Annotated in this window: 36 protein-coding genes and 1 tRNA gene; 5 read left to right on the top strand and 32 right to left on the bottom strand. The window is 61.4% G+C overall.

Features of this window, described 5'->3' with window-relative positions:
• From D6877_RS24145 to dibA, 3 genes are all read right to left on the bottom strand, one after another.
• Positions 1 to 449, bottom strand: a 449-nt coding sequence (locus D6877_RS24145) for a sulfate ABC transporter substrate-binding protein (protein ID WP_130912328.1), incomplete at its 3' end; no start/stop codon positions are given.
• Between the two features lie 139 nt (positions 450 to 588).
• Positions 589 to 771, bottom strand: a complete 183-nt coding sequence (gene oscA / locus D6877_RS24140) for a sulfur starvation response protein OscA (RefSeq protein ID WP_007917682.1) — start codon at positions 769 to 771, stop codon at positions 589 to 591.
• 284 nt (positions 772 to 1,055) lie between these two features.
• The gene (gene dibA, locus D6877_RS24135; RefSeq protein WP_130912327.1) at positions 1,056 to 2,975 is read right to left on the bottom strand and encodes a phosphodiesterase DibA; all 1,920 of its coding nucleotides are present in this window, start codon (positions 2,973 to 2,975) and stop codon (positions 1,056 to 1,058) included.
• A 147-nt stretch (positions 2,976 to 3,122) separates the two neighbouring features.
• On the opposite strand from dibA, the gene desA reads away from it, so the two are divergent.
• Positions 3,123 to 4,307 (top strand): delta-9 fatty acid desaturase DesA, encoded by a 1,185-nt coding sequence (gene desA, locus D6877_RS24130; RefSeq protein ID WP_122508377.1) that lies wholly within the window; start codon positions 3,123 to 3,125, stop codon positions 4,305 to 4,307.
• 210 nt (positions 4,308 to 4,517) lie between these two features.
• Entirely contained in the window at positions 4,518 to 5,507 is a 990-nt protein-coding gene (locus D6877_RS24125) for a sensor domain-containing diguanylate cyclase (RefSeq protein ID WP_130912329.1), read from the top strand.
• 135 nt (positions 5,508 to 5,642) lie between these two features.
• Here D6877_RS24125 and D6877_RS24120 read toward each other — a convergent pair whose 3' ends face one another.
• The 3 genes from D6877_RS24120 to gabD all read right to left on the bottom strand — a co-directional run bounded on the left by D6877_RS24120 (position 5,643) and on the right by gabD (position 9,894).
• Positions 5,643 to 6,854, bottom strand: a complete 1,212-nt coding sequence (locus D6877_RS24120) for a response regulator (protein ID WP_130912326.1) — start codon at positions 6,852 to 6,854, stop codon at positions 5,643 to 5,645.
• A gap of 134 nt (positions 6,855 to 6,988) precedes the next feature.
• The gene (gene gabT, locus D6877_RS24115) at positions 6,989 to 8,266 is read right to left on the bottom strand and encodes a 4-aminobutyrate--2-oxoglutarate transaminase (RefSeq protein ID WP_016772251.1); all 1,278 of its coding nucleotides are present in this window, start codon (positions 8,264 to 8,266) and stop codon (positions 6,989 to 6,991) included.
• A gap of 185 nt (positions 8,267 to 8,451) precedes the next feature.
• A complete protein-coding gene (gabD, locus tag D6877_RS24110) occupies positions 8,452 to 9,894 on the bottom strand; it encodes an NADP-dependent succinate-semialdehyde dehydrogenase (protein WP_024011131.1) in 1,443 nt (480 codons plus the stop codon).
• Positions 9,895 to 10,325: 431 nt separating this feature from the next.
• On the opposite strand from gabD, the gene D6877_RS24105 reads away from it, so the two are divergent.
• Positions 10,326 to 10,402 (top strand) — tRNA-Arg (locus D6877_RS24105).
• A 77-nt stretch (positions 10,403 to 10,479) separates the two neighbouring features.
• Here D6877_RS24105 and D6877_RS24100 read toward each other — a convergent pair.
• Entirely contained in the window at positions 10,480 to 10,749 is a 270-nt protein-coding gene (locus D6877_RS24100) for a hypothetical protein (protein WP_130912325.1), read from the bottom strand.
• Between the two features lie 46 nt (positions 10,750 to 10,795).
• Entirely contained in the window at positions 10,796 to 11,356 is a 561-nt protein-coding gene (locus tag D6877_RS24095; RefSeq protein ID WP_016772253.1) for a YbhB/YbcL family Raf kinase inhibitor-like protein, read from the bottom strand.
• A gap of 139 nt (positions 11,357 to 11,495) precedes the next feature.
• Here D6877_RS24095 and D6877_RS24090 point away from each other — a divergent pair, with 139 nt between their 5' ends.
• Positions 11,496 to 13,019 carry an FAD-dependent oxidoreductase gene (locus tag D6877_RS24090; protein ID WP_130912324.1) on the top strand — a complete coding sequence of 508 codons (1,524 nt, stop codon included), beginning with the start codon at positions 11,496 to 11,498 and terminating at the stop codon, positions 13,017 to 13,019.
• Positions 13,020 to 13,137: 118 nt separating this feature from the next.
• On the opposite strand, the gene pgaD is transcribed toward D6877_RS24090, so the two are convergent.
• From pgaD to D6877_RS23970, 24 genes are all read right to left on the bottom strand, one after another.
• Positions 13,138 to 13,668, bottom strand: a complete 531-nt coding sequence (gene pgaD / locus D6877_RS24085) for a poly-beta-1,6-N-acetyl-D-glucosamine biosynthesis protein PgaD (protein ID WP_123444120.1) — start codon at positions 13,666 to 13,668, stop codon at positions 13,138 to 13,140.
• Positions 13,665 to 15,020 (bottom strand): poly-beta-1,6-N-acetyl-D-glucosamine synthase, encoded by a 1,356-nt coding sequence (gene pgaC, locus D6877_RS24080; protein WP_056786973.1) that lies wholly within the window; start codon positions 15,018 to 15,020, stop codon positions 13,665 to 13,667. Before pgaC ends, pgaD begins: the two co-directional genes overlap by 4 nt.
• 1 nt (position 15,021) lies before the next feature.
• Positions 15,022 to 17,019, bottom strand: a complete 1,998-nt coding sequence (pgaB, locus tag D6877_RS24075) for a poly-beta-1,6-N-acetyl-D-glucosamine N-deacetylase PgaB (RefSeq protein WP_130912323.1) — start codon at positions 17,017 to 17,019, stop codon at positions 15,022 to 15,024.
• Between the two features lie 12 nt (positions 17,020 to 17,031).
• On the bottom strand, positions 17,032 to 19,512 hold the full coding sequence (pgaA, locus tag D6877_RS24070) for a poly-beta-1,6 N-acetyl-D-glucosamine export porin PgaA (RefSeq protein WP_130912322.1): 2,481 nt from the start codon (positions 19,510 to 19,512) through the stop codon (positions 17,032 to 17,034).
• A 236-nt stretch (positions 19,513 to 19,748) separates the two neighbouring features.
• Positions 19,749 to 21,254: a YdgA family protein gene (locus tag D6877_RS24065; protein WP_016772258.1), complete on the bottom strand. Its 1,506-nt coding sequence runs from the start codon at positions 21,252 to 21,254 to the stop codon at positions 19,749 to 19,751.
• 249 nt (positions 21,255 to 21,503) lie between these two features.
• The gene (locus tag D6877_RS24060; RefSeq protein ID WP_024011125.1) at positions 21,504 to 22,139 is read right to left on the bottom strand and encodes a hypothetical protein; all 636 of its coding nucleotides are present in this window, start codon (positions 22,137 to 22,139) and stop codon (positions 21,504 to 21,506) included.
• A gap of 92 nt (positions 22,140 to 22,231) precedes the next feature.
• Complete coding sequence (locus D6877_RS24055) at positions 22,232 to 23,674, bottom strand: TolC family protein (RefSeq protein ID WP_130912321.1); 1,443 nt, start codon at positions 23,672 to 23,674, stop codon at positions 22,232 to 22,234.
• The gene (locus D6877_RS24050) at positions 23,671 to 24,558 is read right to left on the bottom strand and encodes an HlyD family secretion protein (protein ID WP_016772263.1); all 888 of its coding nucleotides are present in this window, start codon (positions 24,556 to 24,558) and stop codon (positions 23,671 to 23,673) included. Before D6877_RS24050 ends, D6877_RS24055 begins: the two co-directional genes overlap by 4 nt.
• A complete protein-coding gene (locus tag D6877_RS24045; RefSeq protein ID WP_016772264.1) occupies positions 24,555 to 24,764 on the bottom strand; it encodes a DUF1656 domain-containing protein in 210 nt (69 codons plus the stop codon). The genes D6877_RS24050 and D6877_RS24045 overlap by 4 nt, the downstream gene beginning before the upstream one ends.
• Positions 24,761 to 26,824, bottom strand: coding sequence for an FUSC family protein (locus tag D6877_RS24040; protein ID WP_130912320.1), 2,064 nt, complete (start codon positions 26,822 to 26,824; stop codon positions 24,761 to 24,763). Before D6877_RS24040 ends, D6877_RS24045 begins: the two co-directional genes overlap by 4 nt.
• Positions 26,821 to 27,249, bottom strand: coding sequence for a MarR family transcriptional regulator (locus D6877_RS24035; RefSeq protein ID WP_016772266.1), 429 nt, complete (start codon positions 27,247 to 27,249; stop codon positions 26,821 to 26,823). The genes D6877_RS24040 and D6877_RS24035 overlap by 4 nt, the downstream gene beginning before the upstream one ends.
• 363 nt (positions 27,250 to 27,612) lie before the next feature.
• A complete protein-coding gene (locus D6877_RS24030) occupies positions 27,613 to 27,894 on the bottom strand; it encodes a type II toxin-antitoxin system RelE/ParE family toxin (RefSeq protein ID WP_130912319.1) in 282 nt (93 codons plus the stop codon).
• Complete coding sequence (locus tag D6877_RS24025; RefSeq protein ID WP_041477418.1) at positions 27,884 to 28,129, bottom strand: type II toxin-antitoxin system Phd/YefM family antitoxin; 246 nt, start codon at positions 28,127 to 28,129, stop codon at positions 27,884 to 27,886. The genes D6877_RS24030 and D6877_RS24025 overlap by 11 nt, the downstream gene beginning before the upstream one ends.
• A gap of 89 nt (positions 28,130 to 28,218) precedes the next feature.
• A complete protein-coding gene (locus D6877_RS24020; protein WP_130912318.1) occupies positions 28,219 to 28,464 on the bottom strand; it encodes a DUF2789 domain-containing protein in 246 nt (81 codons plus the stop codon).
• 78 nt (positions 28,465 to 28,542) lie between these two features.
• Complete coding sequence (locus tag D6877_RS24015; RefSeq protein ID WP_178083742.1) at positions 28,543 to 30,111, bottom strand: efflux transporter outer membrane subunit; 1,569 nt, start codon at positions 30,109 to 30,111, stop codon at positions 28,543 to 28,545.
• Positions 30,108 to 31,175, bottom strand: a complete 1,068-nt coding sequence (locus D6877_RS24010) for an HlyD family secretion protein (protein ID WP_130912316.1) — start codon at positions 31,173 to 31,175, stop codon at positions 30,108 to 30,110. The genes D6877_RS24015 and D6877_RS24010 overlap by 4 nt, the downstream gene beginning before the upstream one ends.
• Before the next feature lie 27 nt (positions 31,176 to 31,202).
• Entirely contained in the window at positions 31,203 to 32,741 is a 1,539-nt protein-coding gene (locus D6877_RS24005; protein ID WP_130912315.1) for an MFS transporter, read from the bottom strand.
• 223 nt (positions 32,742 to 32,964) lie between these two features.
• Positions 32,965 to 33,882 carry a LysR family transcriptional regulator gene (locus tag D6877_RS24000; protein WP_130912314.1) on the bottom strand — a complete coding sequence of 306 codons (918 nt, stop codon included), beginning with the start codon at positions 33,880 to 33,882 and terminating at the stop codon, positions 32,965 to 32,967.
• Between the two features lie 174 nt (positions 33,883 to 34,056).
• Positions 34,057 to 34,923, bottom strand: a complete 867-nt coding sequence (locus D6877_RS23995) for an ABC transporter permease (RefSeq protein ID WP_041477414.1) — start codon at positions 34,921 to 34,923, stop codon at positions 34,057 to 34,059.
• A 20-nt stretch (positions 34,924 to 34,943) separates the two neighbouring features.
• Complete coding sequence (locus D6877_RS23990) at positions 34,944 to 35,804, bottom strand: ABC transporter ATP-binding protein (RefSeq protein WP_122698868.1); 861 nt, start codon at positions 35,802 to 35,804, stop codon at positions 34,944 to 34,946.
• Positions 35,805 to 35,821: 17 nt separating this feature from the next.
• The gene (locus D6877_RS23985; RefSeq protein ID WP_130912313.1) at positions 35,822 to 36,718 is read right to left on the bottom strand and encodes a TauD/TfdA family dioxygenase; all 897 of its coding nucleotides are present in this window, start codon (positions 36,716 to 36,718) and stop codon (positions 35,822 to 35,824) included.
• A 333-nt stretch (positions 36,719 to 37,051) separates the two neighbouring features.
• Positions 37,052 to 38,419, bottom strand: a complete 1,368-nt coding sequence (locus D6877_RS23980; RefSeq protein WP_024011116.1) for an HlyD family type I secretion periplasmic adaptor subunit — start codon at positions 38,417 to 38,419, stop codon at positions 37,052 to 37,054.
• On the bottom strand, positions 38,409 to 40,565 hold the full coding sequence (locus D6877_RS23975; protein WP_016772277.1) for a type I secretion system permease/ATPase: 2,157 nt from the start codon (positions 40,563 to 40,565) through the stop codon (positions 38,409 to 38,411). The genes D6877_RS23980 and D6877_RS23975 overlap by 11 nt, the downstream gene beginning before the upstream one ends.
• A gap of 33 nt (positions 40,566 to 40,598) precedes the next feature.
• Entirely contained in the window at positions 40,599 to 41,951 is a 1,353-nt protein-coding gene (locus D6877_RS23970; RefSeq protein WP_016772278.1) for a TolC family outer membrane protein, read from the bottom strand.
• Positions 41,952 to 42,312: 361 nt separating this feature from the next.
• Here D6877_RS23970 and D6877_RS23965 point away from each other — a divergent pair.
• The coding region (locus D6877_RS23965; RefSeq protein ID WP_130912312.1) for a retention module-containing protein at positions 42,313 to 43,876 on the top strand (1,564 nt) is incomplete at its 3' end.

The following is a 43,876-nucleotide window of genomic DNA, read 5'->3' as shown; positions in this document are numbered from 1 at the left end:
GGCGTGATCACCGAGACATCGTTCTTGACCAGATCGCCCCAGTCCTTGATGCCTTTCGGGTTGCCCTTGCGCACCAGGAACACGATGGTCGAGGTGTACGGCGTGCTCGCTTCCGGCAGACGCTTCTGCCAGTCGGCGGGCAGGCTCTTGCCGAGCTTGGCGATTTCATCGATGTCACCGGCCAGGGCCAGGGTCACCACGTCAGCCCGCAGGCCATCGATCACCGCACGGCCCTGCTTGCCCGAGCCACCGTGGGACTGCTGGATTTTCACCGTGTCGCCGGCATGATCCTGCTGCCAGAACTTGATGAATTCGGCGTTGTATTCCTGATACAGCTCGCGCGTCGGGTCATACGACACGTTGAGCAGCTCGTAATCCTTGGCAACGGCGGAACCGGCAAACACGGCACTGGCCAGCGCGGCCAAAGCATAACGGCGAATCGACGACATGGTGAAAGCTCCTGGAATTCCTGGTGGTGGCTTTTTCTTATGTATTGCTGGAATCGGGTCCCGTTGAAAGATCGCCGCCTTCGCCAGCTCCTGCACACAGCCCCCTGTAGGAGCCGCCGAAGGCTGCGATCTTTTGATCTCAGCCCGGTTGTTTACCGGGTTGCTGCAAACGAAATTTCTCTTTGCGTTCGATCTGTACGACTTGCGCGTTGTGCACAGTGATCTCCACCGCGCCGAACCGCAGATCGCGCAGGGCGCTCTGGATTTCCCGCAAGATGGTGCTTTCGTCCTGACCGTCAACGCTGCGAAGGGATGCGCTCATGGTGCTGCTCCTTTGAAGGGGATTTGCCTGGCAGTGGGCGGCACTGCGTTCGGCGTGGGAGCAATATAAGAGAGACATGGATATTCTTAAAAAGACTATTTAAGAATGTTTATATAACTATAAAACATTACGAGAGAGGGCAAAGGTTTGCGCTGATTTGAAATCGTCAAGAGAACTCGTGGCGAGGGGATTTATCCCCGTTGGGTCGCGAAGCGACCCCAAAAATGGGACTGCTACGCAGTCCAACGGGGATAAATCCCCTCGCCACAAGCCATATGGCCTATTCAGCCAATCAATGGCGTTTTCGCCCAATCAAGCCGATCCGCAGACACCGGCCGCCCAAACCAGTAGCCCTGCCCCAGATCGCATTCCTGCGCCAACAGAAATGTCGCCTGCTCAGCCTGCTCGATCCCCTCGGCATGCACCTGCATACCCATGCTCCGCGCCAGCGCGATGATCACCCGGACAATCGCCACGTCATCCTCATCCCACGGCAACCCTGCGACGAAGCCCTGATCGATCTTGAGCTTCTGTACCGGCAAGCGCTTGAGCCGCAGCAACGACGAATAGCCGGTGCCGAAATCATCGATGGCCAGACGCACACCCAGTTCGCGCAAGCGATGCATCTGTTCCAGCGCCACTTCCGGGTCGTCCATCACCGCGCTTTCGGTAACTTCCAGTTCCAGATACGCCGGATCCAGCCCCGTGTCGTGGAGCACCTGCGCCACCTGCTGATAAAGCTCACGCCGGGCAAACAGCCGCGACGAAACATTCACCGCGACGAACGCCAGCACCACACCGCTCTGCTGCCATTGGCACATCTGCCGGCAGGCCTGCTGCATCACCCAGGCATCGATCTCGGCGATCAGCCCGGTGCGCTCGGCAATCGGAATGAACTCCGCCGGCGACACCAGGCCGCGCTGCGGATGCTGCCAACGCACCAGTGCCTCAACGCCGATCAGACGGCTGCTGTGCAGGTCATGCACCGGTTGGTAGAAGACGCGCAACTCCTCCTGCTCCAGTGCGCGGCGCAGTTCGAAGGCGATTTCGACCCGTTGCTGGGCATGTGCGGTCAGCTCTTCGGTGTACAGCGCGTAGCCGTTGCGCCCGGCGCTTTTGGCCTTGAACAGCGCGCTGTCGGCGTTGCGCAACAACTGCTCGGCGCTCAGGGCATCGCTGGGAAACAGGCTGATGCCGATGCTGGCGTTGATGAACAGTTGATTGCCATCTACCAGCATCGGCTCCTTCAAGGCGTCCAGAGCCCGTTGCGCCAGCCCAGCGGCCTGAGCCGGCTGTGGACAACTTTCCGCGAGCACCGCGAACTCGTCACCACCCAGCCGTGCCAGGGTGATGCCGGCGCCGAACAGATCCTGCAAACGCGTCGCCACCGCTTTCAGCAAGCGGTCGCCGACGTTATGCCCGAGGCTGTCGTTGATCATCTTGAAGTGATCCAGATCGAGCATCAGTAGCGCGCAGCCACGCTTGTGCGCCTGCGCCGATGCCAACGCCTGCTCGGCGCGGTCGCTGAACAGCAGGCGATTGGGCAGATCGGTCAACGGATCGTGATGCGCCAAGTGTTTGAGTTCGGACTCGGAATCCTTGATCGCACTGATATCGGAAAACACCGCCACGTAATGGCTGAGCCGGCCGAAATCATCGTGAATCACCCGAATGGTCTGCCACTGTGGATAAATCTCGCCGGTCTTGCGCCGGTTCCAGATCTCGCCGCTCCATTCACCTGCGGCTTCAAGGGTTGCGAACATTGCCTGATAGAAGCCCGGCGGATGATGACCGGACTTGAACAGACTGGGCTGCTGACCGATCACCTCATCGCGCCGATAACCGGTGATCTCGATAAAGGCGCGGTTGACGTGAACGATCAGGCCCCGATGATCGGTGACCAGTACGCCTTCACGGGTGCAGTCGAACACGGCCGCCGCCTGACGAAGACGCTCACGGTCGCTGTGGCGCTCGCGCAGGCGGGCCCCGATGCCGAGAAACCGACACAGCCGCGCCCGGGCGAGGAAAATCAGCCCGGCGCTGACGGCTGCCAGCAGATAACCGTTGATCAGTTGCCAGTGGGCCAGCGCACTGGAGTCATCGAAGAATCTGCTTAATAAATGATCGGAAACCTGCAGCCATACGGCGGCGAGGACGATGTAGAGCAGCGCTGCACGCAAGGCATCGCGGTAAGTCGCAGACATTCGGTCGTCCATGTCCCTACAAAAAGGTTGGAATTATAGGTGAAGAAACATTCAGCGACTTCTTATCTGAAAGGGCGACTGGTTTTATCTGTGTGCTTAGTGATAATGCAACGGCTGTTTTTATCTTTATCGAGGGCCCTATAGCCTATGTGGTACGAAGGTTTTCTTGGCTTGTCGGCCTGGTCACTGGTCGCGGTCACCCTGCTGATGACCCATGTGACGATTGTTGCCGTCACGGTCTATCTGCACCGTTATTCGGCCCACCGCTCGCTCGAGCTGAATGCGGGTCTCAAGCACTTTTTCCGTTTCTGGCTGTGGCTGACCACGGCGCAGAACACCCGCGAGTGGACCGCCATCCACCGCAAACATCACGCCAAATGCGAAACCGAAGATGACCCGCACAGCCCGGTCATCAAGGGCCTGTCCACGGTGCTGCGCACCGGCGCCGAGCTGTATCGCAGCGAAGCGCAGAACCCGGAAACCCTGCGCATCTACGGCAAGAACTGCCCGGAAGACTGGATCGAACGCAACGTCTACAGCCGCTATCCGCTGCTGGGCGTGGCGATCATGGGCGTGATTGACCTGCTGCTGTTCGGCACCATCGGCATCACCATCTGGGCCATCCAGATGATGTGGATTCCGGTGTGGGCCGCTGGCGTGATCAACGGTCTGGGCCATGCCGTCGGCTACCGCAACTTCGAATGCCGTGACGCGGCGACCAATCTGGTGCCGTGGGGCATCCTGATCGGCGGCGAAGAACTGCACAACAACCACCATACCTACCCCAACTCGGCCAAGCTGTCGGTGAAAAAGTGGGAATTCGACCTCGGCTGGGCGTGGATCAAGGTCTTCTGCTTCCTGCGTCTGGCCAAGGTGCAGCGGGTAGCACCGATTGCCCACCGCGTCGAAGGCAAGGGCAGCCTGGACATGGACACCGCCATGGCGATCCTCAACAACCGCTTCCAGATCATGGCCCAGTACCGCAAATTGGTGATCGGCCCGCTGGTCAAGCAAGAGCTGGCCAAGGTCGATCATTCGGTGCGCCACCAGTTCCACCGGGCCAAACGCCTGCTGTCGCGGGAAACCAGCCTGCTGGAAGACCGTCATCACCTGCGCATCCAGACCATGCTCGAACACAGCCAGGCGCTGAAAGTCATTTACGAAAAGCGCCTGGCTTTGCAGCAGATCTGGGTCAAGACCAGTTCCAATGGCCACGACATGCTGGCCGCCATCAAGGAATGGATTCACGAGGCCGAGGCCAGTGGCATCCAGTCGTTGCGTGACTTTGCTGATCAGCTGAAAACCTACTCGCTGCGTCCTGCGACTGCCTGACCCGGCACTGGCTGCGATCTTTTGATTCTGAGGATCAAGAGATCGCAGCCTCGTTGCACTCGTCAGCTCCTACAGCTCGCCGCTTGGCGGGACTCGGTAATGGCCGGGAACTTCGCCGAAAATCCTCTATCTCAATGACACTTCGCCATCCCGGCGGGCTGTCCTGTGGCCGTTGTCGATATTGCGGCGCGCCCTTTGAGATTTGTGCCGATGGTCAACAACAACCAGAAAGACACAACCTTCACCCAATGGCCCGAGGCCGCGCAAACGCTGATGGCGCTGATGCACGCGCAAGGCGAAGTCGCGCGCCTGAGCGAGCGCGAACAGTTAATCAGTTCGCTGCTGGTCAGCGTCAACGCCGTGCTCTGGGCTTTCAACTGGGAAACCCGGCAGGTGCTGTACGTCAGTCCGGCATATGAACGGATCTTCGGCCGTTCCGCCGCGCTTGTGCTGGCTGACTACAACCAGTGGCGTGACAGCATTTACCCCGATGATCTGGAGTACGCTGAACAAAGCCTTGCCGAAGTCCTGCACCGAGGTGCGGTGGAAGATCGCGAGTACCGCATCATCGCCGCCGATGGCCAGGTGCGCTGGCTCAGCGACAAATGCTTTATCAATCGCCAGGACGAGCCAGGGCAGCCGGTGATCATCGTCGGCATCGCCGAAGACATCACCGACAAAAAACACATGGAAACCGAGCTGCAACGCTTGGCCACCACCGACGTGCTGACGCAAAGCAGCAATCGCCGCCACTTCTTCGAATGCGCCCACCGCGAGTTCGCCGAGGCGCGGCGCCAGGGCACACCGCTGGCCTTCCTGCTGCTGGACATCGACGATTTCAAAGTGATCAACGACAGCTATGGCCACCCAGAGGGCGACAACGTGCTGCAACGAATCGCCGAATGCGGGCGCGGCTCATTGCGCCGTGGCGACCTGTTTGGGCGAATTGGCGGTGAGGAGTTCGCCGCGGTGTTCCCCGGTTGTGCGCCGGAGATGGCCGTGCAAGTGGCGGAGCGCCTGCAACAGGAGATCCAGCGACTGCGCTTCAACCACGAAGGGCAAGCATTCAGCATCACCGTTAGCCAGGGCCTGACCAACCTCACCGACGAAGACAAGAGCCTGGACAGCCTGTTCGCCCGCGCGGATGCCGCGATGTACGAGGCGAAACGGCAGGGCAAAAACCGGATCATTGCGGTCTGACCCGTATTTTGTGGCTGCCGCAATTCCTGTGAGAGCGGGCTTGCCCGCGATGAGGCCCGCACCTTCAACAAAAATGTTGCCTGCGCTGGCGCCTTCGCGAGCAGGCTCTCTCCCACATCGGAATGTGGTGATCTGTCATTTGCGCATCCGCAGCAACTCCGGCAGCCCGATCTTGAGCAACCGCGCCGTCCGGCTCTTCGCCAGTTCCTCAACGCCTTCATGCTCGGTGAGCCGCGCCATCTGCGCGGCCATGTGCATCACCAGCGCCTCGCGACTGTAAACGCCACCACCGAGCTGGTAGACCGCAGCAATCAACTCGCGCAACTCCAGCGGCAGACGCCAGCGGGTGCGCAATGCCGAGCCATAAGAAGCACCAAACTGCGCCAACGCTTCGCCGACCTCTTCCAGTTCGTCCAGCTCGCCGCCGGCTTGCTGCCATTCCTGCAAGCAGCGCAGCAGTGCCAGATCGCCGAGCCGATGCAACATGCCGGCGCAATAGCAGCGCTCCTGATCCAGATCGAGCAGGCGCGCCAGCGTGCGGGCGTATTCCGCCGTGTGCAGTGACAGCCCCCAATAGCGCTCGGCGTAATCCGCCAGGCATGGATCGCTGAGCCGCGCGCTGCGTTTGAGCGCCAGGCCGAGAATCAGGTTCATGCTCTGCCCGGTGCCGAGTCGGTGCAGCGCTTGGGCCAGGGTTTGCACCGGCGCGCCGTAGTGTTGCGCGGCACTGTTGGCGGCTGCGATCAGCACGGCAGTAATCTGCGGATCGGTGCGCACCTCTTCTTCCAGCAGCTTGAGGTCCAGCCCCTCGGGATTGAGGCTGCGCTTGACCGCCACTTGCACATCGGTCATCAGCGGCGCGCCATCGGCCTGCTCGCGACGCCGCTCAAGGAACACCGACAGGGTCATGCCCGGCGCCAGTGCCGGCACTTCGCAAACCACTGCTTCGCCAGCGTTGAGCAGCAACCCCTGCAAGCGCTCGGTCAGGCCTTCCATGTTCAACGGTTTGGTCAGGTACGCCGTCGGCGCCAGCGGAATCGCTTCGCGCACGCTGGCGCTGTCGTTGCGGCTGCTCATCAGAATGAACGGCAGCGGCGGATTGCGTTTGCGCTGGCGGACGCTGCGCAGCACATGCAATCCGTCGATGCCGGGCAGCTCCCAATCAACGATGGCCAGGTCATAGGGCACCTCGCTGAGCAACGACATTGCCTGCTGACCGTCGGCACACAAATCCAGCCGCGCATCGCAGCGCACATTGAGCAGCACTTGTTTGAGCAGGTCGCGGGACCAGGGATCAGCCTCGGCAATCAGCACCCGGGGTACGGCGGGTAAATCAACGGCAGTCATGCGCGCTCTCCTTGCAATGCCTGAACCTTAGCCAATGCTGGCGATCCGATACAGCGCTAACAGGTCCGATATGTTTCAAGGGGCAAAAAAAACCCGCCGAAGCGGGTTTTTGTCGAGCGGGTCACACGAGCGGATCAGAGTTCAGAGAAGCACTCTTCGATGATCGCCAGGCCTTTGTCCAGTTGCTCGTCTGGCGACGTCAGCGGAACCAGCACACGCAGCACGTTACCGTAAGTGCCGCAGGACAGCAGGATCAGGCCCTTGTCACGCGCCTTGGCCACCACAGCAGCCACGGCAGTCGGGTTCGGCTTGTGGCTGTCGCCGTTTTCGAACAGCTCGACCGCGATCATTGCGCCCAGCGCACGCACTTCACCGATCACCGGGTACTTGGCCTGAATCGCCTTCAAACCGGTGACCAGGCGCTCGCCGACAGCCTTGCAGCGGTCCAGCAATTGCTCTTCTTCAAACACTTCCATGACTGCCAGCGCAGCGGCGCAAGCGATCGGGCTACCGGCGTAAGTGCCGCCCAGGCCGCCCGGAGCAATGGCGTCCATGTATTCGGCCTTGCCGCACACGCCGGCCAGCGGGAAGCCGCCAGCGATGGACTTGGCGAAGGTGGTCAGGTCGGCGGCAACGCCCATCTGTTCCATGGCGAAGAAGGTGCCAGTGCGGCCAGCGCCGGTCTGCACTTCGTCAGCGATAAGCAGGATGCCGTGCTGGTCGCACAGCGCACGCAGACGCTTCATGAATTCTTTCGGCGCGACGTAGAAACCACCTTCGCCCTGCACCGGCTCGATGATGATCGCAGCGATGTCTTTCGGCTCGGCGTCGTTCTTGAAGATGCGCTCGATGGAAGCGATCGAGTCGTCGATGCTCACGCCGTGCAGTTCGTTCGGGTACAGCGCGCGGAAGATGCCGCCTGGCATCAGGCCCATGCCCGCCGAGTAAGGCACGACTTTACCGGTCAGGCCGAGGGTCATCATGGTGCGACCGTGATACGCGCCGGTGAAAGCGATCACGCCAGCACGGCCAGTGGCGGCACGGGCGATCTTCACGGCGTTTTCCACCGCTTCGGAACCGGTGGTGACCAGAAGGGTTTTCTTGGCGAAATCACCCGGCACCTTGGCGTTGATTTTTTCGCACAGCTCAACGTACGGCTCGTAAGCCAGCACCTGGAAGCAGGTGTGGGTCAGCTTGTTCAGCTGTTCGGTCACGGCGGCGATGATTTTCGGGTGCACGTGGCCGGTGTTCAGTACCGCGATACCGCCGGCGAAGTCGATGAACTCGCGACCTTCAACGTCAGTCACGGTGGCGTTCTTCGCCGACTCGGCGAAGATCGGGTGAATCTGGCCAACACCACGAGGTACGGCATTGGTGCGGCGGGCCATCAGTTCAGCGTTAGTCTTGCTCATTACAGTCCTCATTCGCCGCTCATCGGGCGGCGTGGTTCAAGGATGAAGCGGGAGAAATCGGCGGTAGCAGCATGCGATGATCGACTGCCACGGCGTTCCTGGCCGCAGAGAAAATTCCTGTTTGAAACCACGCAAAGGGACAGCGCTCTCGTGCCCTTTGCGTTTGCAGCGATCCCTTTCCCGGCTTAGATGCCCAGGCAGAGGTATTTGATTTCCAGGTAGTCTTCGATGCCGTACTTGGAGCCTTCACGGCCCAGGCCCGAGGCCTTGATGCCGCCGAACGGCGCGACTTCGTTGGAGATCAGCCCGGTGTTGACGCCGACCATGCCGTATTCCAGCGCTTCGGCGACACGGAACACACGGCCGAGGTCACGCGCGTAGAAGTAAGAAGCCAGACCGAATTCGGTGTCGTTGGACATGGCGATCACTTCGGCTTCGTCTTTGAAGCGGAACAGCGGCGCCAGCGGACCAAAGGTTTCTTCCTTGGCCACGGCCGCGTTTTTCGGCACGTTGGTCAGGATGGTCGGCTCGAAGAAGTTGCCTTCCATCGCCTTGCCGCCCGCCAGTACGGTGGCGCCTTTGCTTACGGCATCAGCGATGTGTTCCTGAACCTTGGCCACGGCTTTTTCGTCGATCAGCGGACCGGTGGTGGTGCCATCTTCCAGACCGTTGCCGATCTTCAGTTTGGCCACAGCCACTTTCAGCTTCTCGGCGAACGCATCGTAGACCGCGTCCTGAATGTACAGACGGTTGGCGCAGACGCAGGTCTGACCGTTGTTGCGGTACTTGGAAATGATCGCGCCTTCGACGGCCTTATCCAGATCCGCGTCGTCGAACACGATGAACGGCGCGTTACCGCCCAGTTCCAGCGAGACTTTCTTGATGTCCTTGGCGCATTCGGCCATCAACTGGCGACCGATCTCGGTCGAGCCGGTGAAGGACAGTTTGCGCACGATCGGGTTGCTGGTCAGCTCGCTGCCGATGTCGCCGGCGCTGCCAGAGACCACGCTGAACACGCCCGCAGGAATGCCTGCACGCTGGGCCAGTTCGGCCAGGGCGAAAGCGGAAAATGGAGTTTGCGAAGCCGGCTTGAGCACCATGGTGCAACCGGCGGCCAGTGCTGGGCCGGCCTTGCGAGTGATCATTGCTGCCGGGAAGTTCCATGGAGTGATCGCAGCGGTGACGCCGATCGGTTGCTTGATCACGATCAGGCGCTTGTCCGGCTGATGGCCCGGAATCACATCACCGTAGATGCGCTTGGCTTCTTCGGCGAACCACTCGATGAACGATGCGGCGTAAACGATTTCGCCCTTGGCTTCGGCCAGCGGCTTGCCCTGCTCGAGGGTCATCAGGCGCGCGAGGTCGTCCTGGTTCTCGATCATCAGTTCGAACCAGCGACGCAGCTTGCCGGCACGCTCCTTGGCGGTCAGTGCACGCCAGGCCGGCAGCGCCTTGTCGGCGGCTTCAATGGCACGGCGGGTTTCAGCGGCGCCCATCTTCGGCACGGTGCCGAGGATTTCGCCGGTGGCCGGGTTGTTGACCTTGATCGTCTGACCGTTGTCGGCATCGACCCAAGCGCCATCGATGAAGGCTTGCTGGCGGAACAACTGGGTGTCTTTAAGCTGCATGTCGGCTTTCCTTAACAGCACCGCGGCCTGCGCGGAGCAAATTATGATTGTAGAAAGGCGCCTCGCAAGGCTGCCGTCAGGGAAATCAGTGAACGGATTGTGGCGCATCAACAGTGCACGACCGGGCGCACCTGCGCTGCAAAACCCGCCAAAGAGCGTTTGAAATCTCAAACGGATCGTAGGTTCAAAGGGGGTAAAGGACAATAGGTCGTTCGAAAAAAAGAACAAAAATGCCGCTTTTCAGATCAACGCACCGAAAACCCGTGCCGCAGGAAAAACCTTAGATCAACCCCGGCAAAGCGCCAAGCGAGGGTTTTGCAGGACGTTACCGCTTTAAGGAATGCAGCGATTTGTGCCGACACGCACACTGACAAAACCCGCCAAACCCGGCATGGACGCCCCGAGCCGACCTAGGTATGATGTCGCCCGCTGCACCAGTAGCTCAGCTGGATAGAGTACTGCCCTCCGAAGGCAGGGGTCGTGGGTTCGAATCCCGCCTGGTGCACCATGAATCAAACGAGAAAGCCCCGGTCTGTGATGGTCCGGGGCTTTTTTGTGGGCGATGACAAGATCACTGGAACGACGTCACTCCGTCGTCCAGTCAAACTCGTCATATTCATCGTCGTCGTCCCCCTCCTCCTCAACCTCGTCAAACACCTCGTCTTCTTCAACGAGATCTTCTTCCGGCTGATTCAGCAGAAATTCCTTACGCGTCTCGGTTACTGCACGCCGCATTTGTTCGCCCTTTTCCGGGCAGTTGAGCAGCTGGGCGATGCGGTCGATTTTTGCTGCCACGGTGTCCTCCAGCGCATTGGCAATGGCTTGATAGTGCGCGTTTTCGCGGGGCAATGCCAAATGGCTGGGGAATCAGAGCAGTCAGCCGCCCGTGAGCGGCCCAACCTCAGCGGTGATAACGGCGCACCGCGCTGCTGTTGCGCAGCACATGGCCTTTGATTTTTTCCATCAGCTCGGCGCGGGTCAGGCCGGCGGGCAAGGCGTCCGGGGCAAGATCGAGGGCGTAGATCTGGATGATGTAGTGGTGCGCGCTGTCGCCCACTGGCGGGCACGGGCCCATGTAGTGGGTGTTGCCTTTGCTGTTGGTGCCGCCGACGCCTTCGAGGGCGGATTTGGCACCGACGCCGGCCGCGATCTGGTGGGTGGTGGGCTTGATGCCGTAGTGAATCCAGTGATCGACGCCCAGGCCTTTCTGGCCGTCCGGGTCGTGCATGACGATGGCGTAGCTCTGGGTTCCGGCGGGGCCGGCGTTCCAGCTCAGCGCCGGCGACTGGTTCTTGCCGCCGCAACCGGGTGCGTCACTTGCCGCTGCCGAGGTGAACAGACGGTTATCCGACACGCCGGGGATGCTCAGGGTGAAGCGTTCCTGGGCCTGTGCCGGGAACTGCACGCAAAGGGTCACGGCGATGGCCGCCAGCCATGGGTTGAGAGAGGTCAATCGGGTCATTCCGGGAGCACCTTGTGCAGTGAGGCCGTCGTCGGCCCGCAAACTATAGCTGTACCGTTCGTGCCTTGGCAGTAGCAAATGGCTGAACCTCGCGCGGCGCCGCCAACTCACAAGAGAAATGCCTGCGAGGAAGCCGAAAATGTCCCTGCACCGTGTCGCCCGTTTCGCCGATGTCCCGCAAGACCGTGGCCTGCAAGTCGAAATCGGCGACTGCAAGATCGTCCTGCTGCGTGCCACCGGCGAGTTGCGGGCGTTTCAGGGCCTGTGTCCACATGCCGGCGCACCGTTGGCCGAGGGGGCGATGTGTCACGGCAGGTTGATCTGCCCCTGGCACAAGGCCGCGTACCGCGCCGAGGACGGCGGCCTGTGCGAGCCGCCATCGCTGGACAGTCTCAAGCGCTATCCGCTGGAGTTGCGCGGCGATGAAGTCTGGGTCGATGACCAGCCGTTGCCCGATCCGCACACCCCGCCCGCTGACGACCCAAGAACGTTCGTGGTGGTCGGCGCCGGGGCGGCGGGCACGGCTTGCGCGGCGGCGCTACGGGAGAAAGGTTTCGGCGGACGCATCGTGCTGGTCGACGGCGAACCGGATGCCGGCTACGACCGCACGGTGCTGAGCAAATTTGTTCTCGCCGGGGAGATGTCGCCGAAAGAAGTGCCGCCGCTGCGCGATGAGGCGTTCTATCAAGCGCAACGGATTGAGCGCGTGCAAGGCGAAGTGACTTCACTCGACGCCCCAGGCAAAACGCTGCATCTGCACAACGGCGGCATCCTGCGTTACGACGCCGCTGTACTCGCCACCGGTGGCGCGCCCAATCCGTTGAAGCTGCCTGGTGCCGGGCTGGCCAACGTCTTCGTCCTGCGTTCGAAAGCACAGGCTGAACAGATCATCAACGCCGCTCAACCGGGCCAGCGTGCGGTGATCATCGGCGACAGTTTCATTGCCCTTGAATGCGCATCTGCGCTGCGCGAGTTCGGCCTCGACGTCACCGTGCTGGCACGCCATGCAATCCCGTTTGCCAAGCAGTTCGGCGAAGCGGTGGGCAAAGCGATTCGCGGGTTGCACGAAGAGCACGGGGTGAAGTTCATCAGCGAACACGAGGCTACGCAGATCCTTGGCGAGGACAAGGTCGAGGGCGTGCTGCTCGACAACGGTCTGCGCCTGGCGGCGGATCTGGTTCTCGCCGGCGTCGGCGTTCACCCGGCCACTGAACCTTTCGCATCATTGCCCAAGGAAGAAGACCAATCGTTGCGTGTCGATGACGGTATGTGCGTCACCGATGGCCTTTGGGCCATCGGCGATATCGCCACGTTTCCGTTGAATGGCCAGCCAACCCGCATTGAGCATTGGCGCCTCGCCCAGCAACATGCGCGCATCGCCGCCGCCAACATGCTCGGTGGCGAGGAGCATTATCTGGATGTGCCGTTTTTCTGGACGTACCACTTCGGCAAGAACTACGACTATCTCGGTCACGCGCAGGAATGGGACGAGGTCGAGTTCAGCGGTGAGCCGGAACAGCCGCCGTTCATTGGTCTTTTCGCAAAAGACGGCATCGTCGTTGCGGCGGTGGCCTGCGACAAGCAACGCGCAATGGCGCTGCTGGCCGAGCGAATGAAGCAACCTCTGCGGATAAAAGAGGCCTGGACGCTGACCCAGGCCTGACACCGATCCTGTAGGAGCTGACGAGTGCAACGAGGCTGCGATCTCTTGATCTTGTTTTTACATAAGCAAAATCAAAAGATCGCAGCCTTCGGCAGCTCCTACACAGGCCGCGTGGAGATCAGGTCAGGCGTTTCACCGGCTCGCGACTGTCGTCCTCTTCGGCATGCAGAAAGATCACCCGTGGATGCTCCAGGGGTGCCAGCGGCGCCGGCAGTGCTTGCTGCTGAAGCGGCCAGAAATGCGTTTCCACATGGCTGATGTCGCCATCCTGGTCGTTGTGAATGGTCATCACCCCCGGCGTGCGCAGTTTCTGGAAACGCTCGTCGCACAGCTTGAAACTCTTGCTCAGACCTTCATCGCCAATCACCGGTGACGGCAAACGGCGCTGGGCGAAGCTGCGGCTTTTGCGTTGCTGGTAACGCGCCCAACCGATCAGGATCACCGCGTTGACCAGCGCCACCCACATATAAACTTGCAAGGTGCCCAGGGCATCGAACGCCGAATGATCGATACGCGGGCCGCCGCTGGTTTCGATCAATGGCCATAGTCCGCGCACCAGCAGGAACAGCAGGCCAACCCAGGCCAGGACGGTGAGGATCACGTCGATCACCACCAGAAAGGGCCGTTGGCGAGTCCGGATAATTTTCATTTGATGACTTCCTCCTGGTCGTCGCCCAGCGGTTTGATACCCCGATCAGGACTGACCCAGCGCGCGCGTTTTTTGTGTTGGCTGAACAACACCTTGGGGAAACTGACCAGGGTGGTCAGCAGACTGACGAGCCAGAACACCAACGGATACCAGACCACCCAGAACATGGTTTTGCCCAGACCCGGTTCATAGCGTCGATCGATGATGATGCTGACAGCGAACTGCACCAGGCAGACGAACGCCAGCAACAGACCGGTGAAGGCCGGCGGCATCAGGTGATCGACGGCGATCGCGTCGGGCATGACCATGAACTTGCCCATGCCCCAGAAAATCACCGACAGCAGGAAAGTGAACGCCCAACCGGTGGACAGGCAGTATTCGAACAGCAGCGGCCACAGGTAGCGATGGCGGTACTGCCAGATGCCGCGAATGTTCTTGAACAGCACTTCGGCGCCGCCCTGAGCCCAACGCAGACGCTGCTTCCACAGGCCACCGAGGGTTTCCGGCATGAGGATCCAGCACAGCGCACGCGGTTCGTAGAAGATGCTCCAGTGATCGAGTTGCAGCTTCCAGCTGATGTCGATGTCTTCGGTGATCATGTCCGGGCTCCAGTAGCCGACCCGGTTCAGCGCAGTACGACGGAACGCGACGATCACGCCGGAGACGGTGAAGATGCGCCCGAACACCCGTTGCGTACGTTTGATCAGCCCGATGATCGAGGAGAACTCGCCGACCTGCACCCGCCCGATCAAGGTCGAACGCGTGCGGATCCGCGGGTTGCCGGTCACTGCGCCAAGGCGTGCGTTATCCAGCATCGGCGCGACCAGATAAGCCGCAGTGTTCGGCGCCAGCAAGGCGTCGCCATCGATGCACACCAGATACTCGCTGCGCGCAGCGATCGCGCCCATGCGCAGAGCCACAGCCTTGCCCTGGTTTTCCGCCAGATGCAGAACTCGCAGTCGCGGATCTTCCTTGGCCAGCGCATCGAGCACTTCGGCGGTGTTGTCCTTGGAGCCGTCGTTGATCGCGATCACTTCGATGTTCGGGTAGTGCTGGGCCAGCGCCGCGTAAATGGTATCGGCAGCGTTATCGCCTTCGTTGTAGCAAGGAATCAGGATCGAAATCAGCGGCTCGCCTTCCAGCGGCGGCGGCAGCGTGTCGTCCTGCCATGGCCAGTGGCGCTCCCAGTGCAGCCAGAAATACAGGCCGCCAGCGATCCACAACCCGGACATGAACAGTGGGTAGAAGAACACGAACGACATCAGGAACTGGCCGGTCACGAGGAAGATCAGCCCCAGCGGAACGCCAAGGACAATCGCCAGAACAAGCAGGGCTAACAGTCTATCCAGCATGTTATGGATTCCATTTGTTGGAGAGTGCAGGCCTTACGGTTTTCAGGTCTGGCAGGTTGTCGAGGAAGTTGTCCGGGTAGTAACCGAAACTGGTCGCGCCCTGACGCTTGAGCCGGCCCATCCAGTCCGCCAGATGCACGGCGTCGATATCGGCCTGATCCTTCTGGTTCCAGTCACGCGCCTGCAATTCGAACACGGTGCGGTTGAGTGCGCCGGGGCGTTTCTTCACCGTGGCGACCAGTTCTTCCAGCCATGGGCCGGACTCGGCCAGCGTCTGTTTTTCCATCAATGGCATGGCCATCGGCGCCGTCCAGTCGTAGGTGGCGAGGAAGTCATCGAGGTTCTGCGCGAACCACGCTTCGCTGTCGGGATTGAGCATCGGCTCAGCGAAGATGTTGCGCGCGGTCAGCACTTGCGGGCCGCGAATCGCACGGACCTTCGCGGTCAGTTCGTTGGTGAAGTCGATCAAGTAGCGGCTCTTGAAACGCGTCCAGCGTTGCATCGCCGCCGGATCGTCGCGCAGCGCGGCAATCGAACCCGGCAGACCTTGAGCGGCGTAGGCCTTCAGGGCATCCGGGCTGGCGTCTTCGAAATCCGAAAGCACCGCATCGTCGTGGTAGAGAATGCCGTCGACCGAGGTCAGCCGCGCCACGTCTTCATAGATTTCACCGATGATCTTGCGCACTTCGGGATTGAACGGTGACAGGCGTTTGTACTGCTTCGGATCGACCGAGGTGATGGCGGTTTTCGGGTCCCAGCGGGTTACACGCGGCAGTTTCGAATCCAGTTCGAAACTCAGCACCGGCATCCATGCAAAGACTTTCACATGGGCACGGGTGCGCAGTTGCCAGGCGACGCGGTCGAACAGGTCGGCGCGCATCGGCAAGTGGCGGTTGGGGAAGTACAGCGAATGCACCAGACCATCGCCCTTGGGATCGGCGAAGGCTTGCAGGAACACCGTGCTGGCGCCGAGGTCAGCCATGCGCTGCACCAGCTTGCCGAGGTTGATGTCCTGCTGGGCCGGGTCCGGGTCGTAGACGTTGTCGAGATCGACATGCACCACGCGCATCGGCCCTTCGGCCTGCACCGAAACGATGCTGTTGGCGAAATGCTCGCCGTCAGGATCGGACGCGACGAGGAAGCGCGGCCCGCTCATCAGGTTATCGAGGGTGTCGAGGCCGTCGTCCAGCGTCAGGGCCATTTCATAGCCCTCCTCACCGACCACGGTCAGCGAGGTACCGTCGGCGGTGCCGTACGGCCAGACCCACACGCGTGGTTTGTAACCGGTGGCCTTGCGGATCTTCTCGGAAATGTTCTTCACGTCGGTACGAATGCGTGCCTGGAAATCGGCTTCGGATTCATAGCGCTTGGTCACCGGGTCATAACGCCGGGTCGCGGCGGCCGGCTGCAGGTTGCCCTGCGGGTTGGCAAGGATGCCTTTGTGGTTGGCATCGGTGTGAGCGGCGATCTCTACCAACCCGGACTTGGAGATTTCGCGGATCTGCTGCCAGGTCAGGAAGTTGTCACGGTTACGCGGCGTGCCGGCAAAATCCACCGGTTGATTGAGCGGCGTGTCGATCCAGGTACCCACCGGCGCCAGCAAGGCTGGCCAGTTGTAGGCGCGCAGCACCGGCAGCACGCGGGTATAGAAGCTGGCGTAACCGTCGTCGAAACTGAGCAGCACCGCTTTCGCCGGCAGCTCCGGGCCACCGTTACGCGCGGCCATGATCTGGTCGACGGTCACTGGTTTGTAGCCGTTCTCGCGCAGCCAGGCGAGCTGCTCGATCATGCGCTCGGTGCGCACCGCCACCACGGCCTGATCGGGATCACGGTCTTCGACATCGTGGTAGGCAATGCCGAGCACATGGTTTTTTGGCCACGGTTGTTCACTGGCCGCGGCCGGGCGCTCGGAGGGCGGCGCGAAGGCCGGGGCTTGCTGGGCGCAGGCGCTGATCAGCAGCGCTCCCAGCAGAAGGATGAAACGCGAGATAAAAGGCATCTTCAAACTCTTCTAGAAGCGGAAAGTGAGGTCGACGAGCAGACGCAGATCAGTTTCCCGATCACCGTCGTAAGGCCGGTTGATCACACTGAACATGCCGCCCACATCGAACACGTCGTTCCAGGCGTACCGTTGGCCGTAACCGAGCAACGCCATGCCGCCGGTGCCGTGGTCGCGCTGGCTGTAAGTGCCCGCGCCGGCCTGGAATTGCTGGCTCCAGGAAGTCTCGTAGCGGTGGTAGAGCACGTGGTTGACGTTGACCAGCGGCATCACGCTGAAGTCCGACTTGGGGTTGAAGTACGGCACGTCGTCGGATTTCGAGTTGTGGCTGGTGCCAACTTCCAGGCCGGCGTCGACCTGAATGTTCGGCGCGGTGTAGATGCCCTCGCGCCCGGTCACCAAGGCTTCGACGCGGTTGTTGCCATCGCTGAAGTGCGATGGGCTGACCGACACGCGCCACTCGCGGCTTTCGTTGGCGCGCCAGCGCAGGAACGCACTGCCGCCGTTGGCCTTGATGTCGCTATTGAGCGCGCGCAGCGGGGTTTCCGCCGAGAGGTATTCGAGGCTGCCGCCGTATTGCCAGTGATCGTTGATGTCGCGGGCAATCGCCAGGCGCGCGCCCTGTTTGTCACCGAAGCCGTAATCGTGATTCGACACCTCGGCTTCGAGGGTCATGTCACGGGTGCGCCGTTCCAGGCCGACACGCTGGAAGCGATGGTGGCCGGTGCCTTCGGCGAAATCACCGGTGGCATAACCGGCGCCGGCAAACACGCGCCAGTCTTCGTTGATCGGTGGGCTGTACAACGTGCTCTGGATACCGAAATCACGGCTGCCGCTGACCGCACCGGCATCGCCGCTGCCGCCACCGTTGGCCTTGCCGCCGTAGGCTTCGACGCGCAGTTCGGCCATGTCATGCACTTCCCGTTCGCGGGCCAGGCGCTGCACCTGGCGGTTGTCCGGATAACGCGCGACCACATCGTCGACCAGCGCATCGTTCTGCCGCCACTCCTGCAACTCCATCGCGGTACGCGCCTGAGCGACCTCCAGGCCGGCATCGCGCGGGGCCATGCTCTCGGTTTCCTTGAGCTGGCTTTCCGCGCGGCGCGGCATCTGGCGGGCAAGGTAGAGATCGGCCTGGGCCAGACGCAAGCCAAGGTTGCCCGGTGCCTGCTCGACCAGAGTCTGCAGGCGCTCCTCGCCGTGGGGCAGGTCGGAACCGTAGGTGCCGGCCTGCGCCGCGAGCTGCTGCGCGTCCATCCATTCGTCGTTAGGGTTGCCGATCGGCAAGCCCTTGAGCTCGACGCGCGGTCGCTGGGCTTTCGCTGCGTCTTCGGCGACCTTGCGCGCCTCATCGGCGCGGTCGCTTTCCAGCAGCGAGTAGTACAGCGCAGTGGTGTCTTCGAGGCGATCACCGACATCGGCGTCCGGCGCCGAAAGCACCTGGCGATACAGATCGGTAGCAATCTCAGGCTCGCGCTGATCCAGATAAGACGCCGCTACCCAGCGCAGGGCGTAGGTCGGAATCGCCACGCCTTCGGCTTGCAGTTTCTGGTATTCGCTGATCACGTCGGCGGTGCGCGCACGGGCCTTGAGCGCGCCCATACGGTCGATGCGCCAGCGCGTCACGTCATCGTGGGCAGTGGCGTCAGGCGTCCAGGTCGCGAGCAATTTGTCGTAATCGCCCAGCGCGCGGTCGGCGATGACGTAGCGTTCCTTCTCGCTGCGGGTGGCCAGTTCGGCGAGGCGCACGCGTTCGGCGGCGAGATCACCTTCGAGGCGGCGCAAGGTCACCGGATCAATCAGGCCAGGACGTTGACTGGCCAGACGCAGCGCCGGTTCAGGCAGACGGGCCTTTTGCAGGGCGACCACGTACTCACGGGCCACTTCAGGTTTGTTGCCGGCGCGGATGAAGGCTTGATCGAATTCAAACAGCGCATCGTACTGTTTGCCGGCGCGACCGAGGGCATAGCCCAAGGCGAGGCGGCGTGACGGATCGTCGGGTTTGGCGGCGACCAGCGCCTGGGCGCGGGTGACGGCCTGATCGGGCTTGCCGGCATCGGCCTGAGTCAGCGCGAGGCCCAGTTGCAGGTCAGCGTTGTCCGGCTCCAGCGCCAGCGCTTTGTTGTAGACCTGGGTGGCCTGATCCCAGCGCTTGAGGTTGCGATAGGCACGCGCGGCGGCGGTCAGTGCCTGCACCGGCAGGACGCGGTCGCGACCTTGTGTTTCATAGACCTTGACCACTTCGGCATCGAGCCCGGCCCAACTGGCGATTTGCAGGTGATCGCTGACCTGGCCGTCGCTGGCCTGGCCCGGCGGCACCTGACGCAAAACCGTCAGCGCAGGCGTGTAATGCCCGGCGCGGGCATCGCGCACCATCTCGTCGTAGGGTGTGTCGGCCAACGCCAGCACTGGCCAGAGCAACTGGCTGCACAGGGCGAATCGGAACAAAGGGCGCAAACCACGATGTAATACAGGGCCATCAATACGCGGCATTTGTCAGCATCCTTACATGGCCAGCCGGGTCGCAATGCCCTCCTTGCCCATTCGTAACGGTGGCCGACAATGACAGCCTTCGGCCAAGCTTGGTGAGGCAGTCTGCACGCAAGCGTAGTCGAGTTTTCACAACGCAATAATTGTTCAGAATCGGCCTGTCTGTAAAAAACCCGTACAGCAAAACGCCCGGCGCCTGTTTACACAGGGGCCGGGCGTCTGGAGGGCGCGCGGTGGGCTTATTGCTCTTGGGTGACGCCGGCAAACTTGCTCATGAGGAAGCCGATGAACTGCTCGACGGTCATCTTCTGGCCGTTGAATTCGACCTGATTGGCCGCGTAATGCAGTTTGGTCACCACGTTGGTGCCGTCGGCGACAGCCAATTGCGAGCCGACCGCCATGCCGGCGAACATGTCCGCCGCTTCCTTGGACTGATCGACGATGGCTTTGGCGTCAGTCTGGCCATCGAGTTGCGCCTGCACGCTGAGCAGATCGACCAGCATGGGTTTGGACACCTGGATATTCAGGTCGAGCAGCGCGATCAGCTGCTTGCCGAGTTGATCCGGCGGCAGATCCATCGATTGCGGTTTGGTCAGGTCGATCACCAGATTGGCGCGGCTTTCACCGTTGGCGGTGTTGAACGACAGGTTCTCCAGCGCCAGTTGCGGGCCGGCAGCCAGCAGCTTCTGCAGATCGGCTTTGACCTGGGCGTTTTCCGCTTCGGTGAGGTTCAGCTCCGGTGCCGGCAGACCCTGCGCGGCGGCCTCCGCGGCAGCTTTTTCGTATGGCTGCAATTTGGTCTGGTAGATCTGCATCAGCGACATGGTCGACGGAATATCGAGGTTCTTCAGGCTCATGGCCATGGCTGCCGAACCGACTTTCTTGTCGTTGAGCGTCACTTCGCCGATTTTGTAGTCGGCACGCCCCGAGGCGTTGCTGCCGCTTTCTTCGGTGCGGTTCTTCATTTCGAAGTTCTTCACGCCCAGCACCATCGGCTTGGCGCCGAAGGTGGTTTTGCTGCTGGTCACTTCCAGGGTGTTTTCCCCGGTGTAGTAGCCGTAGCTGCTCTTGGCGAGGTTGCTGGCCAGGGTCAGGCCGTTGAGCTCGACCTGCACCGGCGCCTGGTCTTCCGACACGGTGACCAGTTTCAGGTTGTCCATGTAGCCGTCGGCCTTGACCTTCTGCGCCTGGGCGCTGGCGGCGATGTCCATGCTCAGACCGGAAAACTTCAGGCTCGATTGCTCATCCAGCGCGGTTTCGAACGGCACCAGATTCAAAGTGCTGGTGGTCGATTCGTCGTAGCCGATGTTGGTCACGCCCTTGAGCGGCGCGGCGCCGTTGGTGGCGGCGAACCATTTTTCCGTGGACGGGCTCTTTTCCAGCTCATAGTTGCTGGTGGCCATGACCGGCAGCCACTTCAGCGAAACCAGACGCGAGAACGGCAGCGGGCCATGTTCGATGTGATCGACGAACAGCAGCTCGACCGGCGCATCGCCGAACATCTCGCCCTCGCCCTTGAGGCGATAGTGCGCGGTGCTGGTGAAGGTGTGGCGCTCCAGCGACACCAGTTCCAGCGACGCGGTGCCGTTGGAGCCGGCCATGGCGGTCTGCAACTCTTTGTTGGCGTTGGTCACGGCGTTGTTCAGCACGCCTTCGATCTTGGTCCCGGTGTACCAGGCCCCGCCTGCGCTGATCGCGCCAATGGCAACAACAATTCCGAGAAGCACGCCTGCTGATTTATTCATGAATGACCTGATCGGTTTCCGTGGCTGTGGATGAAGTCGTCTTCCTTGAACCCGGGATCGGGTCGCGGCTCGACTGTGCGCAATTAAGCGGTGGAGATTAGCACCGGGCGCGGGCGACGGCCCAATGTTTAAAGGTTAAAGAGTGTCTATGGACACTTGGGAGAGCAAAAAGATCGCGGCCTTCGGCAGCTCCTACATTTGGAATGCGATTCTCCTGTAGGAGCTGCCGAAGGCTGCGATCTTTTGATTTCAGGAATACTGGACTTCGATTTCATCCAGTTGATGATCAAAACTCTTCAGCCGCGCCGTCCAGGTATACACCAGCACTTCGAAGTCACGATCGATCACCGCTCCGCCGGTGGTATCCGCCCGGACATCGCAGAAATCCAGCTGATAGCGCTCGCGGGCCATGGCCGTGGCGACGTCGGACAGCTCGCGTGCGTTGTTCAGCCAGTGCCAGCCGTCATCGGCGATCTGCTTGTCGAGTTCCAGGCATTGCTTCTTCAGGGCTTCGAGGCTTTTTTCCAGCGGCGTGCCGGTGAGCTCGCCCATGACTTCGGCGAAGGTTCGCCCGGGCTGCCAGTAGCTGCCCCAGAAATAGCGGTCGAACACGGTTTCGACCCGGCGCAGGGCGACTTTGGTGTCCCAGATCAGCACGAGCATCTTGCCCCGTTCGAGCTGACGCTTCTTGACCCGTTGCAGTTGAATCGAGGTCCACGCGACGACGACGATCGCCATCACCGCGATCAGCGCAACGGCGCTGTCGAGGAAAATCATCGCCGTATCGATCTGGTGGGCCAGCATGATCCCGTAGAAATACGTGGCCGAGAGCAGCACCAGTGCCACCAGAGCGCACCAGAAGCCGAGAGCGTAAGGGTTTTTCATTATTGTTTCCCCTGGGCCAGCACTAGCAATGTGCATTGCAGGAGCGCTTGGCATGGGGCGCCCCTCCAACACTTCAAAGCATAGCAACGGCCTCAGGGTTTGCTGGCGCTCGAGGTGTTCGTTCGTCCGCTTTCCCAGCCACCGCCCAGGGCGAGGAACAAATCGATCTGGCTCATTGCGACCTGGGTGTTGGCGGCGGCCAGTTGCGCGGTGACATCGGTGTAGGTACGGGTTGCTTGCAGGTCGGCAAGGAACGACTCGCGGCCGGCCTGGAAGAAGCGGTGCGTCTGCTCGGCCGCGAGCTTGGCCGACTGCTCGGCTTCGGCCAGCGCATCACGGCGTTGCAACAAGGCGCTGTACTGGGCCAGACCGGTCTGGGTCTCGCGGATGGCGTTGAGCACCACGCCGTCAAAATGCGCCAGCGCGCCTTGAGTGTTGGCCTCGGCTTCACGAATGCGCGCACGGGCGCCGTTGGTCGGTACTTTCCAGCTCAGCGACGGGCCAAAGCCCCAGCGGTTGGTCGACGGGTCGCCAAGGTCATCAATGATGCCGACGGTGCCGATGGTCGCGCCGATGCTGATGTCCGGGTACAGCTCACCGGTGGCGATGCCGATGCCGGCGGTTGCCGCTGCAAGACGCCGCTCGGCCTGACGAATATCCGGGCGGCGCTTGAGCAGCGCAGCGCCGTCACCGACCGGCACCAGTTGCGCGATCTTTGGCAGCTCGGCGCAACTGGCCGTGCCCGCCGGCAATTGCTCGACCGGTCTGGCCAGCAGCATCGACAAACGGAACAGTCCGGCCTGCCGCGCCGCTTCATAACGCGGCAAGTCGGCGCGCAGGGATTTGAATTGGGTCTGCGAACGGGTGACCTGGGTCTCGTCGCCACGTCCGGCATCACGCAGACGCTGAATCAGCGTAGTGCTCTGCGATTGCAGATCGAGAGAATGCTCGGCGATTTCCCGCTCTTCGTTGGCAGCGCAGACCTGGGTGTAAGCACGAACCACGTCCGCCACCAAAGTGATGCGTGCGGTATCGGCAGCAGCCTGAGTCGCATCGGCATTGGCTTTGGCCGCTTCGATGCCGCGTTGCAGAGTGCCCCACAGGTCGAACTGGTACGAAGCGCTGATGCCGATATCGGCAATGTTGGCCACCGGGACTTTCTCCGGCAGCAGGAACGCCTGACCGGATTCCTGCAAACGTTGCGCGCCCATTTTCACCCCGCCGCTCCAGCCGCCAGCGGCCTCGGCTTCATCCACCTGAGCACGTGCCCGCGACAGGTTCGCCGCCGCTACACGCAAATCGGTGTTGGACGCCATGGCCTGCTGCACCAGTTGATCGAGGCGCGGGTCTTTATACAGCCGCCACCAGTCCGCCGGCACCGGCGCCGAGATTACCGGTTTGCCGGCGACTGCCAGCTCGCCCTGAATGTCCTTGCGCTGCACCGCCGCGTCGGTGGGCAGCTGATAATCCGGGCCGACCATCTGACAGGCCGAGAGCATCACGCCCAACCCGGCGATCAACCAGGCCCTGCTCATGGCTGCGGCTCCTCATGCTGATCGTCGATGATCGACACAGTGGCGGTACGCCCGGCGATCATGCGGAAGTCGGCCGGCACCTCATCAAAAGCGATGCGCACCGGAATCCGCTGCGCCAGACGTACCCAACTGAACGCCGGGTTGACGTTGGGCAGCAGGTTGCTGCCGCTGGTGCGGTCGCGGTCTTCGATGCCGGCGACGATGCTTTCGACATGCCCGCGCAACCTGGCGCGGTCACCGATCACGCGAATATCCACCGATTGCCCGACGTGGATGCCGTCGAGTTTGGTTTCTTCAAAATAGCCGTCGATGTGGAAGGAGTTGCTGTCGACCACCGACAACACCGGGCGCCCGGCGGTGACGAATTCCTGCGGACGCGGCGCGCGGTCGTTGACGTAACCGTCGACCGGGCTGCGGATCACCGAGCGATCAAGGTTGAGCTGCGCACTATCGACCGCCACCAAGGCTTCGGCCAATGCCGACTGTGCACGGGCGACGCGCGACTGGCTTTCTTCCAGTTGTTCGGCCGGCACCAGATTGCCGAGGCCACGGTTGCGCTTGGCTTCACGCTGCGCCTGGGCGAGGGTTTCTTCGCGATCGGCGACGGCGGCCTTGGCCTGGCGCAGAGCCAGTTTGAAGCGGTCCTGGTCGATGCTGAACAGCACCTGGCCACGCTTGATCAACTGGTTGTCTTTCACCTCGACCTGCTGAATCAGCCCGGACACATCTGGGGCGATCTGGATGATGTCGGCGCGAATGTGGCCGTCGCGGGTCCACGGCGCGAACATGTAATACATCACCATGCGCCAGACGAGGACAACGGCAAAAGTCACGATCAGCAGGGTCAGGACCACGCGACCGATGGTCAGAAACGGTTTTTTCATGTCATCAGGTATCGACTGAGTGAGTCCACGCCGTACAGCAGCACGGCGTAGAGCGCCACGTTGAACAATGCCCGGTGCCAGACCAGACGGTAAAAGTGCAGGCGTTGCAGCACGCCATGCACCAACAGAAACAGCACATAAGTGATGCCCATCAGCACCAGCAGGGTCGGCAGGAAAATGCCGCTGATATCCAGATCACCGATCATAGGGGCGCTCCATCGGGCAGCGGTTCTTCGGGCTCGGCGCTGGAGACGAATTCGACGCCGGGCAGCAAGGCCAGACGCAGACCGCTCAAGGCGTGCAACAGGTGCAGACGGGTTTCGTCGTCGCCCTGACCGTTCAGCGCACGGCGGGTGCGATCAAGGGTCATCAGCAGACCGCTCGGTGCCGGCAGGCGTTCGTCGGCTTTGAGGCACGCGCGAAAATACTCGCCGACCTCGCCCACCACTTGTCGCAGCAGGGCGTTTGGCACGCCAGTGACGCGCGGGGTGTAGGCAAGCAGATCGAGCATATTCAGACCGACACGCACTTCACGCATGGCAATGCCGGTGTCCTGACCGGTCAGGGCCAGACGCGGCAGGTGCTGCATCAGCCGATCGAGCAACTGCACGCCCAAATGCCGATGCTCGGCGAGACTGGCCGGCTCGGTCATGCTGACGATGTCTTTCCAGCTGAACCGGGTCAGACGCTTGGCCGCCAGCTCGGCGCCGAACGGTCGCGCCACCAGCGTCCAGATGAAAGCGAACAACAGCCCCAGCGGCCCGGCGAGGTTGGAGTTGGCGAAGGCGAAAAAGTCCGCGTCGTACGCGCCCTGAATACTGATGAACGAGGAAGTGTTAACCAGCGTCAGCAGCATGCCGAGGTAGAAACGCGGCTGCACCGTCAGGGTGCCGATGCAAATGAACGGCACGGCAAACGCCAGCACCAGCATCGGGAAATCGTGCAGGTTGGGCAGAATCAGAAACAGATAAAGGCTGGCGAACAGCACCGACATTCCGGTCCAGAAAAAGAACCGGTAAATCTGCGGCGCCGGGTCGTCCATCGAGGCAAAGAAGCTGCACGCCACCGCCGCCAGGATCACCGCGCTGCCGCCGTCCGGCCAGCCGAGCAGGATCCACAGCACCGAAGCAACGATGATCGCCAGAATGGTCGAGGTCACCGAGTAGAGCATCAGCCCGCGATCGATGAACGGCGTCAACCGGCCCAGGCGCCAATGCCGGTAGACCGCGCGCCAGCTGTCCTGGCGCTCGCACAGAATCGCATCCTGCAGGCTGCGACAGTCCTGCCACAGATCGATGAATTCACCGAGGCGGTAGATCGCGTTGGAGAACAGCAACTGTTTGCGCTCCTCCAGCGCTTCGGCGCTCGGTTGCAACGCGTCGAGTTGATCTCTGAGTGCTTGCCAGCGCTCGAGATTGGCGTCCGCGTAGCCCAGCCATTCCCGGGTCGCGGTCAGCAGCGGCTGGAATTTCTCCACCAGTTCCGGGGTGCGGCGTTCGAGGGCGTAAAGCGAATCCTCAAGGGCATCGATCACCGGCAACAGGTGAATCATCCGCCCGCGCAGTTCCTTGGTGTTACGCACGGTTTGTGGCCGCGCGCCTTCGTGGGGCAACTGGCCGATCATCAATTCGAGGCTGTTGAAGTTGGCGACCATGGCCATGCGCAGCGCGGTGACTTCTTCCGGCTGCACATCGCGGCTGAGAAACTTCAGGCTGTAGCTCGTCGCATCGGCGAACCACTTGCTTACTGCATCGTTGAACACCGGCGCCAGCCGACGCGGCCAGAACATTGCACCGACCACCGCAGCAACGGCGATGCCAAGGAAAATCTCTTCGGTACGCGCCTCAGCCACGTCCCACACCGCCAGCGGATTATCGACCACCGGCAGGGCAATCAGCGGCAAGGTGTAGCCGGCCAGCATCAGCGCATAGCTGTTGGCCGTGCGCAGATGCAGGGACATGAACAGCAGAATGCCGGTCCACAACGCGATCACCACCACCAGCACATAGGGGCTCTGCACGAACATCGGCACGAACAGCACCGCTGCCGCCGCACCGAGAAATGTACCGGCCGCGCGGTACAGCGCTTTGGAGCTGGTCGGGCCGAGAAATGGGCTGGAGACGATGTACACCGTGGCCATCGCCCAATACGGACGCGGCATTTGCATGAGCAAGGCGATGTACAGCGCAATCATCGACGCTGCAAAAGTACGGACCCCGTAAAACCAGTCACGGGCCGGCGGCATGCCAGTGAAAAAACCGTTCAAGAATTGACCACCACAGGCGAACTCGCCGCCTCAAAAGCCCTCAGTACCCGAAGCGTAGCTTCCAGATCGCTGCGCTCGATGCCTTCCAGCACTTCGTGGCGCAGGCGCACCAGCTCGGCCTCCACCGCCTGCACCAGCTCGCGGCCGGTATCGGTCAGGCTCAGGCACTTGGCGCGGCGATCCTGAGCGTCTTCGGTGCGACAGACGTAACCGGCATGGCACAGCTGATCGAGCAAGCGCACCAGCGAAGGACTCTCCATCCCCGCAGCCTGGGCGACTTGTACCTGACGCACGCCCTCGCCCAAGCGGCCGATCATCAACAAGGGCACGGCGCAGGCTTCGGAAATTCCATAGTTGACCAGCGTGGTCTGGCAGATCTTCCGCCAATGCCGGGCGGCCACCACCATGGCGCTGCTGATGTTCATCTGGAGACTGTCGAGGGAATCAGACACGGGATAACGGACACTGTTAGTTTGCTAACTATCAATATCGCATTGGAGGGGAATTTCAGTCAAGTTTTGAAACAAATCTCCCCACGCTTGGCCGAGGCGTACCACGAGTTGGATTTGTAATTTTTCGAAGAAAAAATCTAATGCGACGGACAGAACCAAATTTTTTTTACAGTAAGAAGGTTTTTTTTACATCTGAGCCTTTTCGCGCAATTTTTTTTACATGCTGCGCCTCATGCCAGACGATACATCAACTGATCCCACACGTTGGCGGCCCAGTCCGGTCACTCAAGAATCTCATCGACAAACATCGGCCATTTGAATAAAGCGGGGGCTCGTTCAACGGTTCTTGGCAGTATCGTAAACACTGCTGCGTTCGCGCTTGCCAACCGCTAGCACGGAAACCACGACTCGTTCGTCGATGACTTGGTAAACCAATCGATACCCCGAGGCTTTGAGTTTGATTTTGTAGCAGTCGGGCATGCCGTGGAGTGCGTCAGCCGGGATTCTGGGAAGCTTCAGCCTCTCACCCAGCTTCTTTTTGAATTGCTCACGCAATGTATGACCCAGCTTGTTCCACTCTTTGTGCGCAGACGGCAGAAACTCAAGCTTATAAGTCATCCAGGCTTACCGAAATGGGCGTTTCGTGGAGGCGCGAACGAACAATGTCAGCCAGCTCAAGATCATCAAGCCGCTCCATCATTGCTTCATAAACTTCGGCCGGCACCATATAGCCCATGACGCGATTGTGGTTGAGGACAGCGACGGCCCCCCCATGTGCACCGTTCAACACGGCAGTAGGATTTTTCTTTAATTCAGAGACACTGACAGCCATATCGGCGAGAACGCTTTGCATAATAAGAACCTCAAATTAGGACGTGATTTTGGTCTATTTATGCCATGCGGACAACTGTGGCGTTCAACGAGGATACAACTTCGCGATGATCACCCCACCCGCCCCTTACGCAACATCACATTCAACTGATCCACCACCTCCGCCCAATCCGCATCGTCGAGAATCTCCTCGCGCAGAAACTGCGCCTGACCTGCCGTCCAGAAAAACGCGTCAGCCAGATGCAGATCCGGTTTGAGCGGCGAATGGGTAGCGATGAATTGGTCGATGCCGGTCGGATCGTCGGCGAGGCCGAGTTGTTTGAACAGGGCCGGGAGGCTGTGCTGCGGATTTTCCATGATGCAACTCCTCTGCAATTCAGGTCCGGCGTCACGCCGTTTGCTGCAGTGGAGTTGAGCATAGCTGTCGCCGTGGGTTCAGGGTCTGGCGACGTCCGGCGAGCCTGCGGCCAGTTGCGCTGCCGGATAGACCGATTGCCATCCGCCGCCCAACGCCTTGTACAAACCGACCATCGCCAGGGAGACGCCGGTCGAGCTTTCCACCCATTGTTCCTGCGTGGCGAGCAAGGCGCTCTGCACGGTGAGGACGTTGACGAAATCGACCACGCCTTCGACGTATTGCTGTTGCGCGGTGCGCAGGGCGATCTGGTTTTGGCGCACGGCTTCGGCGAGGCTGTCGCGCCGGCGCTGGCTGGCGTTGTAGGCGGTCAGTTGGTCGTCGATTTCATGCCAGGCACGCAGCACGGTCTGCTGGTAGGCGATGGCCGCTTCCTGCTGTTGGGCTTCACGCAATTGGAGCATGCCGCGCAGGCGTCCGCCGTCGAACAACGGCAGGCTGAATTGCGGGCCGATGGCAAAGGCGCGCGAGCCCCATGAACCGAAATCGCTCAGTTGCATCGCTTGCGAACCGAGGTTGCCCGATAGGGTGATGCGCGGATAGAAATCGCCTTGGGCCACGCCGATATTGGCGGTGGCGGCGTGCAGCCGCGCTTCGGCCTGGCGGATATCCGGGCGGCGCTCGGCCAGTTCCGACGGCAGGCCGATGGCGACTTGCAGTGGCGACTGCGGCACTGCCGCGTCTGTGGATAACGCTTGAGCGAGGGCCTGCGGCGGTTCGCCCATCAGCAGACTGATCGCGTTGATCAGTTGCGCCTGACGCTGCTCGAGCGCCGGCAGCCGTGCCTCGATGGCGGCGACTTGCGCGGCGGCTTCGGCGACGTCCAGGTCGGTCGCCACACCATCGGCCAGCCGCAGCTGCGAGAGTTTCAGGCTGTGGCGGGCGACGTCGAGGTTCTGCTCGGTGACGGCGCGGGTGTTCTGCACGCCGCGCAGCTGAATGTAGTTTTGCGCGGTGTCGGCAAGCACCGTCAGCAGCACACCGCGACGATCATTTTCTGCCACTTCGAGATTGGCATCAGCGGCTTCGGTTTCACGGCGCACGCGGCCCCAGAAATCCAGTTCCCATGACGCCGAGAAACCGGCATCCCACAGGTTAAAGGCCGAATCACCGTTATTCCCCGACGGATCGTTCAAGCCTTCGCCGCTGTTGCGTTTGCGTGCGTAGCTGCCGCTGGCGGTGCTGTTCGGATAACGTTCGGCGGTGATTACCTGGCGCGCGGCGCGGCTTTGTTGCAGACGGCTGCTGGCCAGTTGCAGGTCGAGGTTGCTGTTCAGTGCGCGCTGGGTCAGCGCGGACAGCTGCGGGTCGTGGAAGGTTTCCCACCAGCGTTCGTTCAAGGGTTCGCTGACGGCCTGGCTCGGGGCGGACCGGGCGGGTTTGGCCCAGTCGGCCGGCTGCCTGGTTTCGGGTTTCTGGAAGTCCGGGCCGACGGTGCAGGCGGTGAGACTCATTGTGAGCAAGGCACTGAAGGTTAGCTGCTGCCACTGGCTTTTTCGCGTGCAGGCTCGCTCCCACAGGGAGAACGCATTACACAATGTGGGAGCGAGCCTGCTCGCGAAGGCGGCAGCCGATTCAACACCGATCATCGCTGCGTCACCTCGCGCCCGGACGCCCTTGAGCTGGCGGTATCAATACTCGCCTCGACCGACATCCCCACCCGCAACCGCTCGGCCAGTGGCTGGCCCGGCTCCAGCACGATCTTCACCGGAATCCGCTGCACAACCTTGGTGAAGTTGCCCGTCGCGTTGTCCGGTTTCACCGCCGCAAAGGTCACGCCAGTTGCCGGCGCAATGCTCTCGACGCGGCCGGTCAGGGCTTCGCCGCCGAGACTGTCCACTCGGACTTGCACATCCTGCCCGGGCTGCACATCGGTCAACTGGGTTTCCTGAAAATTGGCCACCACATAGGCCTGCTGCAATGGCACCACCGCCAACAGTTTGCTGCCCGGCGTGACGTAAGCCCCGACACGCACCGCACGCTCGCCGATCATGCCGTCCTGCGGCGCGGTGATGCGCGTGTAGGACAAGTTGAAACTGGCAATCTCCAGCGCCGCCTGCGCGTGTTTCAGATTGCCTTCGGCGGCGTTGCGCTGGGCGGTGAGAATCTCGACCTGCTTGCGTTCGGCCGCCAGTTTCGCCGTCGCGGTGTCAAGGCGCGCCGAGGCCTGATCGATGCGCGTGCGCGCCTGCTGCGCGTTCTGCACGGTGCCAGCGCCGACACCGGCGAGATGGTTGTAGCGGTTCAGTTCCTGCTGCGCAAAAGCCATTTCCGCTTTGGCCGAGACCACTGCAGCCTGCGCCTGAGCAATCAGCGAAGCCTGCCGCTCGAGAGTCGCGTTGGCGTTCTGCAATTGCGCCCGCGCGACCAGGGTTTGCGCATCCGCCGCTTCCGCCGCTGCGCGCAGATCACGGTCATCGATCAGCGCCAGCAACTGCCCGGCCTTGACCTGCTGGTTGTCTTCGACCAGCACCTGCTTGATGAACCCGGCCACGCGCGGCACCACCAGCGTGTAGTCGGCGGAGACGAAGGCGTCGTTGGTGGTTTGCTCGGTGCGTTGGCCGAACAGCCCGGGCATTGCCAGATACACCAGCACGCCTACCGCCAGCGCGGCAGCCACGGCCACCGCGAGTTTTTGCTTGGATTGAGTCATAAAAAGCCTTCAGTTTCAGTACAGCTATCAGGTCGGCGCGCGCGGCGGATAAATCCGCGTTGGCAGCCAGAAAATCAGCAGAATCAACGCCACGGCAACGCCGGCCATGCATACGTAGAGATCGGACGAAGTCAGCACCACCGCCTGCTCGTGCACGCGGTGAGCGAGGCCCGGGTCGCTGTGATCGGCCAGCGGCGAATTGCCGAGGCTGTCGACCAACATGGTCGAATGGAAATGCAGGCGCGCGGTGGTCAGCGCTTCGATGACGCCGGTGGCAACCACGGCGGCAAGGCCTTTGACGGTGTTGAACCACGCCGACGCGAACGGCCCTTCCATCGGCGTGATACTGCCGGTCGACAACATCAGCAGCGGCAACACCGCCATCGGCTGGCCGAAAATCTGCAGCCATTGCAGGACGTAGAAATCGTCGCGAATCCACGCCGAAGTCAGGTGCGAACCGCCCAGGCAGGACAGCGCGAGCATGCTCAGACCAATGCCGAGCACCCAGCGGCAATCGACCCAGCGCAAGTTGCACAGCGCTGCCACCAACGGCAGCGCAATCAGCTGCGGCAATGCGGCGATGAGCATGATCGGCGCGGTTTGCGCCGGGCGATAACCCTGCACCTGCGCCAGATAACTCGACGGAATCAGCACCACCGCCAGCAGCACGATCAACACCCCGGCGAGGGTGATCAAGGCGAACAACAGGTTGCGGATGCCGAGCATCTGCAGCTTGAAAAACGGAATCGGCTGCGACCATTCATTGATCATGAAAGCCACCAGCAGCAGCGAACCGGCGCCGAGCAAAGCGCAGATCAGGTTCGATTCGAACCAGTCCAGTCGATTGCCCTGCAACAAACCGATCACCAGCATGCAGATCGCTGGAAAGCCCAGCAGCAGGCCTTTCCAGTTGAACGCCCTGAGACGTTCCAGCCGCAGCGAATCCTGCGGCAATCCGTAAGCCACTGCGGCCATGGCGATCAGGCACGGCACGATGATCTGCCAGAACGTCCACTGCCAGCCGACGTATTCAGTCCACAGGCCGGCCAGCGGCGTGCCGAGTCCCGGGCCGAAAGTCGCGGTCAGTGCGTAGCCGGCCAGTCCGTACAGTTTGATGTTCGCTGGGAGAAAGCGCAGTGCGACGGTCATCAGCATCGGCGGCAATGCACCACCGGCGAGGCCTTGGAGGATGCGCATCAGCAGCAGACTTTCGTAGTTCGGGGCGAACGGGCACAGCACGCCGAGCAAGGTAAACAGGCCGATCGCGCAGAGGGTGAAGCGGCGCAGCGAGAAGGTCACCGAGCACCACGGCGCGAAGGCCATGGCCGCGACCGACGTGGCTGTGTAGCTGGCGACCAGCCAGGTGCCTTCGTCGTAGCCGATGTGCAGCGCGCCGCGAATATCGGCGAGTGCGACTTTGATGACCATCTCGTTGAGGCCCGAGACCAGCACGGCCAACAGCACGCCGACCAGACCAATGATGATCCGCGCCCCGAACACCGGTGGCGCAGCCGCCGTCGCCGGGCTGGTCGCGGCGAGAGGTGCCGGGACCGTCAGGGATGTCATGAATGAAAAGCTCCGGGGGTGAAATACCGGAGCATTTTAGTGGGGCTTGATGCTGACGAAAATTGACTTATTGGCAGGTTATAAGTGCATCAGACACAACGATAAATGCATATGTGGGAGCGAGCCTGCTCGCGAAAGCGGTGGACCAGTCGCCATTGAGGTGACTGATTCGACGCCTTCGCGAGCAGGCTCGCTCCCACAGGATTCGATGGTGTCTGATGATTTATGGCTGTGCCGCCAGCCACGTTTCATCGCAGCAGGTCTTGAGGGTTTCACGCAGCCAGCGGTGGGCCGGGTCCTTGTCGAAGCGCGGGTGCCAGGCCTGGGTCAGCATCAGCATAGGCAGCGGAATCGGCAGGTCGAACGAACGCAGTTTCAGGCCCAGCCGCCGCACGCTGAGCAGTGCTTCTTTGGGCACCGGCAGGATCAGGTCGGAGTCGGGCAAGGCAAACATCGCCGCGTGGAAGCTCGGCGCGATCACCGCCACCCGGCGCTCCAGCCCCATCGCATTCAACGCCGTGTCGATCGGGCCGCGAGCGATGCCACGGCGCGACATGCTGATATGGGAAAAACCGGCGTAGCGCTCGGCAGTGATTTCGCCGTCGAGCAATGGATGATTCTCGCGCACCAGACCGACGAAGTGGGTGGAGAACAGGTTCTGCACTTTCACTTCCGGGGTGAGCGGACGGGTATTGCTGACGCTCAGATCGATGCGCCCTTCGCGCAGCGCCTCATCGTCGCCATCGCCTTCCGGGACGAAGCGCAATTCACAATGCGGAGCGAGCTGGTCGAGGGTGTCGAACAGTTTGCCGCCGTAGACGCCGACGAAGAAATCATTGGCGCGGATGCTGAACCGTCGGCGCAAGGTGCCCAGTTCAACGCTATCGGCGGAGCGGAACAGCAGCGCCGCCTGCTCGACCACATCGCGCACCTGTTCGCGCAGTTCGAGGGCTTTGGGGGTCGGCACCAGACCACGCCCGGCGCGCACCAGAATCGGATCGCCGATGGCTTCGCGAATCCGCGTCAGCGTGCGGCTCATGGCCGCCGGGCTGAGGTTCATGCGCCGCGCCGCACCGACCACACTGCCCTCGTCGAGCAAGGCATCGAGAGCGACCAGAAGGTTCATGTCCGGGAGTTGCATGCTGAGCACTCTTGGCTGATCTGGATTGATCCGGGCGCAATGCTAACAAACATCCCTCAAGAGTGACGATGCCAGCGCTGGCCTCTTCGCGAGCAGGCTCGCTCCCACCTTGGAATGCGTGCTCATGTGGGAGCGAGCCTGCTCGCGAAGAGGCCGGCCCAGCCAACGAAGGGCTCAGCGCTGCATACCCCAGCGCTTGACGGTCACCCGCTCAAGGGTGGCAAACACCAGATTCTCCACCAGCAAACCAATCAGGATCACCACCGCCAACCCGGCGAACACCTTGTCGGTGTACAGCTCATTGCGATTCTGGAAGATGTACCAGCCCAGCCCGCCCTTGCCACTGGTTGCGCCAAACACCAGTTCGGCAGCTATCAAGGTGCGCCAGGCAAACGCCCAGCCAATTTTCAAGCCGGCGAGAATCGACGGGAGTGCCGCCGGGATCAGGATGAACAACACAAGGCGCAAACCCTTGAGGCCATAGTTGCGCCCGGCCATACGCAGCGTCTCGGACACACCGAGAAATCCGGCATAGGTGTTCAGCGCCAACGCCCACAGCACCGAATGCACCAGCACGAAAATCAGACTGTTCTGGCCCAAGCCAAACCAGAGCAGCGCCAACGGCAGCAGGGCAATCGCCGGCAACGGGTTGAACATCGAAGTCATCGTGCTGAGCAGATCACGTCCCAACTGGGTCGAGACCGCCAATGTCGTCAGGGCGAACGCGAGGACGATGCCGATCAGGTAGCCCTTGATCAGCACCACCAGCGAGATCCACACCTTGGCCAGCAGCTCACCACTGAGCAGCCCGTCGAACAGGGCCTGCGCGGTTTGCAGAAAACTCGGCAGCATCAGGTCGTTGTTCTGAATCCGCGCGACCACTTCCCAGATGATCGCCAGCACGATCAGGATCAGGCTTTTACGCAGCCAGCCCTGTTGCCACAGGCGCGTGCCAAGCGGCAATTCGCGCTCGACCGGCACGGCGGTCAGCGGCTCGAGCACGGTTTCGAATTCTTCACGCACGGATGATGAATGGCTCATCGGGTAGTCCTCCTGGCCGCTCAATAGGCGATGCGAATGTCGTTGAAGTGGTGATCACGTTCGGTCTCCGGCGCCTGGCCCTCATCGAACAGCAGACGATGAATGCGCCGCGCCGATTCCTGAAACGCCACGCCGCCGAGGCTGTGCAGATCGTATTGATGGCTGTGCACTTCGGCGCGCACCCGCCCCGGATGCGGCGACAGCAAGAGGATGCGATTGCCGACCACCAAGGCTTCTTCGATCGAATGAGTGACGAACAGCAGGGTGAAACGAACCTCTTCCCAGAGCAGCAGCAATTCCTCCTGCATCTTGCGGCGAGTCAACGCATCGAGTGCAGCGAAGGGTTCGTCCATCAAGAGGATTTTCGGTTGCATGGCCAAGGCCCGGGCGATCGCCACCCGCGCTTTCATCCCGCCGGACAAGGTGTGTGGATAGGCGTCGGCGAATGCTGCGAGGCCGACCTTTTCCAGATAATGCAACGCACGCTCTTCGGCTTCTTTCTTGTTTAAGGTGCGCGAGGCGAGCAGCGGGAACATCACGTTCTGCTTTACGGTTTTCCACGGCGGCAACTGGTCGAATTCCTGAAACACCACAATGCGGTCCGGCCCCGGCGCATCGACGCGCTGGCCTTGCAGGCGGATCTCGCCTTCGCAGGGCTGGATGAACCCGGCGACCGCCTTGAGCAAGGTCGATTTCCCGCAACCGGACGGGCCAAGCAGGACGAACCGGTCAGCCGGGTCGACGGCGAAACTGACTTGATGGGTAGCGCGCACCACCCGCTGCGGCGTGCGGTATTCGAGGCTGACGTGATCGACGGCCAGCAACGCTTCGCTGCGGGCGATCGGGTTGCTGGCCGCGTGGCCTGGCAAAGGGGCGTTCATGATCTATCTCCGGCAAATCAGAAAGGCGCGTCGCCCTGAATGGTCGTGCGATACAGCTTGCGGCGCAGATGCGCAGGGCAGCCGGCGGCAAGGTGGATCAGCGAGCGGTTGTCCCAGAACACCAGGTCATGCGGTTCCCACTGATGGCGGTAGATGTTTTGCGGCAGCACGCTGTGGGCGAAGAGTTCGCCGAGCAACTGACGACTTTCGTCTTCCGGCAGACCGACGATGCGCGTGGTGAAGCCTTCGCTGACGAACAAGGCCTTGCGGCCGTTTTCCGGATGAGTGCGCACCACCGGGTGCACCACTTCGGCGACCTGAGCCAACTGTTCCGAAGTCAGGGTCGGGCGCCAGTTACCCTCGAACTTGGTTTCGCTGTAGCGCGCGGTATAGGAATGCGCAGCGCAACGTCCTTCGACCGCAGTGCGCAACGCAGCGGGCAAGTCGTCCCAGGCTTTGTGCATGTCGGCAAACAGCGTGTCGCCACCCTCGGCGGGCAGCTCTTGGGCGTGCAGCATCGAGCCGAGACTTGGCAGCTCTTTATAGGAGAGATCTGAATGCCAGAACTTGCCGGCGTCACCGAGACCGATGTTCTGGCCGTTCTCGATAATGTTGGAAACGATGAGGATTTCCGGGTGATTGGCCAGCAGGAATTGCTTGAGCACGTGAATCTGCAACACGCCGAAGCGGCGGCTGAAATCGATTTGCTGCTGCGGGGTGATCTGCTGATCGCGAAAGACCACGACATGGTGATCCAGATGTGCGCGGTGAATCCGCGCGAAGTCCTGATCATTGACCGGCCGGCTGAGGTCAAGGCCAACGATCTCGGCGCCGACGGCACCGCTGAAGGGACGAATTTCGAAAATTTGCGGCGCGGCAGTTGCGGCGCTTTCGGTGGCAGTAGCGGCGGACATCAATCATCTCCCACGCACGGCGCGCTCACGGACGCGCTCGTCGATCAGACACTCACGCTGGATTGCGTGTCGGTTCAGGTCGTGCGGCGCGCCGATTGGTCGGCAGGTACGCAGGTGGGTGACTTTATAGCTATAAGAATTGGAAATTAAATACCGTTAGAGAATAACGATATGGCGAATGGTGAGGGGGTGGGTGACCATTTGCGTCACTTACCGACGAATATGTAGCGCTTCGGAGGACGCCTTCGCGAGCAGGCTCGCTCCCACAGTTGGAATGCAATCTCCTGTGGGAGCGAGCCTGCTCGCGAATAGGTCGTCACCAGCGCCGAAAATCTAGCGCTCGTGCAACGCCTCAGCCCGCGCGCGGATGATCGGCTTGAGCAAATAGCTCAACACCGACTTCTTGCCAGTGATGATATCCACCGACGCCACCATCCCCGGGATGATCAGCAGTGGCTTTTCATCCGTGCCCAAGTGGCTGCGCTCAGTGCGCACCTTGATCACGTAGTAGGTGGTTTTCTTGTCTTCGTCGGTGATGGTGTCGGCGCCGATCTGCTCCAGCTGCGCCTTCAGCCCGCCGTAAATGGTGTAGTCATAGGCGGTGAATTTGACGATCGCTTCCTGTCCCGGGTGCAGGAACGCGATGTCCTGCGGGCGGATCTTGGCTTCGACCAGCAGGGTGTCGTCCAGCGGTACGATTTCGACCATGTCGCTGCCCGGCTGGATCACGCCGCCAATGGTGTTGACCAGCAACTTGTTGACGATGCCGCGCACCGGCGAGGTAACCAGCGTACGGCTGACGCGGTCTTCCAGCGCCTTGCCGGTGGCCTGGGCCTTGTTCAGATCGGTGCGCGCTTCGTTGAGCTGGGTCAGCGCTTCGCTGCGGAATTTGCCGCGGGTTTCATCGATCTTGCGCTGCACTTCCTTGATCGCCGATTCCGCGCGGGGGATGGCCAGCGTGGTCGCATCGAGCTGGCCACGGGTTTCCACTTCGGCACGCTTGAGGCGCAACACTTCCACCGGCGAGACCGCGCCCTGCGCCACCAGCGGCTCGGACATGTTGATTTCCTGACGCTGCAAGCCGAGCTGCTGACGGTACTGCGCCTGCTTGGAGCTGAACTCACGCAGCTCTTGCTGACGCTGGATCAACTGCTCCTGCAAGCCACCGATTTCGTCGTGCAATTGCTGACGGCGGCTGATGTACAGCGACTCTTCGCTTTTTGCCTGGCCCGGCACGGCTTTGAGCACGTCCTCGGGGAAATTCAGCGGACGATCATCGACTTCCGCGCTCAGGCGCTCGACCCGCAGCAGCATCGACAGGCGATCAGCCTCTGTTTCGCCGACGTTGGAGGCAAAACGCGTGTCGTCGAGACGAATCAGCGGCGCGCCGGCTTCGACGATCTGGCCTTCCTTGACGAACAGCTCGGAAACGATACCGCCCTCCAGGTTCTGGATTTTCTGGATCTTGGACGACGGAATCGCCTTGCCGTCGCCCTTGGTCACTTCGTCGATCACGGCGAAGTTGGCCCAGAGCATGAGGAACACGAAGAAGCCGATGATCGCCCAGATGGTCAGGCGCACGACGCGCGGGGCGTCTTCGATCAGCGCCTTGTTGACCTCTGGCAGCGGCTGGCCCTGCAGCGAGGCAGAGCCCTTGAAGTAGCGACGGATCGACTCCTTGACACCGGACTTAAGCAACACTGATCTGCCCCTTCTTCAACGCTTCCATCACGGCGGCTTTCGGGCCGTCGGCGAGAATCTGCCCGCGATCGATCACCAGCAGGCGATCGACCAGCGACAACAGCGATGCCCGGTGCGTGACCAGCACCACGGTCTTGTTTTCAATCACTGCTGCGAGGCGTTGCTTGAGGCGTTCTTCGCCGGTGTTGTCCATCGCACTGGTTGGCTCATCCATCAGCAGAATCGGCGGGTTGAGCAGCAGCGCCCGGGCCAGGGCGACGTTCTGCCGCTGGCCGCCGGAAAGGTTCTGCCCGCGCTCACCGACTTGCAGCTCGTAGCCTTGCGGGTGCAGACGAGCGAACTCGTGCACGCCGGCCAGTTCGGCGGCTTGCAGCACCAGCTCGTCTTCGACGTAACGCGCGCCGGACACCAGGTTGTCACGCAGGGTGCCGGACAGCAGCTGGATGTCCTGCGGCACGTAACCGATGTTGTAGCGCAGTTCGCTGACGTCGATCTGACGGATGTCCACGCCGTCGACCAGCAAGGCACCGTCGTCCGGTTGGTACAGGCCCACCAGCAGTTTCGCCAGCGAACTCTTGCCCGAACCGCTGCGGCCGATGATGCCGATCTTCTCGCCGGGACGGATGACCAGGTTGATGTTCTTCAACGCCGGGTTCTGCTGGTCCGGGTAGGTGAAGCTGAGCTGACGGCATTCGATCGCACCCTGCAAAACCTTGCGGCTCAGCGGGCGCTCTTCGAAATTGCGCTCCTGGGGCAGTTCCATCATCTGGTCGACCGAGGTCATGGTCACCCGCGCCTGTTGATAGCGCGTGAGCAGGCCGGACAGCGACGCCAGCGGGCTGAGGGCGCGGCCACTGAGCATGTAGCAGGCAATCAGCCCGCCCATGCTCAGGTTGCCGGCGATGATCTGGTACACGCCGAAGACGATCATGATCACCCCGGCCAATTGCTGGATCAGCAAGGTGATGTTCATCGCCAGACCGGAGAGCATTTTCACTCGCAGCTCGAGACGGCTGAGGGTGCCGATGGTCTGCTCCCACTGATACTGGCGCTCGCTTTCGGCGTTGTTGACCTTGACCGCGTCCAGCCCGGCGAGGGTTTCGATCAGGCTCGACTGGCGCTCGGCGCCCAGCGCCATGGTCCGTTCCATGGTCGCGATCAACGGCTTCTGCAAGGCGTAGCCGATCAACAGGGCAATCGGGAACGCCAGCACCGGAATCCACACCAGATGCCCGCCGAGAATGGCGATGACGATGAAAATCAGGATGGTGAACGGCAGGTCGATCAGACTGGTCAGGGTCAGCGAGGCGAGGAAGTCGCGCAGGCTCTGAAACTCATGGATGTTCTGGGCAAAGCTGCCGACCCGCGCCGGGCGGTATTTCATCGCCATGCCGACGATGCGCTCGAACAGCGTGGCGGAGATGATCAGGTCGGTTTTCTTCCCGGCCAGATCCAGGCACAGGCTGCGCAGGCTCTTGAGGATCAAGTCGAAGATGTAAGCGCCGGTGATGCCCAGCGCCAGCACCCAAAGGGTTGCTTCGGCCTGGTTCGGTACCACGCGGTCGTAGACGTTCATCACGAACAGCGGCGCGGCCATGGCGATGATGTTGATCAGGAAACTGGCGGCGATCGCATCGGCGTACAGCCAGCGCGAACGCTTGAGGGTGTCGCGAAACCACGAGCGTGCACGCGGGATCAGCGTGCCGTGGTTGACGTCGAATTTGTGCTGCGGCTGGGCGAAGAACACTTTGCCTGTGTAATCGTCGGTCAGCAGTTCGCGGCTGACCACCGACTCGCCGCCATCGCTTTCGCTGAGCAGCACGCGTGCTTCGTCGTCGCCCTGCCAGCCGAGCAGAACGGCACTGCGGCCATCCTTGAGCAGCAACAGCGCGGGCATGGCGATCGCCGGGATTTCTTCAAGCTTGCGCTGCAACACCCGCCCCTGCAGCCCGGCGCGAGCCGCTGCGCGCGGCAGCAACTCGACACTCAAACGTTGTTTGGGCAGCGGCAGGCCGGTGGTCAGCATCGCCGCGCTGGCAGGCTTCTGGTGCAGCATGCACAGGGCGAGCAGACCATCCAGCAACGGATCGTCATGCAACGCGCGTGGATCATGGCTGAGTTGAACTCGACTGACTTCTGATTCCACGCTCGACACTCTTTAACAGTTGAAAGGGATAACTCAGTTCATCCCAGGCAGCTGGACCTTGGGCTTCACGTCGTTCTGCACAACGGATGCCAACGGCGCGACCACTCCCTGGCTTTTGAGCAATTGGCCCATGGTCGCCTTGATTCGGTATTGAGTAAATAACTGAATGTTCTTGATTTCCGCCAGACGCCGCGAGGCGGTGAACAGCTCGTTTTCGCTGTCGAGCAAATCCAGCAGGGTGCGTTCGCCGAGGCTGAATTGACGCTGGTAGGCAGTACGCACCGAAGTGCTGCGATCGACGTATTGCTGAGCGATCGGCACCTGAGCATTGGCGTTGTTCAGGGCGTTCCAGGCCAGGCCGAGCTCTTCGTTCAACTGACGCAGGGCGTTGTTGCGGATGTCCAGCGCCTGGTTGGCCAGGTACGACTTGGATTCCAGATCGGCCTTGTTGCTGCCACCGGAATACAGGTTGAAGCGCATGCGCAGCATGGCCTGCCATTCATTGTTGTGGCCGTTCTGGCCGTCGATATCGTTATCGGCGGTACGGCCCAGCTCAGCGTCGAAGCGCGGGTAGAAGGTCGATTTGGCGGTGGCGAACTGCTTCTCGGCAGCCGCAATATCCGACTCGGCGGAACGCAGGATCGGGCTGTTTTCCAGCATCTGCGCGCGGGCTTCATTGAGGTTGGCCGGCATCATCGCCATGAACGGCGCCGGGCGCTCGAGCTGGTCGGGCATCTGGCCGACGGCGCTGAGGAAGTTGGTTTCCGCGTCGGCGAGGTTGGTCTGTTCGGTGATCAGATTGTTGCGGGCCTGGGCCATACGCGCTTCGGCCTGATCAAGGTCGGCACCGCTGCCGACGCCGCGCTGGGTGCGCAGCTGGATCTGGTCGTAGATGCGCTGGTGGCTCTTGAGGTTTTCCTCGGCCAGACGGACGAATTCGCGACGGGTGAGCACGTCCAGATACACCTGAGCGACAGTCAGTGCAGTACGCTCGGAAGTGCCAAGCAGTGAGTAAGCACGGGAGCTGACGTTGGCTTGTTGACGCGCAACTTCGTTGGACGTCGCGAAACCGTCAAAAACCATTTGCGAGAGACGTAAACTTGACTCGCTGCGGTTCAACGTCTCCCAGTGATTGCTTCCACCGTTCGCTCGAGTGGTCACACTGTCAGTGCCTTCACGGCCATAACCGCCGAGCAGATCGACCTTGGGCAGGTATCCCCCTTTCGCAGCCTTTAACTGATAATCCGCCGCCAATCGACTATTGACCCCCGCCTGAATCTCCGGATGGACATCCAGCGCCTGTTGCATGGCTTCTGGTAAGGATTGTGCTTGTACAAATGAGGCGGCGAGAGCGAAGGGAGCGGCAAGGAGCAAAAGCGAACGCATGGTTGGAATTTTCCCGGAACTTCTTGTCTTGAATCACAGCAGAAACGTGGTGCTGCGTCGGATGATGGCAACCCGAAAGACCGTATGTCGGAAAGTTCAAAAGAGGAACTGGATGACAGGCTGAAGGACAGGTCGCCGCTGAAATATCAATGTGACATTAGTGGGGCGATTGTTTAGGATGGCTCCCAGAAGGTCAATAGTTTGGCATAAAGTTAATCGCGATAATTTATAGCCAGATTATTGACGTAAATACAGCGTCAATAAGTTATCCATTTATAGAAAGTACGTCCAGACTGAAGTGGCGCCGACGCCCGTCAGGTCCATGGAAGTCAACTGAATGTGACACCCCGGAGAGTCTTCAATGAGCAGTGTTGTTGCCATCGTCAAAAGCATTGTCGGTCAGGTTTTCGTGGTGTCCCCAGAGGGCGTGCGTCGCGTACTCGTTGAAGGCGATCGCCTGTATGTCGGCGACCAGATCGATACCGGCCTGTCCGGCGCGGTGTCGCTGGAACTGGCCGATGGCCGCATGCTCGATCTGGGTCGCGACACCCAATGGAGCGCCAGCTCGCCGGACTCCAGCACTGACCTGGCCGAAGCCACGGCGCAGGCTGCGCCTTCTGTAGAAGAACTGCAGCAAGCCATCGCCGCCGGTGTCGACCCGACCACCGCACTCGAATCCACTGCGGCCGGCCCGACCGCCGCAGGTACCGGTGGCGCCGCCGGTGGTGGTCACAGCTTTGTCATGCTCGACGCCACCGCTGGCCGCGTCGATCCGACCATTGGCTTTCCGACGGCGGGCATCAATTCTGCCGGCCAAGTCGCGCAGGACACCACCGGCGGCCTGACCACCGACACCACCACCAACGCGCTGCGTGACTCGACCCTGAGCCTCAGCGCCACGCCGACCATCACCGAAGCCGGCGGCGTGCTGGTGTACACCGCGACCCTGACCCAGGCGCCGCTGACCGACCTGACCATCACCCTGTCCAATGGCGCAGTGATCGTCATCCCGGCCGGCGCCACCAGCGGCACCGTCAACGTGCCGCTGGCGCCGAACGACACGGTCTACAACGACCCGAGCCAGATCGACGTGACCGTCACCGGCACCAGCGGCGGCAACGGCATCACCGTGACCCCGCCAACTATCCCGGCGACCACGCAGGTCACCGACACTGTCGATAACACTACCGTCACGCTGACGGCTGGTTCGAGCGTGACCGAAGGCGGTCAGATTACCTATACGGCGACTTTGACCAACCCGGCGCAAACTCCGGTAACCGTCACGCTGTCGAATGGCTCGACCATTACCATTGGCGCTGGCCAGACTACCGGCACTGTTAACGTGCCGACCCCAGCGAATGACGTTTACAACAATGGCAGTACCGTTACGGCCACGATCACCGGCGCTACCGGCGGCAATTTCGAAAATCTGGTGCCGAACCCGACGCCAGCCGTTACCACCATTACCGACTCGGTCGACAACACCGGCCTGACTCTCACCGCTACCAACAACATTGTTGAAGGCGGTCAGATCACCTACACCGCGACACTGACCAACCCGGCACAAACCCCGGTAACTGTCACTCTGTCCAACGGTTCGACCATCACCATTGCTGCCGGCGAAACCGTCGGCACCGTGAACGTGCCGACTGCGGCCAATGATGTGTACAGCAATGGCGGCAGCGTCAGCACGACCATCACTGGGGCTACCGGCGGCAACTTTGAAAACCTGGTGCCGAACTCGACGCCAGCCGTTACTACCATCACAGATTCGGTTGATAACACCGGCCTGACGCTGACCGCGACCAACAACATTGTTGAAGGCGGCCAGATCACCTACACCGCGACACTGACCAACCCGGCACAAACACCGGTAACTGTCACTCTGTCCAACGGTTCGACCATCACCATTGCTGCCGGCGAAA

Origin of the sequence: Pseudomonas sp. Sample_9, from assembly GCF_004307535.1 — a bacterium.
Lineage (GTDB): Bacteria > Pseudomonadota > Gammaproteobacteria > Pseudomonadales > Pseudomonadaceae > Aquipseudomonas > Aquipseudomonas mercuritolerans.
This window is presented reverse-complemented; position numbering and strand designations above follow the sequence as displayed.

Coding starts and splice junctions, on each gene's coding strand:
- D6877_RS24090 (WP_130912324.1), top strand. CDS start 11,496: ATGTCCCTGCACCGTGTCGCCCGTTTCGCCGATGTCCCGCAAGACCGT.
- D6877_RS24010 (WP_130912316.1), bottom strand. CDS start 31,175: ATGACTCAATCCAAGCAAAAACTCGCGGTGGCCGTGGCTGCCGCGCTG.
- D6877_RS24065 (WP_016772258.1), bottom strand. CDS start 21,254: ATGAATAAATCAGCAGGCGTGCTTCTCGGAATTGTTGTTGCCATTGGC.
- D6877_RS23970 (WP_016772278.1), bottom strand. CDS start 41,951: ATGCGTTCGCTTTTGCTCCTTGCCGCTCCCTTCGCTCTCGCCGCCTCA.
- D6877_RS24120 (WP_130912326.1), bottom strand. CDS start 6,854: ATGACTGCCGTTGATTTACCCGCCGTACCCCGGGTGCTGATTGCCGAG.
- D6877_RS24030 (WP_130912319.1), bottom strand. CDS start 27,894: ATGACTTATAAGCTTGAGTTTCTGCCGTCTGCGCACAAAGAGTGGAAC.
- D6877_RS24005 (WP_130912315.1), bottom strand. CDS start 32,741: ATGACATCCCTGACGGTCCCGGCACCTCTCGCCGCGACCAGCCCGGCG.
- desA (WP_122508377.1), top strand. CDS start 3,123: ATGTGGTACGAAGGTTTTCTTGGCTTGTCGGCCTGGTCACTGGTCGCG.
- D6877_RS24035 (WP_016772266.1), bottom strand. CDS start 27,249: ATGAACATCAGCAGCGCCATGGTGGTGGCCGCCCGGCATTGGCGGAAG.
- D6877_RS24045 (WP_016772264.1), bottom strand. CDS start 24,764: ATGATCGGTGATCTGGATATCAGCGGCATTTTCCTGCCGACCCTGCTG.
- pgaC (WP_056786973.1), bottom strand. CDS start 15,020: ATGCTGGATAGACTGTTAGCCCTGCTTGTTCTGGCGATTGTCCTTGGC.
- D6877_RS24060 (WP_024011125.1), bottom strand. CDS start 22,139: ATGAAAAACCCTTACGCTCTCGGCTTCTGGTGCGCTCTGGTGGCACTG.
- D6877_RS24050 (WP_016772263.1), bottom strand. CDS start 24,558: ATGAAAAAACCGTTTCTGACCATCGGTCGCGTGGTCCTGACCCTGCTG.
- gabT (WP_016772251.1), bottom strand. CDS start 8,266: ATGAGCAAGACTAACGCTGAACTGATGGCCCGCCGCACCAATGCCGTA.
- D6877_RS23985 (WP_130912313.1), bottom strand. CDS start 36,718: ATGTCCGCCGCTACTGCCACCGAAAGCGCCGCAACTGCCGCGCCGCAA.
- D6877_RS24095 (WP_016772253.1), bottom strand. CDS start 11,356: ATGACCCGATTGACCTCTCTCAACCCATGGCTGGCGGCCATCGCCGTG.
- D6877_RS23990 (WP_122698868.1), bottom strand. CDS start 35,804: ATGAACGCCCCTTTGCCAGGCCACGCGGCCAGCAACCCGATCGCCCGC.
- D6877_RS24125 (WP_130912329.1), top strand. CDS start 4,518: ATGGTCAACAACAACCAGAAAGACACAACCTTCACCCAATGGCCCGAG.
- oscA (WP_007917682.1), bottom strand. CDS start 771: ATGAGCGCATCCCTTCGCAGCGTTGACGGTCAGGACGAAAGCACCATC.
- pgaB (WP_130912323.1), bottom strand. CDS start 17,019: ATGCCTTTTATCTCGCGTTTCATCCTTCTGCTGGGAGCGCTGCTGATC.
- D6877_RS24055 (WP_130912321.1), bottom strand. CDS start 23,674: ATGAGCAGGGCCTGGTTGATCGCCGGGTTGGGCGTGATGCTCTCGGCC.
- pgaA (WP_130912322.1), bottom strand. CDS start 19,512: ATGCCGCGTATTGATGGCCCTGTATTACATCGTGGTTTGCGCCCTTTG.
- D6877_RS24025 (WP_041477418.1), bottom strand. CDS start 28,129: ATGCAAAGCGTTCTCGCCGATATGGCTGTCAGTGTCTCTGAATTAAAG.
- D6877_RS24020 (WP_130912318.1), bottom strand. CDS start 28,464: ATGGAAAATCCGCAGCACAGCCTCCCGGCCCTGTTCAAACAACTCGGC.
- D6877_RS24015 (WP_178083742.1), bottom strand. CDS start 30,111: ATGATCGGTGTTGAATCGGCTGCCGCCTTCGCGAGCAGGCTCGCTCCC.
- D6877_RS23995 (WP_041477414.1), bottom strand. CDS start 34,923: ATGAGCCATTCATCATCCGTGCGTGAAGAATTCGAAACCGTGCTCGAG.
- dibA (WP_130912327.1), bottom strand. CDS start 2,975: ATGTCTGCGACTTACCGCGATGCCTTGCGTGCAGCGCTGCTCTACATC.
- D6877_RS24000 (WP_130912314.1), bottom strand. CDS start 33,882: ATGCAACTCCCGGACATGAACCTTCTGGTCGCTCTCGATGCCTTGCTC.
- gabD (WP_024011131.1), bottom strand. CDS start 9,894: ATGCAGCTTAAAGACACCCAGTTGTTCCGCCAGCAAGCCTTCATCGAT.
- pgaD (WP_123444120.1), bottom strand. CDS start 13,668: ATGAAAATTATCCGGACTCGCCAACGGCCCTTTCTGGTGGTGATCGAC.